Raw genomic sequence first — 53204 nt, 5'->3', positions numbered from 1 at the left:
GTCAGGTTCCGTGTGATTGCTCATGGACGAGTGCTCTTGGACGACACGCTGCTTCAGCCTTTTCCGGTTCCGACGAACAGCCGGTCGAGCCCGAAAAGCCGGTCGAGCGCGATCAGGAGACCGGCGGTGAGGGCGATCAGGCAGGCCGAGACGGCTGCGATGAGAGGATCGATATTGTCCTGGATGTAGAGGAACATCCGGACGGGCAAGGTCACGGTTGCGGGCGAAGCGATGAAGACGGTCATCGTCACCTCGTCGAAGGAGTTGATCGCGGCCAGCAGCCAGCCCGAGACCACGCCGGGCAGGATCAAGGGCAGCGTCACCCTGCGGAACACCGTGGCATGGCCGGCGCCGAGCGAGACCGCCGCATGCTCGATGCGCTGGTCGATGCCGTAGGAGGCGGCGAGCACGAGCCTGAGCGCGAAGGGCAGCACCACGATGATGTGGCTCAGCACCAGCCCGAGGAAGGTGCCGGACAGCCCGATCTGCGTGAAGAAGCGCAGGAAGGCGATGCCGAGCACGACATGGGGCACCATCAAGGGCGACATGAACAGCGTGGTCAGAGCCTCGCGCCCGGGAAAGCGGTGGCGGGCGATGGCGAGCGCGGCGGGCACGGCAAGCATGATCGCGACCGTCGAGGACAGGGCCGCGAGCCAGAGCGAGTCGCGGAAGGCGCGGATGAATTCGGGATAGTCGAAGATAGCCTTGAACCAGCGCAGGCTCGGGCCGCGCGTCGGCAGCGAGAGATAGCCCTCCGGCGTGAAGGCGACGACGCAGACGATCAGCAGCGGCGCCAGCATGAAGATGACGAAGAGCGCATGGAAGCAGAGCGCGAGCGGGCCGTTCTTCCTCATTTGAAGATCCTGCTCATTCGAACACCTGTGCATAGCGGCGTTCGATCAGCCGGTTGGAGCCGACGGTGATGGCGACGAGGGCGGCGAGCAGCAGCACGGCGACGGCCGCGCCGAGCGGCCAGTTCAGTGTGTTCAGGAACTCGTCATAGGCGAGCGTGGCTGCGACCTTGAGCCGGCGGCCGCCGATGATCGCGGGCGAGGCGAAGGCGCTCGCCGCCAGCGAGAAGACGATGATGGCGCCAGACAGCATGCCCGGCACGATCTGCGGCAGGATCACGCGCCGCCAGATCGTGATCCGGCTCGCACCGAGCGAGAGCGCGGCGTTCTCGATCTGCGGGTCGAGCCGCTGCAGCGAGGCCCAGACGGCGAGGATCATGAAGGGGATCAGCACATGGACCAGCACGACGATCACGCCGGTCTCGGTGAACATGAAGGCGAGCGGCTCCTTGATCAGGCCGAGCCCGATCAGCCCCTGGTTCACCAGCCCGGTCGAGCCGAGCAGCAGGGCCCAGCCGAGCGTGCGCGCGACGACTGAGACCAGCAGCGGGCCGATGACGACGAGCAGGAAGGCGCTGCGCCAGGCGGGGGCCATTCGGTTGAGGATATAGGCCTCGGGCACGCCGATGAGCATGGTCGCCAGCGTGACCAGGATGGCGATCCGGAAGGTGCGCAGGAAGATCTCGAAGAAATAGGAATCCGTGAAGATCTCGTGGAAGTTCTTCAGCGTGAACTCCGGCACGATGCCCTTGTACTGGCCCCAGTCGTAGAAGGAGAGCAGCACGGTCATCGCTAGCGGAATGACGACGAGGCCGAGGAAGACGAGCAGGGCCGGTCCCGTCAGCCAATAGGGCGTGGCGCGTTGCGAGAGGGCGCGATTCATCGCGCGTCCCCCGCCGCATCCCCTGCCGCAAGCAGCGCGGCGTCCGAGGTAGTGAAGCTCAGCCTCACGGCCTCGCCCTCGGCCGGGACGGTGTGGCCGTCATTATGGCGCATCAGGATGAGTGGGCCAGCTGTGCTGTCGGCCGTCAGCAGCCAATGCGCGCCCTGGAAGACGCGGCTTGTGACGCGTGCCTCGAAACCGGGCGTGCCTGCCGCGGCCAGGCTGAGCCGCTCCGGCCGGACCGCGAGCTGGACCGGGCCTGCGCCTGCGCCTGCGATCGGCAGCGAGAAGGCGCCGATGCTGACCGCGCCGCTGCCGTCGCCCGTGCCGCGCAGCACGTTGGTCTTACCGAGGAAGCTCGCAACGAAGGTGCTGGCAGGCTTGCCGTAGACGGCGTCGGGCGCGCCGATCTGCTCGACGCGGCCCTGGTTCATCAGCACGATCCGATCCGACAATGCCATCGCCTCGTGCTGGTCATGGGTGACGAGGATCGTCGTCGTACCGATCGAGCGCTGGATCTGGCGCAACTCGCTCTGCATCTCCTCGCGCAGCTTGGCGTCGAGATTGGAGAGGGGCTCGTCGAGCAGGAGCAGGGCCGGCTTGATCACAAGCGCGCGGGCGAGTGCGACGCGCTGCTGCTGCCCGCCCGACATGCGCCTTGGGTAGCGATCGGCGAAGCCCTTCAGCCCGACCAGCGCCATCGCCTCCAGCGTGCGCGCCTCGCGCTCGGCCTTGTCGATCCCGCGCATCTCGAGCCCGAAGGCGATATTCTGCGCCACCGTCATATGCGGGAACAGCGCATAGCTCTGGAAGACGATGCCGAGCCCGCGCTTATTGGGCGGCACGGCGACGAGATCGCCGCCATCGAGCAGGATGCGGCCCCGGTCGACGGACACGAAGCCGGCGATCATCTGCAAGGTCGTGGTCTTGCCGCAGCCGGAGGGGCCGAGCAGCGAGACGAACTCTCCGCGCTCGACCGAAAGGTCGAGCCCTTCGACGGCGACGGCGCTGCCGTAGGACTTGCCCAGCCCTTCGAGAACGAGATGCGACATGTGTTTTGAATCGCTTTTTTCTTGAGCGCGGGCGTCATGGTCGGGCCTGCCCCGACCATCTCGTGCGGTTTGGGCGAATGCCCATGTCACGAGATTCTCGGGTCGCCGCGGAGTTTGTCCTTGGGCCGATCGAAGATCGGACCCGAGGGCGGCACCCGAGAATGACGGCTTCGTGGCTTACCGCTCAACCTCGCGGTTCCAGCGCTTGGTCCACTCCTCGCGCTTGGCGTTGGCGATGTCCCAGTCGACCGCCTTGAGCTTCTTCACGTCCTCGCCATAGGGCAGGCCCTTCTGCTCCGCGGTCGTCAACGTCACCGTGGTGTTGGCCGGGCCGAAGCCGGCTCCGGTCGCCATCACCTTCTGGATCGGCGGCGAGAGCATGAACTGGATGAAGGCGTTGGCCTCGGCCGCGTTCTTGGAGCCCTCGATCGGGCAGGCGGCAACGCCGAGCGCATAGCCGCCTTCCTTGGGATAGACGAACTCGACCGGGAAGCCGGTGTCGGCGAAGGCCTTGACGCGGCCCGAACCCCAGACGCCGAGCACGGCCTGCCCGTTCTGGAAGAGCTCGGTCATCTTCGCCGGCGAGGGCTCATAGGCGACGATGTTCGGGTTGATCTCGTCCTTGAAGGCCTTGAAGCCGGCCTCGATATTGCTCTCGCCGCCGCCACCGAGCTGCGCGAAGGCGATGAGGGCGTGCAGGCCGTAGGTGTTGTTGATCGGCGGTACGACGATCTTCTTGCCGTAGGTCTTGGCCTTGAGATCGTTCCAGGAGGTGGGCGCCGGCCATTTGTTCTCGTCGAAAATCTTCTTGTTGTAGAACAGGCCGGTGCCGACGAGGCCGAGCCCCACGCCCTTGTTCGACTTGAACTTCATCACCGGCGCGACGTCCTTGTAGACGGGGCCGTCGGTCAGCGTGCCGCAGAAGCCGAGCGCCACAGCCTGATAGGCCGGGCCGTCATCGACGATGGCGACGTCGATCTGCTGGTTGCCCTTCTGGGCCTGCAGCTTGGCCAGCGTATCGGTGGAGTTGCCGGCGACGTATTCGATCTTGACGTTGGCCTGTTTCTCGAAGGCCGGAATGACCTCCTTGCGCATCGTCTGCTCATAGGAGCCGCCATAGCCGGCGACGAACATTGTCTTCTGCTGCGCCAAGGCCGCGCCGGACGTGGCGAGCGCCGTGGTGGTCATCAACAGTCCTACCCAAGCGAATTTCATAGACCCCTCCTCATTTTTTGAGTGATGGCGAAAGGGTCTGCGACAGTTTCGACTTGGTCAAATCGAATGATTCGTTCAATCCATGCCGAAATGTTATGGTTTGCGGAGAGCAAGGTCATCACATGCTAAATCCGCGCCAGATCGAGGCTTTCCGCACTGTGATCGTCACGGGCGGCGTGACCGCGGCGGCGCGAGCGCTCCACATCACCCAACCGGCGGTGACGCGGTTGATCCATGATCTGCAATACGCGCTTGGCCTGCGTCTGTTCGAGCGGCGCGGCACGCGCCTGGTCCCGACCAATGAGGCGCTCTCGCTCTATCGCGAGGTCGAGCGCCAGTTCGTCGGCCTGGAGCGTATCGAGAGCGCGGCGAAGAATCTGCGCGAAGGCCGCTCCGGGCGGCTACGGATCGCGGCGCTGCCGACCTTCAATGTCGGATTCCTGCAGCATATCGTCGGCGCTTTCCTCAAGGAAAAACCCGAGATCGAGCTATCCATCTATGGCAGTATTTCGTCGCAGGTCGTCGAGTGGGTCGCGAGCGGTTTCTGCGATGTCGGCTTCGCACAGGGGCCGCTCGACTTCCCCAATATCGACGTCGAATGGCTGCCGCTGGTGCAGAGCGTGGCGGTCATTCCGGCGGGTCACAGGCTGGCGGCAAAGGCTGTGCTGGAGCCGCTGGACTTCGTCGACGAGCCCTTCGTCTCGCTCGAACAATCGACACAGACGCGCTATCGGATCGACGCGATATTCGCGACCGCGGGTGTGACCCGCTTGACGCGGGTCGAGACGCCTCTGTCGATGATCGCGTGTTCGCTGGTGGCGGCCGGTGCGGGGCTCTCGATCGTCGATCCGTTCACAGCGGCCGAGTACGACGGACGCGGTATCGTCGTGCGCCCTTTCGCGCCGGCGTTGAAATACGATATCGGCGTGGTCTGGGCGACCGGGCGCTTGCGCTCGGCGCTGGCGCTGGAGCTCGCCGACAAGGTCCGCATGGCGATTGCCGAACTCGCGCGCGATGCCGATGCCGGTTTTGCGAACCTGCCGCCCTCGAGTTCGCCCGCGTCCTGACCTGGGACGCTCCGCGCCATGCTGCGCGCGGTCATTCCGGCAATTCGTATTGCCGCAACTCGTCGCGGACGATCTGCAGGAAGCCGTCGACGAGGACATTGGCCTGGTGATGCGTCGGAAACAGCGCATTGCCCTCGAAGACGATCGCGGGCTTGAACGGGCGGAATGTGATCCCGGTATGCCGATAGTCGTCGGCGACGATCGGGTTGACGATGCCGATACCGAGGCCCTGCCCGACAAGCGCGCAGATCGTCGCTCCGAAGGGGGATTCCAGCGCGAGCTGGCGCTTGACGCCCAGCCGCTCGAAGACGCGGTCGACGCGCGCCCGGGCGCCGTCCTCCAGCGCCAGCGAGATGAAGGATTCGCCCTCCAGATCCTCGGGGACGATGATCTCGCGGCTTGCCAGCCTGTGCCCCGGCGGCAGCGCGCAATAGCCCGGCAGGCTGTAGAGATGGCGGACCTCGATCGAGGGCGAACCGACGATGTTGGCGACGAAGCCGATGTCGCAGTAATGCGAGGACGACCAGCGCGTCACCGTCGCCTCGCTGCGCATCTGCAGTGAGATCGTCACATTCGGATAGCGCTCCTTGAAGATGCGGATGCAGCGCGGCACGAAGCCCAGCGCCACCGCCGGCATCGCCGCGATGCGCAGTCGCCCGGTGCCGAAGAAGCGGATGTCCTTGGCGGCTTGCGCCAGGTTCTCCAGGCCAAGGAAGCTGCGCTCGACCTCGCGGTAGAAGGTCAGCCCCTCGTCGGTCGGCGTCAGGCGGCCGGCCTTGCGCTCGAACAGCCGCAACTCGATCGAGGCTTCGAGTTCGGCGATCAAGCGGCTGATGCTGGGTTGCGAGGTGTGCAATTCCTGCGCGGCCGCCGTCATCGAGCCACGCAGCATGATGAGGCGAAAAGCCTCGATTTGCCTCAGGTTCATGCAAGACCTCATATCAGAAATGAATAGGAACCCGAAAAAATGAGATTTGACCAGATGGGGATGGGCCTCAATAATTTTTTCCCATGGTCATGCCCTCAGCCCAAGCCCTGGCCCCAATCCGCAATCCGCGTTTGACGGGCCTCGCCTGTCTGCGCTGCGATCTGGGTTTGCCGGTCGCGACGCATGAGGGTGGCTGTCCGCGCTGTGCGCGCGACGGGCACGCCTCCAATCTGCGCCTGGTCTATGCGCCGGATGAAGGGTCACAGGCGACAAGGATCGCGCTGCCGTTTCCCGAGGCGCTTTCGCTGGGCGAGGGCGGGACGCCCTTGGTCGAGGTTCCGGAGCTTGCCGCGGCTGTCGGTGTCGGCCGGCTGTCGCTGAAGCTCGAATGGTGCAACCCGACCGGCTCGCATAAGGACCGGATGAGCGCGCAATTGCTGGCGCGGGCACAGGATTGCGGCGCGCGGCTGGTCGTCGCCGCGTCCAGCGGCAATGGCGGCTTGTCGGTCGCAGCCTATGCGGCGCGCGCCGGCCTCGCCGCCGAGGTCGCGGCGACGGATGACCTGCCGCCCTCCTATCGCCGGGCGATCAGCGCCCATGGCGCTGGCATCATGAGCGTCGGCGACAGCCTGGAGCGCTGGCGCCATCTCGCCATCCGCGTGGCGGAAGGAGCGTTCGCCGCGACCAATTATCATCTGCCGGCGGTCGGGACCGACCCGTTCGGGGTCGAGGGATATAAGACGGTCGCAGCCGAGATCGCCGCCTCCGCCATGCCCGATCTCGTCGTCGTTCCCTGCTCGCGCGGCGATCTGCTCTCGGGCCTGTCGTTCGGCTTTGCGGAGATCGGGCGCGGCATGCCGAGGCTGGTGGCGGCCGAGCCCTTCCCGCGGCTTTCGCGGGTGATGGTGGGCGAGGATTATCGCGGCGACTTCGCCGGCGAGACCGCGCAATTCTCGATCGCCGGGAGCACCGTCACCTGGCAGGCCGTCCAGGCCTTGCGGGGCAGTAGCGGCTGCGCCGTCCCAGTCGGCGACGATGCGGCGCGCGCGGCTGGCGCAAGACTTGCGGCGATCGGCTTCCACGCCGAGCTCTCGGCGGCGGCGGCTCTCGCCGCGCTCGTCGAACTGGCGCAGGACGGCTCGCTTGCCGGGCGCCACGCCGTGCTGGTCCTGACCGGATCGGGCTTCAGGGATTTGACTGAGATGGCGGACGAAGAGGTGGGCCTCCGCGATGCGGGTGGCGCGGCGAGCCGGCCTCAGTCGGAACGGAATCAACAACAGGCCAAATGGCCCGATCAGAGGGATAACGGATGACCATGACGCAATTTCAGACTTGGACGCAGTTTCAGACTTGGACGCAGTTTCAGAGCTGGACGCAGTTTCACAGCCGGCGCCTGCCGGTGCTTTCGACGCTTGCGGCCCTTGCCGCGACCGTCTTGTCCTCAGGGCTCGTAAGCGCGCAGACCCTGCCGCCGCTGCCCGCGGCGATCAAGGCCGCAGGCCTTCTCAAGGCCGGCGTGCGCTGCGACCAGCCGCCCTATGGCTACAAGGACGAGACCGGCAAATTCGCCGGCGTCGAGACCGACATGGCGATCCAGATCGCCGCCTGGGCCTTCGGCTCACCCGACAAGATCGAGTTGACCTGCGTGACCGCGGAGAACCGCATTCCGCAGCTCTCCGGCAAGAAGGTCGACCTGCTGATCGCGACGCTCGGCGTCACGCCCGAACGCGCCCGCGTCATTGACTTCTCGAAGCCCTATCGCTGGGGCGGCAGCGACATGCTGGTCGCCAAGGACAGCCCGATCAAGAAGCTCGACGATGTCGCCGGCAAGATCGTGATCATGCTGAAGGGCTCGACCCAGGCGAAATGGTTCGAGGACAACATGCCGAAGGTCGACAACCTCAGGCTCAACACGGCTTCCGACGCTTTGCAGTCACTGAAGCAGGGGCGCGGCGACGCCTATACCCATGACGCCGCAACGCTGATCGTGATCGCGGCCAAGGACCCGACCCTGCGTCTCGTCGGGGAGCCCTTCGCGATTTCCGATGCCGCCGTCGGCGTGCGCAAGAACGAGGCGGAGTGGCTCGCCTATGTCGATGCCACGCTCGACCGCATGAAGGCCGAGGGCCTCTACGCGAAATGGGTCGACAAGTGGATCCCGGCCGATATCCGGCCCTTCTACACCGAGGCCTTCGAGAAGCCGAAGCCGACGGCGCGCTAGAGCATTGCGCGAAAAAGTGGGTACCGGTTTTTCGCGTGAGCAATGCTCTAAACTCCGGGAATCGATCACGTTTTCCGCATTCGGACGATTCCGTCCGAATGCGACGTGATCTGAGCTGCGATCGGCGGGGCGGCGTCGCCGCTCCGGCCTTCTCTTCCGGCCTTCTCTTCGTCGCGCAGGGGATATCCGCAGGATGGAATTCGACCTCGCCTATCTGATGGCGCAAGGGCCGGCGCTGATGCGCGGCCTGTGGCTGACCGTGCAGGTCAGCGCGATCTCCATCGTGCTGTCGATCGTCATCGGGTTGATGGGCGCAGCGGTCAGGGTGTTGAAGCTGCCGGTGCTGGACAAGCTCGTCGTCGGTTACGTCGAGTTCATCCGCAACACGCCGCTGCTCGCCCAGCTCTTCTTCATCTTCTACGGGCTGCCGACGATCGGTCTCAAGCTCTCGCTGTTCTGGTCGGGCGTGCTGAGCCTGACGCTCTGGGCCGGCGCCTATCAGGTCGAGAACATCCGTGGCGGGCTGGAGACGGTCGCGAAGGGCCTGCGCGAGGCGGCCTTTTCACTGGGTCTGACGCCGTGGCGCTTCTTCCGCCTGATCGCGGCGCCGATGGCGATCCGGGTCGGCCTGCCCTCGATGCTCAACACCTCGATCTCGCTGTTGAAGAACTCGTCCTATCTCCAGGCGATCGGGCTGGCCGAGCTGACCTATGTCGCGATCGACCGGATCTCGATGGATTTCCGCACGATCGAGATGTTTGTCGCGATCTGCGTGATCTATCTCGCGCTCGTCCTGGTGCTCTCCGTCTTCGCCAACCGTCTCGAGAACCGGCTGAACAAGCCGTTCCGGGTTTGAGGAGAGGGCCATGACACTCCTCGTCAAGAACCTGCCCTTCATCCTCCAGGGCATCGGCATGACCCTGGCCCTGGCGCTGGCGACGCTGCTGATCTCGACCATGATCGCCTTCATCCTGGGCATCCTGGCGACCCTGCGCTTCCGCTGGCTGCGCTGGCTGGTGAAGGCCTATGTCGAATTGTTTCGCGACATCCCGTTGATCGTGAACATCTTCTTCGTCTTCTTCGTCGCGCCGCTGTTTGGCATGGAACTGTCGCCTTTCGCGGCCGTCACGGTCGGCCTCTCGCTCTGGGGCAGCGCCAACGGCACCGAGATCGTGCGCGCCGGCTTCGCCTCGGTGCCCAGGCATCAGTGGCAGAGTGCAGCCGCGCTCGGCCTCAAGCCCTGGGAGGTCTATCTCTTCATCACCGGCCCGCAGGCGCTGCGCTCGATCTTGCCGCCCTTCGTCGGCTTGCTGACATTGCTCGTGCAGGCGACGTCGCTCGGCGCGCTCGTCGGCGTCAGCGAGTTCTTCAAGGTCGGCCAGATCATCGTCGAGCGCACCACGATGATGGAGGGCTGGAATCCGGCCTTCACCGTCTATGGCGCGGTGCTGCTGATCTATTTCGTCATCTGCTCCGCGCTGACCTGGTTCGGCCGCTGGCTCGAACGCCGGTTGAAGAACGACCAGCGCAGGCCTGCCTCAGTGGGCCCGCTGCTCGTCAAGCCGCTGACGCAGCTGCCCTGACTCTCGCTCTCATAACAAGACAACGCCCGAGGATATCGCCATGGAATCGAAAGTCAGCCGCCGCTTGACCGAGACGGTCGCGCAGGAGGTCTGCGACCATATCTACGGGCCGCGCCTCGCCCGCGATTTCCGCGCCGTCTTCGGCTACATGACCGATCTCAACCAGGCCCATGTGCTGATGCTGGCGCGCTGCGGGCTGATCTCGCCTGATGCTGCCAAGGCGCTGGCGGCCGGCCTGCTGCGCATGGAGGAGGAGGGGCCCGAGGTCGTCGAGCTCGATCCGCAGCGCGAGGATTCCTACTTCAATTACGAAGCCCATCTGATCAAGCTGATCGGCACGGATGCGGGCGGGCGCATGCATATCGCCCGCAGCCGCAACGACCTCACCGCCGCGCTCGACCGGTTGCGCGCCCGCGATCTCCTGCTCGACGCCGGACAGGCGCTGCTCCAGGTCGAGGAGCATGCGCTCGATGGCGCCTTCCGCTTCCGCGACGCGGTGATGCCGGGCTACACCCATCTGCAGCCGGCCCAGCCCGTGACCTATGGCTTCTATCTCGCCGGCGTGGCGCAATCCTTCGAGCGCGATTTCGGCCGGCTCTCCGACGCCTGGGCGCGCACCAATATCAGCCCGCTCGGTGCCGGCGCTCTTGCCGGCACGACCTTCGCCATCGACCGGCATGCGGTTGCCGCCACGCTCGGCTTCGAGGGGCTGATCGAGAACACGCTCGATGCGGTGGCGACCCGTGATTTCGGCCTCGAGATCCTGGCGGATCTCTCGCAGATCGCGATCGGCTGGAGCCGCGTCGCCCAGGATTATCACGTGCTGGTCTCGCATGAGTTCCAGACGATCGAATTCCCCGACCGCGTTACCGGCACCTCCAGCATCATGCCGCAGAAGAAGAACCCGGTCGTGCTGGAGCACCTCAAGGGCAAGGCGGGCCATCTGCTCGGGCTCTATGTCGCCTCCGCCACGGCGGTGAAGGGCACGCATTTCACCAATACGATCGACGGCAACCGCGAGGGCATGCGCGGCGTCTGGGAGGCGGGCGAGGAAGCTCTGCGCTGCCTTGCCCTGTTCGATCTGATCATCGCCACCGGCCGGCCCAACGCCGCCTTGATGAAGCGCCGCGTCACCGAGGATTTCGCCTCGGCGACGGACCTTGCCGATGTGCTGGTGCGCGACGCCGATCTCTCCTTCCGCGAGGCGCATCACATCGTCGGCGCCGTCGTGCGCGCGGCGATGGATCGCGGCCTCGCGGCTGACGGCATTACCACCGAAATGGTCGATGACGCCGCCCGCGACCAGCTCGGTCGGCCGCTCGGCCTGTCGCCGGCGCTCGTGCGCGTCAGTCTCGACCCGACCGCCAGCGTCGCGGCCCGCACCCTGCCGGGCGGTCCGGCGCCCGAGGCCGTCGCGCGCTCGGTCGAGGCGGCCCAAGTGCGGCTGGAGACGCGCCGCGCCGATCTTGCCGGCAAGCGCAGCCGCTTGCAGCAGGCGCGCGAGGCCCTGAAGCGCGACATGCGCCAGCTCGCCTCATGAGCCATGCCAGTCCGCTGATCTCGCTGAAAGGCATCGGCAAGCGTTTCGGCACCCATGCCGCGCTGCAGGGCATCGATCTCGATGTCGCGGCCGGCAGCGTCGTCGTGCTGATCGGTCCGAGCGGCTCGGGCAAGAGCACGCTGATCCGCTGCATCAACGGGCTGGTGCGTCCCGACGAGGGCTCGCTGACGGTTGCCGGCCGGGCTGTCGACATCTATGACGAGGGCGCCTGGCAGGGGCTGCGGACGCAGATCGGCATGGTCTTCCAGGATTATGCGCTGTTTCCGCATCTCAGCATTCTGCGCAACATGACGTTGACGCCGCAGCGCCGCCGCAAGCTGCCGCGCGCGGTCGCGGAGGATGAGGCGCGCAAGCTGCTCGCGCGCATCGGTCTCGCCCATAAGGCCGATGACTACCCCTCAGCTCTGTCCGGCGGGCAGCAGCAGCGCGTCGCCATCGTCAGGGCGCTCGCCATGCAGCCCAAGGCGATCCTGTTCGATGAGCCGACCTCGGCGCTCGATCCCGAGACCATCACCAGCGTGCTCGACGTGATGCGCGCTCTCGCTCGCGAGGGCACCACCATGGTCGTCGTCACCCATGAGATGGGCTTTGCCCGTGAGGTCGCCGACCGTGTCGTCTTCATGGCTGATGGGCGCATCGTCGAGCAGGGGCCGCCCGCCGAATTCTTCGCCAATCCACAGCATGAGCGCACGCGCGCCTTCCTGTCCAACATCAGATCTTTTGGGGAGGCAAACCATGCCTGACCAGACTACCAAGCCTGACCAGACTACCAAGCCTGACCAGACCTGCATGCCTGACCAGACCAGCGTGCTGGCGCCGAACTTCACCACCGATCCCTATTGGTGGGATGCGGCTCCGCCCGAGGCGGCGCGTGATCCCTTGCCGACGCGGACCGACGTGCTCGTCGTCGGCTCCGGTTATTGCGGGCTCTCGGCCGCAGCCGAGCTTGCGCGCAACGGCGTCGACGTGACCGTGGTCGATGCCGAGGAGCTTGGGGCGGGCGCCTCGACCCGCTCCGGCGGCATGGTCTCCAGCGGCCAGAAGCTCGTCATCGGCGGCGCGATCAAGGGCGTCGATGCGGCCCGGATGTCACGCTTGCTGGAGGATTCGCTCGCCTCCTACGATCATCTCAAGACATTGATCCGCGAGCAGGGGCTCGATGCCGATCTCGCCGTGCTCGGGCGCTATTTCGGCGCGCATGTGCCCCGCCATTACGATCGCCTGCGCCGGCAGGGCGAGCTCCTGGCGAAGCACACCGGCGTCACCGTCCACGACATCCCCAAAGCCCGCCAGCACGAGATCACCGCGACGGATCTCTACCATGGCGGCATCGTCATCGACGATTATGGCGGGCTTCATCCGGCGAAATACCATCGCGCGCTGCGCCACCTCGCCGCCGCCAATGGCGCGACCCTGCGTTCGCACGCGCCGGTGCTGAAGGTCGGCCCGGCTGAGGGCGGTTTCCACATGGTCGAGACCGGTCGCGGCATGATCCGTGCCCGCAACGTCTTCTTCGGCACCAATGGCTACACCGACAAGGCGCAGCCCTATCTGCAGAAGCGCATCGTGCCGGTGCGCAGCTATCAGATCGCGACCGAGCCGCTGCCGCCCGAGCTCATGGACGAGATCAATCCCGGCCGGCGCATGATCACCGACAGCAAGCGTGAATTGATCTATAGCCGCCCCTCGCCGGACGGCACGCGCATCCTCTTCGGCAGCCGGCCGGGCATGTTCAGCATGGCGGAGCGTGAGGCCGCACTGAGCCTCCATGCGATGATGCTGAAGGTCTGGCCGCAACTCGCCGGCTACAAGGTCACGCATTGCTGGAGCGGCAAGGTCGGCATGACCGCCGACAAGATCGCCCATATGGGCCGCCGCGACGGCGTCGATTTCGCCATCGGCTGCAACGGCAACGGCGTCGCGCTGATGAGCTATCTCGGCCATCAATCGGCGCTGAAGCTGCTGGGCCGGCAGAACCGGGCCTGCGCCTTCGACGATCCGGCTTTCCCGGCGGTGCCGCTCTATAACGGCACGCCCTGGTTCCTGCCGATCGTCAGCGGCTGGTATCATCTGCAGGACGCGATCGACCGGCGCATGGCGCGGTTCTAGCGCGAGCCCGTTTTCAGATGTGGATGGCGTGACCCAGCGCCATCAAGGCCGCCTCCTGCGCGGCTTCGCCAAGCGTCGGATGGGCGTGGATCGTGCCGGCGATGTCCTCCAGCGTCGCGCCCATCTCGATGGCGAGGCCGAAGGTCGAGGATAGCTCCGAGACGCCCTGGCCGACCGCCTGGATGCCAAGCACGAGCTGCGTCTGCGCCTGCGCGACGATGCGGACAAAACCCTGCTCACCATGGCGAGTCATGGCCCGGCCATTGGCCGCGAAAGGGAATTTCCCGGTCTTGATCTCGAGCCCGGCCTTGCCGGCCTCCTCCGGCGAGAGCCCGACCGAGACGATCTCGGGGTCGGTGAAGCAGACCGCCGGAATGCAGCGCTTGTCCCAGGCGCGTGGCAGGCCGGCGGCGATCTCGGCCACCATCTCGCCCTGGGCCATGGCGCGATGCGCCAGCATCGGCTCGCCGGTGACGTCGCCGATGGCATGGATGCCGCGCATCGAGGTCTCGCAGCGCTCGCCGATGCGGATGAAGCGTCCATCCATGTCGAGCACGAGTTCCTCGAGGCCGAGCCCGTTGGTGACCGGCGCCCGGCCGACCGTGACGAGGACCTTGTCGGCTTCGATGCGCTTCTCTTCACCCCCAGCGGTTTCGATAAGCAGCGCGTTGCCCTTTGGCGTCATGCCCCGGGCTTTCGCGCCGAGCAGGACCTCGACGCCGAGTGCGGCGAGATGCTTTGCGACGGGAGCGGTCAGTTCGGCGTCATAGAGCGGCAGGATGCTTGCCTGAGCTTCGACGACCGTGACCTTCGCGCCGAGCTTGGCGAAGGCGGTGCCGAGTTCCAGCCCGATATAGCCGCCGCCGACCACGGCGAGGCGCTTGGGAACCTCGGTCAGCGCCAGTGCGCCGGTCGAGGAGATGACATTGCCGCCGAAGGGCAGGAAGGGCAGTTCGACCGGAGCCGACCCCGTGGCGATCACGATCGTCTCGGCCTTGATCGTTCGCGGTCCGGTCTCGGTCTCGACGATGACGGTCTTGCCGTCGCGGAAGCGGGCACGGCCATGGACGATCTTGACCTTGGACTTGCGCAGCAGCGCGGCGACGCCGTTGTTGAGACGCTGGACGATGCCGTCCTTCCACGCCACGGCCTGCTTCAGGTCGAGCTTGGGAGCCGATGCCGTGAGGCCGAAGGGGGTCTTGCCGGCGGCGGCGTGGGCTGCCTTCTCGAATTCCTCGGCGACATGGATCATCGCCTTGGACGGAATGCAGCCGATATTGAGGCAGCTGCCGCCGAGCTTGGTGCTCTCGACGATGACGGTGTCGAGGCCGAGCTGGCCGGCGCGGATGGCGCAGACATAGCCGCCGGGACCGGCGCCGATGACGAGCAGCTTGCAGGTGATTTCTGTCATAGCGCGCTTCCGTTATCCGAGGTCTCGCGGTCGTCTCGGCTAGCGCCCGTCATTGCGAGCACCCGGGTCTTGCCTTTGGCAAGCCCAAGTACAGGCTCGGCGAAGCAATCCATGGGGACTGGGCTGAGGCGTTCCGCCAAGCCCCCCTGGATTGCTTCGTCGCTTCGCTCCTCGCAATGACGGATAACTGCGTCGCGCTCGATGACCATCCTCATCACATCACCCATCGATGAACAGCGTTGCCGGATTCTCCAGCAGCTCCTTGAGGCGCTGCACGAAGATGGCGGCGTCCCAGCCGTCGATGACGCGGTGGTCGAAGCTCGAGGACAGGTTCATCATCTTGCGTGGCACGAAGGTGGTGCCGTCCCAGATCGGCCGGATCATCATCTTGTTGACGCCGACGATCGCGACCTCCGGATAGTTGATCACCGGGGTGGTCGCGATGCCGCCGAGCGCGCCGAGCGAGGTGATGGTGATGGTCGAGCCGGTGAGTTCGTCGCGCGTCGCGGTGCCGTCCCGCGCCCGCTCGGCGATGCGGTTGAGTTCGATGCCGCAGCCCCAGATGTCGCGCGCCTCGGCATGCTTCACCACCGGCACCATCAGCCCTGTCGGCGTCTGCGTCGCGATGCCGATATGGATGCCGGCATGCTGGTGGATGACGCCTGCATCGTCGTCATAGAGCGCGTTGAGGTTCGGCTGCTCCGAGATCGCCTTGACCATCGCCCGCATCAGGAAGGGCAGCAAGGTGAGCTTCGGGCGTTCGGGGGTCGGCTTCTTGTTCAACGTCGCGCGCAGGTCTTCGAGCGGGGTGACGTTGACCTCCTCGACGATGGTGATGTGCGGGATGCGCGATTTCGACAGCGCCATCTTCTCGGCGATCTTGCGCCTGAGGCCGACGACCTTGATGTCGGTGACGGCGGTCTTCTCCGACAGGCCCGGCGCGCGCTCGGCGTCGGGGCCGCGCAGCAGGTAGGCGTCGAGATCCTTATGCAGGATGCGGCCGGCGGGGCCTGTGCCGGAGAGCTGGCGCAGATCGATGCCGGCCTCGCGCGCCTTGAGGCGTACCGCCGGCGAAGCGAGCGGCTTTTCGCCGGGCGCGCGGCGCGACGCCGGGTTTTGAGCGATCGCCTGGACCACGCCCCGCGTCGGCTTTGGCACCGTCATCGCCTTGGGCGGCTCGACGGTTGGTGCGGGCTTTGACGCTTCGGCTTTCGCAGCCGGGGCTTCGGTCGTCGCCGCCGGCTTTGCGGCGGGCTTGGGCGCTTCCTTGGGCGCTTCGGGCGCGGCCGCGGGTTCCTCCGCACTGGGCGCGCCCGCGACCTTGAGCTTTACCAGGGCCGAGCCGATCGCGACGGTGTCGCCGATTTCGGCGCCGATCCAGGTGACCTCGCCATCGACGGGGGAGGGAATCTCGACGGTTGCCTTGTCGGTCATCACGGCGGCCAGCAGATCATCCTCGCGGATGATGTCGCCGATTTTGACGTGCCATTCGACCAGTTCCGCCTCGGCGATGCCTTCGCCGACATCGGGCAGCTTGATGATGCGCTCGGCCATCAGCGGCTCTCCATGATCTGGCGAAGGGCCGCCCCGACGCGAGCCGGGCCGGGGAAGTAGTCCCATTCCTGGGCGTGCGGGTAGGGCGTGTCCCAGCCCGTGACGCGCATGACCGGCGCTTCGAGATGGTAGAAGCAGTGCTCCTGCACCAGCGCGGTCAGTTCCGCGCCAAATCCCGAGGTCAGCGTCGCCTCATGCAGCACGATGCAGCGGCCGGTCTTCTGGACCGAGGCCAGGATCGCGTCGAGGTCGAGTGGCAGCAGCGTGCGCAGGTCGATCACCTCCGCATCGATGCCGCTCTCCTCGACGGCGGCGAGCGCGACATGGACCATGGTGCCATAGGTCACGATGGTGACGGCTGCGCCCTCGCGGCGGATCGCGGCCTTGCCGAGCGGCAGGGCGAAATGCCCGTCGGGCACCTCGCCCAGATCATGCTTCGACCAGGGCGTCACCGGCCGGTCGTGATGGCCGTCGAAGGGGCCGTTATAGAGCCGCTTCGGCTCGAGGAAGATCACCGGGTCTGGATCCTCGATCGCCGCGATCAGCAGGCCCTTGGCGTCATAGGGGTTGGACGGCACCACAGTCTTCAAGCCCGAGACATGGGTGAAGAGCGCTTCGGGGCTCTGGCTGTGGGTCTGCCCGCCGAAGATGCCGCCGCCGGTCGGCATGCGGATGACCAGCGGGCAGGTGAAATCGCCAGCCGAGCGGTAGCGCAGCCGCGCTGCTTCCGAGACGATCTGGTCATAGGCCGGATACATGTAGTCGGCGAACTGGATCTCGACGCAGGGGCGCAGCCCATAGGCCGCCATGCCGATCGCGGTGCCGACGATGCCAGCCTCGCTGATCGGCGCGTCAAAACAGCGATTGACGCCGTATTTCTGCTGCAGCCCATGGGTGCAGCGGAAGACGCCGCCGAAGAAGCCGACATCCTCGCCATAGACCACAACGTTCTCGTCGCGCCCCATCGCGACGTCCAGGCCTGAGCGGATCGCCTCGATCATCGTCATCCGGGCCATCAGACGAGGCCTCCGTCGGTGAGCGCAACAGCCCCGTCATTGCGAGGAGCGAAGCGACGAAGCAATCCAGGGGGACGTGGAGTACTGCCGCTCCTGGATTGCTTCGCTTCGCTCGCAATGACGGGGAGGTTCACACGCGAAACAGACATCCCTCACACCCCGATCTGCTGGCGCTGCCGGCGCAGATGCGGCGGCAATTCGGCGTAGACGTCCTCGAACATGTCGCGGGCCGAGGGTTTCGAGCCGGAATGCAAGGTGCCGAAGCTCTCGGCCTCCTTCTGCGCGGCGATGACGGTTTCCAGGATCTCGGCCTCGGTCTGCTTGTGGCGCTCCTCCGACCAAACCCCCGCAGCGATGAGATGGTTCTTCAAGCGGATCAGCGGATCGCCCAGCGGCCAGCCATCCGATTCATGCTTCGGCCGATAGGCGGACGGGTCGTCCGAAGTCGAATGCGCGCCGGCGCGATAGGTCACGTATTCGACCAGCGTCGGCCCGAGATTGCGCCGCGCCCGCTCGATTGCCCATTGCGCGACGGCGTAGACCGCAAGGTAGTCATTGCCGTCGACCCGCAGCGCCGGGATGCCGAAGCCGAGGCCCCGCGCCGCGAAGGTGCCGGAGCCGCCGCGCGCGATACCCTGGAAGGTCGAGATCGCCCATTGGTTATTGACGACGTTGAGGACGATGGGCGCCTTGTAGGTGGAGGCGAAGACGAGCGCGGCGTGGAAATCGGATTCCGCCGTCGAACCGTCGCCGACCCAGGCGGCCGCGATCCTGGTGTCGCCCTTGATGGCCGAGGCCATGGCCCAGCCGACGGCCTGGACGAACTGGGTGGTGAGGTTGCCCGAGATCGAGAAGAAGCCGTGCTCTTTCGAGGAGTACATCACCGGCAATTGCCGGCCCTTCAGCGGGTCGCGCTCATTCGAGTAGATCTGGCACATCATGTCGACGAGCGGGTAGTCGTGGGCGATCAATAACCCGGCCTGGCGATAGGTCGGGAAGTTCATGTCGCCGGGCGAGAGCGCGATGCGGAAGGCGCAGCTCACGGCCTCTTCGCCGGTGTGCTGCATGTAGAAGGAGGTCTTGCCCTGGCGCTGGGCCATCTGCATGCGGGCGTCGAAGCTGCGCAGCGTCATCATATGGCGCAGGCCGCGGATCAAATCGTCATGGCTAAGCTCCGGAACCCAGGGGCCGACAGCCTGGCCGTCGCGATCGAGCACGCGGATGATCGAATAGGCGAGGTCGCGGATTTCCTTGGGGTCGATATCGACCGGCGGGCGGCGCACCGAGCCCGCCTCCGGAATCACGACATTGGAGAAATCGGGCTTGCCGCCGGGCCGGCTCGCCGGCTCGGGCACATGGAAATGCAAGGGCGTCCGCGAACTGGGCGCTGGCGAACTCATGGGTGTTTTCGAACTGGGCGTTTTCGAACTGGGTGTTTGCCGACTCATGGCCGCACTCCTGCAAGGGCGGGCAACACGCCTCGCCGCCGGTCCCGGGGCAGATCAAACGCCCGCTCACGGCCGATGTCCACGGGGCCCGGCGCGACGCGGCGGCGTGGCGCCGTCATGGGCAGGCCGGATGGGCTGAACGGGTGAGACGACAGCGCAGGCCGCGGCTGCGGCAGCGCTGCCGGCCGGTTCCTTGATCACGATCCGCCTCTGCGTGCGCTTCGTCACCGCTCTCTCCCCCTTGGACAAAAGGCTAGCCCGTCCCCGGAAAAGAAACCTCCCGTAAATGCCCGTGCTATGGCATTATGGCGGAATGATCTTCTGCAAATCACGCCTTTGACAGAATGGATTCCCGATGGCCGTGAAACCCAAACGCCATGATGATCTCGACGCCATCGACAGGCGGATCCTGTCGGCGCTGCGGGCCGATGGGCGTCTGACCACGCAGGCGCTGGCCGAGAAGGTCGGGCTCTCGCCCTCGCCCTGCTGGACGCGGGTCAAGCGGCTCGAGGAGAGCGGCGTCATCGAGAACTATGTCGCGGTGCTCAACCACGGCGCGCTCGGGCTCAGCAACACCGTCTTCGTCGAGGTGACGCTCGACAAGCATGACGACAAGGTGCTCGACCTGTTCGGCGAGGCGCTGGCGCGGACGCCTGAGGTCATCGAGGCCTATCTCGTCACCGGCGACTATGATTTTCTGGTCAAGGTCGTGGTCAGTGGCACGGACCATTACGAGCGTTTTCTGCGCGAAACGCTCTATCGCCTGCCCGGCATTCGGCAGACGCGGACGACCTTCGGGTTGAGGGCGCTGAAACGCGCCATCTCGGTCGATCCGCTGCAGATGCGCTGAGAGCCCTAAAATGAACCAAGCAATATCAGGAGCTTCCGATCGGTTGACATCCCCCGCGCCGTCATCCCGGACAAGCGGCCCTCGGGTCCGGCCTTCGGCCGGCCCAAGGACGCAGCTCCGCGAAGACCCGGAATCCGAAGCGCGTCATCGTCGGGCTTGACCCAGGGCTGTCCAGTTGGGGTTTTGGCTCCTGAGCGGATCATGCACGGCTCTCCCCTCGCGGGCGAGATGAAGCGATGTGCCGGATGAAGGGCGCGGGGAACCCGTGTGGGAGAAGGGCAGGGATGAGGGCAGGCCAGACAACCAGATCGCGCAAGCGGCTCCGCATCGTCTCCTGAGCTTTCAGGATGAAGCCGGCGCTGCGGCGCGGTCGCGCTCCAACAATTAGTGGCGGGCCCTCATCCCTGCCCTTCTCCCATTCGGGAGAAGGGTTCCCCGCGCCTGCCCAAACAGTCTCCGAGCGGGTCGGGGCGGCTTACGCCCATTCGCCTTTCCGGAAGACCGGCACGGCGGTGCCGTCGGCGTGCAGGCCGTCGATGTCGACCTGATCCGAGCCGATCATCCAGTCGATATGGATGAAGCTCTTGTTGCCGCCCTGCTCGGCGATCTGCTCGGGCGTCAGCTTCGCGCCATCGATGAAGCATTTCGAATAGCACTGGCCGAGCGCGATATGGCAGGCGGCGTTCTCGTCGAAGAGCGTGTTGAAGAACAGAAGCCCGCTTTTCGAGATCGGCGAGGAATGCGGCACAAGGGCGACCTCGCCGAGGCGGCGCGAGCCCTCATCGGTGTCCAGCACCTTGTTGAGGACCTCCTCGCCGCGCGTGGCCTTGGCCTCGACGATGCGGCCCTCCTCGAAGCGCACCGAGATGTTGTCGATCAGCGTGCCCTGATAGGAGAGCGGCTTGGTGCTGGAGACATGGCCCTGGACACGCCGGGCATGGGGCGTGGTGAAGACCTCTTCGGTCGGGATGTTGGCGTTGCAGGTGACGCCGTTCTTGGCGGTGGAGGAGCCGCCCTGCCATTCATGGCCGTCAGCCAGCCCAACCGTCAGATCCGTGCCGGGCCCGCGGAAGCGAAGCGCTTGGAAGCGCTGGCCGTTGAGCCATTCCCGGCGGCTGCGCAGCGTGGCGTTATGGGCGGTCCAGGCCGCGATCGGATCGTCGAGATCGACCCGCGAGGCCGCGAAGATGGCGTCGGCGAGCTTGGCGACCGCGATCTCCTCGGCATCGTCGGGAAAGACCTGCCTGGCCCAGGAGGCGCTGGGATAGGCGAGGATGTTCCAGTTGATGTCGAAGCCAGTGATCTTCTCCAGGGCCGGGCGATAGGCGATGGAGTTGGCCTTGCTGGCGCGCCCGACCTTGGCTGCGTCCTCGCCCGAGAGCAGCATCGGATTGTCGCCGACGACGGCGAGCCGCGCCGTATTGTTGGCGAAAGCTTTTGCGACGCCCTCATGGAGCCAGCCGGCGGCGCGGTCGAAACTCTCATCGGGCGCGAAACGATAGCGCGCCAGCGTGATCTCCTCATCCGAGAAGATCGGCGTCACCAGGCCGGCGCCGGCCTTGTAGGCATGCTCGGCGATGCGGCGCACCAGCGGCAGCGCGGCGATCGGCGCCGTCAGGAACAGATCCTGGCCGGGCTGCAGGTTGAGCCCGACCCGGATGGCGACTTCGGCGAGCTTGTCGAGCTTCACGGGGTCGATAGCGGGAGAGGTGGCGCGCTGGTGCATGGTCATGGGAGATGGTCCGGCTCAGATTCGGGCAAGGCGCCCATTGCTCGCGGAAATCGCCGCCGGGTCAACCTCGCCGACCCCCTGCTGGCGGTCGAAAGGCGGCGCTGCGATGAAAAGCGCGTGAGCGCCGGATCATGCGCCTTGTCGATGCGTTGCGTCTTCAGCCAACGGAAACGCGCTGCGATGACCATCGAAACGGACGCGCAAGACCGGGCGGCGGAGCAGCCGAAGGCTGCGGCAGACAGGCGAAAAGCGGGAGGCTCGGCATGAGGGCGACAATATCGGGGCGGAGCGAGGCACGATGAGGCTGAGTGCCGCATTGGCGCTGTCGCTGGCCCTGCTCGCCGCGCTTCCAGCGAATGCGCAGCTCGTCGGGACGCCAGGCAATGGCCCGCTTACGCCCGATGGTCCTCGGCGCGGTCTCGGTCCGCCCTCGATCACCGATAATGTGCCCGATCTCCGATTGCACTCGGATGGCGGCGGCATTCCCGGCGCGGGGCCGCCGATCGACTACGGACGCCGCGACATCGGTCCCTATGGGCGCCCGCAATCGCTGGGGTATTTCGGCGCCAGGACAAACCAACCCGCGCGGCTTGGCGGTCGTTGCCAGAGTGAGCGGAGGGTTTGCGTTCTGGCGAGCCCGGCGTCTGTCGGAACCGGATGTTCATGCCGCTTGCCAACTGGCGGCCGGGCACGGGGCCAGGTTGTCCGCTGAGACCGGCGCGTCGCGCCAAGACCCGCATTGGCGCCACGACCCGCATGAAATCGCGCGCGACCGTTGAACTGCAGGCCGCGCCGAGGGGCTCCAGATGCGAGGGCTCCAAATCAACGGCCCATCAGATAGCGCACCGCTTGCAGAAGCCGGGGGGCGGACTATCTCTCATCAAAGGGGTCACTTGGCGGAGGGATATGATGCTCCACGAGAGACTGAGGGAGTTCCGGTGCAAATCGGTCGAGAAAGCGCGCGAAGCGGGCATTCCGGCTTATTTCCTTGATGAGTCCGACGGCGTTCTGCGTGTCCTGCCGGATGGCAGGAAAGAGCGCATTCTGGTCAGCGAAGGGCTGCCGGTCGTCCAGCCGGTAGGCCAAATCCAATTTCGGCAGGTCGGACCAAGCTGACGGCCTTCTAAGCTGATGGCCTCGGGCCAATAGCGGCCTTCTATGCGCGGCTGCCTCTGGCGCCGTCGCGGATTTCCTGCGACGGCGCAGCTTCATGAACCGAGAGAGGCTGCCGGCCAATCGAGAGAGGATGACTATACGCGGCTCGCCGGCATATCGACGGCGGGTAGGATTGCCTGACGGAACCGCTCACTTAGGTGGGGCGCCGGTTCATGCGCTCGCAGGTCCCGTGCTCGGCAAAGCGGCGATTATCGACAGCCAGAGCGTCAAGAGCGCTGAAAAAGGGGGCCGGGATCGATCCGCCGGGCTTTGGCGGCGGCAAGAAGATCAAGGGCAAAAAGCGGCACGTCCTCGTCGACACGCAGGGCGTGCTGATCGACGCGATCGTGCATGCGGCCGACATTCAGGATCCCGGTGGCGGCGTGCGGCTGATGGCGACCATGTTCGGACTGTATCCGTTCCTGCTGAAACTTTACGCCGATGCCGGCTACCGAGGCCGAAGTTTCAACAGGGCCTGGCCCAGGTCTGCCGCAACTCAATGTCGAGATCGTGCGGCGGCGCGACCTGGCCAGCTTCGTGGTGCTGCCCATTCCTAGTACCGATTGTGACGAGAAGGCCTGGCGACTGTGGTGGCCGGGCCTGTGGCACTTTCGCAGCCGATCAATCCAGCAGGTCAGCCGGCACTTTGCCGCCGTTCTCAGACAGCTTCTTGATGACAGCCTTGTGCAGCCAGACGTTCATCGTGGCGCTGTCGTCCGTGCTACCGGTATAGCCCAGCTCATGCGCGAGCTCCTTGCGGGCGGTGAGGCTGCTGTCGATTTTCAGCGCCTTCAGCAGGTCGACGATGGATGTCTTCCAGGCGAGGTTCTGCCCGGTATCCTTGACGGCCTTGTCGAGGATCGGGGCGACATCGACCTGTTGGGTCGCCGTTGCCGAACCAACGCTCGCTGTCGATGCCCCGCCGGCTGTGCCGGCCTTGGCCTCGCCAAAGATCGCCTTCTTGATGCTGTCGAAAATGCCCATCTGAAATCTCCTGTCTGAATAGGTCAGCTGGAGAACGGTTGGGGGCCGCGCCTGTTCCGTGGGCAGCCAACTGGAATATTGGGAGAGGCGTGTCCATGACGAGTGAGTCGAGGTCCGCGAGCGCCTTGCCGGCCCGAACTCGGCCAGGAACTCCTCGACGCAAGGCTGGTCGCCCGGACCATCCACCAGGACGGCCGCGTCACGTAACGGCTGACGGCGGCTGGGAAGGCATGGAGGGCGTGACCCTCAATCATTTCGTAGGGTGCTAAATCGGAACGAAGATGTTTGTTGTTTTGGAGGGACAACGAGGGATCGAGAACATGAAGCGGCGCAGCGAATCTGATAAATCGACGGATATGATCCAGGTTCAGGTGCTTGTGGGCCCCACAACACTCAACCTGATCGAGGCTTATCGGAAAAAGGCTGGTCTTTACCACCCGCGCCCAGGCGGCCAGGGCCCTGATCGCCCAGGGCCTGTTACAGCAGCGTGCCCCAGGCTGAATAATAATTATCGCGGAACGTTCAAATCACGCGTTTTAGATACCGTCACCACCGTAAATCGCGTTAAATATCGATCGATATTGGATTTTTGGTTTCCTTGAGCCAGTCACCGATCGACTTTCTTTGAGCGGTTTCGATTGACAGCTTTTCTATAACCACATAGAGAAAATTTATCGATATTGCTTGGACGGCCGTTTCTAGTTTTCGCGCTCCGGCGCGCTTCTGACGAACTCCCCCTTTCGAAATCGTTCTGAACCCGTTGGCAGTCGCTGGCGGGCGACAGAGTTTGCCAGCAAGGAGGGTTCTTCATGACCACCGGCATCGTTAAATGGTTCAATTCCACCAAGGGCTTCGGCTTCATTCAGCCGGACGACGGCAGCCAGGATGTGTTCGTACACATTTCGGCAGTCGAGCGCGCTGGTATGCGCGATCTGCAGGAAGGCCAGAAGCTCGGCTTCGAGGTTGCCCGCGACAGCAGGTCTGGCAAGATGGCCGCCGAGCAGCTTCAGGCTGCATGATTTAACCCTGTCATCGTCGGCGACCACGGATGTACTGGCGCTGATGATCAGAGGTTGCACGAAGAGGCCGAGCTTACGCTTGGCCTTTTTTGCGTTGATGGTTGCCGACGTCATGATGCGCAAAAGCAATCGATGGCACCGCTAAGCGCCTGGCATTGGCGTGATCACCCTCTTAGCGGCGAATGTCACCGGCCGGCGCGGAACACATGCGCTTCGGATCGGTTGGCTGACCAGAGAGGTATTGTCATGGCCAGCGGCTGGGCTCCCGACGGAGCCGTCCAAGATCAAATTGACGATTCGGTCTCCGACGCTGTGAAGCTCGCACGCTCGCGCCTGCCGACAGGGCCGGGCGATATCCACTGCCAGCAGTGCGGTCACGAAATCCCGGAGGCCCGGCGCGCAGCGATGCCCGGCGCCCGGCTTTGCGTGGATTGCCAGTCTGGCCACGACCGTCCCGCTCTATCGTCGGCTTACAATCGACGAGGTAGCAAAGAAAGCCAACTGCGTTAGCGGCGGCAAATTTCGAGCAGAGTTGTCATGATGAGGACAGATATCGAGCCGGAAGGCATTCCGACCGAGACGCCGCTCGCAGCGATCAAGATCGAGAATGTCGAGGATTACGAGCGCGCGACTATCCGGGTTGCCGACCTATCGGGACATGTCGAAGACAGCGCCGAAGAGCGCGAGCTTGAGGCCCTTGTCGACGCCATCATGGAATGGGACAAGTCCCACGATGACGCGACGGCCTGGCGCTAGGCCATGTCGAGTTCAAAAACGTCCGCCGTGTCGGCGCCTTCGCGCAGTCCCTTGTATGACGCGTGCCGGAGGTTGCCGTCATTCGTCCAGCCCCGAAATGCGATTTCCGCCGGTAATGCGGGCGTCACCCACACCGTACCTTTGGCTTTGATCGGGATCGCGGGCTTGTTGATCTTCAATGCCGTCAGCTGCTTCCGTAGCTCCGTCGCCGTCTTGACAGTGAAGCCGGTGCCGACGCTGCCGACATAGGCAAGGCTGTCACCCTTCCGCGCTGCCAGCAGCAGGCGCCCGATGCCGCCGAGCGCCACGGCTGAAGGCTCGTAACCGAGGATCAGGAACGTGTCTGACTGGATGCATTTGATCTTGAGCCAGTCGCCGCCGCGGCCTGAGCGATAGGGAGCGTGACGCCGCTTGGCGATGATCCCTTCCAGCCCAATTTGACAGGCCAGCTGCAGGAATGGAGCGCCCTCGGTATTGAACTCCTCGCTCAGGCGGATCGCGCTGTGCGTGCCGGCCAGGAGGCGGGTCAGCAGATCGCGACGCTCGATGAGCGACAAGCTCCGTAAATCACGGCCGTCGAGATAGAGCAAATCGAATGCATAGAGGAGAGCGCCGGCCGCCGACTGCTTTCCACCGCGGCCGCCAAGCGCCTGTTGCAACGCACCGAAGTCGGAAGCGCCGGTCGCGTCTAGTACGACAGCCTCGCCGTCGAGGATCGCCGTCTCGGCGCCGAGATCGAGAGCGTCGGCCGCGATGGTCGGGAACCGACTCGTCCAATCATGACCGCCTCGGGTGATGATGCGGACCTTGCGACCCGGCCCGATGTGCACCGCAAGGCGGTAACCGTCCCATTTGATCTCATAGGCCCAGTCGGACCCCTCCGGCGCTTTGTCCGCCAGCAGTGCCAGGCAAGGCTCGACCCGGTCTGGCATCGGGTCGAGCAGCAGCTCGCGCTGACGGCTGTCCCGCCGTCTGTTCGGCGGGCTCTTGAGCGTCTCGGCCGCAGGGCCGGAGCGGAGAACTCTGCGCGCACACACTCAACCGGCCCTCCACGCAACCGAGTCGCAAACCTCCGCTGCGAGGATTCGTTCCCGGTGGAACAAGTGCTCGATCGCGATAGTTGGGCCAAACAGTGAGTTGCGGAGGTTTGGCGATGCTTTGGACAGAGCACCAGAAGCGCCCGGGCGGGCGGATTCCGCGCGAGGTCTATCGCGAGCGCTGCCAGGACGAAGACGGCAACCGCTATACCGTCATCGTCCTCAACGACGAGATCGGCGTCAGCACCTATCGCCTCGATGACGGTTCGCCAGTGCGCTTCGTCGATGACTGCGAATTCGAGGTCATCGCGACCGGAAAATTTCTGTCGCGCTGCGAGGACTGACATGGCGACGTGGATGAGCTTTGTGATTCTCGCCGCGGTGCCGTTTCTGGTGACCCTGTTCGTCGCGATCCTCTGGCGCGTAACCAGCCCAAAGTCCGGCCTCACGTCAGGTTGGCGTGAGGCGCAAGACGATATCCGCCACCCCGAAGGTTGACCGGCACTGACGACCGTCGCCGCGCGCTGGCGGCAGCCTCTACTGACTTCCCTTGCCCCCTCTACCGCCCTACCAAGGCGGCCGGTACATCCGCGGCTCCGTGCGGTAGACCGCGAAGCTCGCTCGGCTCGCGGAAAGCGGCAGAGCTTCGCGGCGTCATTGAAACGCACTCTCGCTCTCACCACCAAAGTCGGGCGGAGGCTCCAATCCCGCGGCTCCGGTAGCGCCAGTCAGGGCTCGCCTTTGACCTTGCGCCCTGGATCGAGAGCGCTGGGCGAGCTCGACGGCTTCGGATCGCCTTTCGAGGCAGCTCCGATCTTGGCGTCGCTCGTTCCACTGCGATCAGACAAAGGGGTACCGGAACCTGGGCGGGGCCGGCTATCGCTTGCGCGGCGGGGTTGACCGGATGTCGCATCATTCTTGGATTTGGCGGGCATGTGCACTCCTCCTCTGCGAACGAACGCTTCTCCGTTGCTCGGGTTCCGGAATGCGTTGCACCGCCGAGGAAGAGCTTCCCCATCAAACTTCGCCGCCGGCAGTAGAACGGGGGGCTTCTTTTTGGAACCTTCTGGGGATTTCCGCGTTACGTGAGTGCGTTTTAATCGACGCTGCGAGGCACGGATCACAAATCCGACGATTGACTCGCGCTGCTATCGCCGACCAGGGCGCATCCGCGGATGTACCGGTGGCCTTGGTTGGACGGTAGCGGCGAATTCGCAATCGCCCGGCGCGCAAAACGGTCACGAAGGCCGGTCCTCCCCGGAGATTCTGCGCGCCTGAAAGGGTGCCATGGCATTTCGATCAATTGTCGCAGATCCGCATGAACTTGCGAAATTGGGCGCCGCGTTCGATGCCGCATGGTCGGGTGTCAATTGTGTTGCGACCATCGGCGCGTCGGCGCAAAGGCATGCCCGACAGCGGCTCGGATTCATCATCTTGGGGCTCTGGCGGACCAATCCAGAACAGGCGCTCGCGGCTCGCGCGGTCGAGCGTTTCGCTCGACCGCCGCGCGCAGCTCCGCCACGGCACTCTCGCCGCGCACGCCCTTGACCCCGCGCTCATCGCCGGTTCCGCTTGGCACGCCATCAAGGAAGGTGTTCCGCTTTGCGAGCGGCAGTAGGCAGGCGACTTCGGTCTCGTGTCGCCACGTCTCCGACCACGTCGAAACCATCTGGCGGATGAATTCCGAGCGGACAAGAGGACGGTTGGCGGGGTCGCGCCAGGGAATTATTCGAATCTCCAGGATTGCGCCCAGACTACGCGGTGAGGGCCAGTGCCGTCAGGATCGTGAGCACCGCGATCACCATGCAAAACGACCAAAAGCGCCAGAACGTCTTCATGGGTGCCTCCTGGATCAATCGCGCCGTGTCAGCATTTTCCCGGTCGCGACAATCTCGAAAAAGCAGTCGTCGTCGAAGCGAACAGGCGATCCATCTTCGAGCGTGTAGACCGCCAGCGATGCAGCGATGCACGCGCTCGGTCGTGTGGTCGAGACAGTCCCCACGACCCTCGCCGGCATCCGCGCTCTGGCCCAGTTCATGGCCGTGCCAGAGCGCCTTTACGTCGGGCAGGACGAAACCGGCCTCGCCTCACTCGCTGCCGCCTGCCGCGCCCTTCTGCCTGCGGCCTGAGCCGTCGCACTCGATTCCCCCTCCCCTTAAGGAGCCCCCACCAAGGACGTGCGACGAGAAAGGCCCGGCGCTGCAAAGGCGCCAGGCTTTTTCCGTTGCGCATGTGAGGTTTCGGCCCTCGTGCCTTGGATTATAATGGAGGCACTGACCGAGTCTTCAGCCCGCTCGGTAACCGCCATTGCGGCGAAAAAGCCTAGTTCCCGAAGCAAAACTGGCCGGGCTCCGATTGGACTCGGCCTTTTCGATGTTCAGGTCGTGCTGATCTTGGCGCTGATCAGGGTCGGGCGCCTTGGCCCGAACACCCGAAGAACGGCGCCAAATTCGCGATTGCCAGCATGATCAGAACCACGCCGGCAACGGCGATCCAGAGCCAGAATTCGACGCTTCATGCGTCACAAATGCCGATCAACGAATAAAGGTTGCCTTAGGTGGTGGCGTGCTTGGGTGCCCAAAACAAGGGGAAGCGCCATGCTGTTTAGATCGATCATTGCCGAACCCGAGCAGATCGCATTATTGAAGGCATCGTTCGAGCGCGCCTGGCGGCTCATCGAAGCACGCGGCGGCGCCTTTGATCCCTCGCGCATTCCCGGCCAACGTCAGAGGCTGGCCTATATCGTTATGGGGCTTTGGAGGCTCGATGCGGACGCTAACATTGTCGCGCCTGCCGTCGCGCAGTTCTTCGCGGCGAGCAACAGCCTGGCCGCGCCGGAACCCGCCTCATCGCGCGATCGGGTTTTAGCCGCCTGACCGCCCGCCGTGGGTGAGAAACTGACCAAGGTTCTGGCGAGCAATCATCACTTGGCGACACCTCCGCCGCATTCCGAAGCATGCTCGACCGCGAGTGGGCGCGCAGACAGGCGAAGGCTAGCGAGGCGTCTTCCGATGAGTGAGCCTCTTGCCTACCGCGTCAAGGACGCAGCGCGTCTCCTGGGCATGGGAAAGTCGAAGCTGTTCGAGCTGATCGCGGACGGCCGACTGCCGGTCAGGAAAATCGGCGGTGCGACCGTTATCATGCGGGCGGACCTCATCGCGTTCTTGGAGCGCGCGCCGCGAACGCATGGTCGCGGCTGACCTTGCACGATTAGCCAGAAACTTGGCTGACACTGCCAGAACCGGCGTCGTAGCCTGTGCCATAAAGGCGAGCGGCATCCTCTGACGCCGCGCAACGAGGGCGGGGAAACGTGAGGCTCGAACTGCTCGGCAGAATTCCAAGGTCGTCAGCCTGTTCCCAGCCACGCCCAAAGCGGATGTGTCGCAGATCGACCCGCCTCCAGCTCCAAAGGCCGAGGAGGCGGCGAAACCCGGGCCGGCTCTGCTGCCCTATTTGCGTCGGGCCGTCAAACCCACGCTCCAGACGGAGCGGACATCGGACAAAAACGCCGGAGACCGCATCGCGATTCGACGCGCCGTCCTACGCAGGTTTGCGCGCCGCGCCTTGGCCGGATGATCTGAAGCGAGAGTTCGCAGTCGAAACCACGGAAGCCTTCGTGGCCTTCGTGAATGATCTGCGCCGCGCTGAAAACCGGCTGCCGGTCCCGCAGGGTAGCTTCCCGGCAAAGGCGAGCGACTTGGACAAGCTGGTCAAAGAGGCGCGGCTTACTCGGGCTCGCCAACAGAAGCGCCCACCCTACACCGAAGGCCCAATTTGATCGAATGCGAGTGAGTGCATTGCCGGCCGGTGGGGTAAATGGTGGGGTATACCCACGCAATCCCGGCTAGTCCCGTTTAATCCCAAATACTTGCGGGATGGAAGTGGCGGACAGGGAGGGATTTGAACCCCCGATACCCTTGCGGGTATGCCGCATTTCGAGTGCGGTGCATTCGACCACTCTGCCACCTGTCCGCGGTCGCACTTCGTCGAAGCGGGCTGGTTACTACACGCCACATCGGGCGGAGACAAGCCTTGGCTACGTCATACCTTGGCAACGTCATAAATCGGCAAGCTCGGCGTGCTTTTGCTTGACCTCGCCTGGCCCAAGGACTATCGAGCCTCGTCCGGCGTGGGGAAACCCGCGCCCGATCTCTTTTGGCGTTCTGGTTTCGCGTTTCGCGTGCCGCACCCGACAGAGCAAACCAAACCACGCAACCGACTGCCAAAAAGCTGTCCCGCGTGCGCCTCCTCGGAGGCCATGACAGGGCAGGGCTGAACATGGAGAACAATGATGTTCGCAGTCATCAAAACCGGCGGCAAGCAGTTTCGCGTCGCCGCGAACGATGAAATCACCATCGCCAAGCTCGTTGGAGAGCCTGGTGACACCGTCGCCTTCGGCGAGGTGCTGATGCTGACCGATGGCGAGAAGTCGACCGTCGGCGCGCCCTTCCTCGGCGACATCACCGTCGCCGGCGAGATCGTCAAGCAGGCGCGCGGCGAGAAGGTCATCGCCTTCAAGAAGCGCCGCCGCCAGAACTCGAAGCGCAAGCGCGGCTTCCGCGCCGAGCTGACGATCGTGCGCATCACCGACATCCTCACTGGCGGCAAGAAGCCGGAGATGAAGAAGGGCGATGCTTCCGCCGTGGCTTTGAAGGCTGCTTCGCCCGCGACCAAGGGCAAGGCCGAGCCGAAGGCTGCCAAGAGCGCTGCCAAGGCCGAGGCCCTCGACGCGTCGAACCTCTCGCTGATCTCGGGCGTCGGCCCGACCATCGAGAAGAAGCTGCGCGCCGCCGGCATCGTCTCGTGGAACGAGATCGCCGCCTGGAGCGAGGCCGATGTCGCCAAGTGGGACGAGGAGCTGAAGCTCCGCGGCCGCGCCACCCGCGAGGAATGGGTCGAGCAGGCCAAGGAACTCCTGGCCGGCAAGCCCCCGCGGGCCAAGGCTGACCAGGCCGAACTGGCGTCCGGCGAGGATTACTGACAGCTCCTGTCAGGCATCCCCGCAGTTTCATCTCCGAACCCGGTGGCTTTTGCCGCCGATTCGGGTTAAGCAGGCTACAGAGTTTTTGAGGTAGGGCGTTATGGCTCACAAAAAGGCAGGCGGTTCGTCCCGCAACGGTCGCGACTCCGAAGGCAGGCGCCTCGGCGTCAAGCGCTTCGGCGACCAGGCGGTCGTTCCCGGCAACATCATCATCCGCCAGCGCGGAACCAAATGGCATCCCGGCGCGAATGTCGGCATGGGCAAGGATCATACCTTGTTCGCGCTCACGTCCGGCCGCGTCCGATTCATTACGAAGCTCGGCCGAGCTTTCGTGAACGTAGTCCCGGCCCAACAGGCCGCAGAGTAAACGGCGGATAGGGAATTTCCTTGATCCGCCGGTTCCACCGAACCGGATCGGATCAAGGGTCTAAACCCTAAGCGGGTTTCCCGAAGGTCAAGGAAAAGGGGAGGTGGGACAAAATCCCAGCTCCTTTTTTCGTTTGCGCCGACGGAGAGACCGATGTTCCCCGAATTGACCCGCGACGATGTCTTCCGGCTCGAGACCCGCCGTCTCTGGCTGCGCTGGACCCGCATGGCCGATGCTTCCGCCATCCTGCGTCTCGCGGGGGAGAAAGCCGTGGCCGAGATGACGGCCGCTATCCCGCATCCCTACCCGGTCGAAGCGGTCGAGCCCTTCATCTTCGCGATGCGCAAGGGCAATGCGCTGGGCGAGCATCTCGTGCTGGCGATCACGCCGCGCGCCAAGCCCAACGAGCTGATCGGCATGATCGGCGCGCATAAGCAGGCGACGGGCATCCCCTTCATCGGCTACTGGCTCGGCACCCCGCATTGGGGCAAGGGCTTTGCGACGGAGGCCGTGCAGGCGCTGATCGACACGCTGTTCACGCTTGTCGACGTGCCGGCGATCGACGCCGACACGCGCGTCATCAACCCGGCCTCGCGTCGCGTGCTGGAGAAGTCCGGCTTCCGGCAGGAGGGCTCTTTCCTCAAGTCGCTGCCGGCGCGCGGCGGGCTCTTCCCCTGCGAGCAGTTCCGGCTCGATCGCTCGACCTGGTCGGCGCTGAAGAGCTGGGGTTCGAGCGGTTGGGCGCATGCGCCCGACTTCGCTCCCGAGGTCGAGGCGGCATCCGGCGAGCCCTGCCCCGCATGATCCCGCCATTTCCGGGCCGCGCCTTGCGGCCCGGCCCCCATGGTGGGCTATCGTCATTGCGAACGAAGCGAAGCAATCCGGTACCGTAGAGCGATACCCTCTGGATTGCTTCGTCGCTACGCTCCTCGCAATGACGGGAAGGCTCAGGCAAGCTCGTCGTACAGGTCTCGCCAGGTGGGGTTTATCGCCTCTATCAGAGTCAGTTTCCTGGCGCGCGGGCCAGCCTTGATCTGCTTTTCCCGAGCGATTGCTTCGTCCATCCGCTCGTAGCGTTCATACCAAACGAGCAGCTTGCAGCCGTAGCGCCTAGTGAAGCCCAGCACGATTCCGGTCCGATGCTGCCAGGCGCGCTCGCCGAGCTGACTCGTGACGCCTACATAAAGCGTGCCATTGCGTCGGATGTAGACGCTCGGCTCGCGCATTGCCTCCAACCCGCAACGAAGGAAGGCGGTATGGCACCGCCACACCGTCATTGCGAGGAGCGTAGCGACGAAGCAATCCAGGGAGACGTAGCGCTCTACGCCACTGGCTTGTTTCGCGGAGCCTGTACGCGGGCTTGCCGAAGGCAAGACCCGGGTGCTCGCAATGACGCAGAGGTGCTACTTGACGAAGTTTCCGCCCAGCTCGTCCTCGATATGGATGCGGATGATCTCCTCGAAGTTCGATTCAGCGGTGAAGCCGAGCGCCGTCGCCCGCTGCGGATCGAAATCGCGCGGCCAGCCTGCGACGATGCCGTCGATGACGGGATCGGGCACGCGCTTGATGCGCGCCACGACATTGTCGCCAGCGACCTTGCGCAGCGCCTCGATCTGCTCGGCGACGGTGCAGGAATAGCCGGGCATGGTCAGGTTGCGGCGCGGGCCGATCGCGGCCGTATCCATCGTCGCGGCGTGAACCAGGAAGCCGACGGCCGAGCGCGGCGAGGCGTGCCAATGGCGCACCTGGTCGGAGACCGGCAGCACGGCGTCGATGCCGTTGAGCGGTTCGCGGAGGATGTTGGAGAAGAAGCCGGAAGCCGCCTTGTTGGGCGAGCCCGGCCTGACGCAGATCGTCGGGAAGCGGATGCCGACGCCGTCGAAGAAGCCGCGGCGGCTATAGTCGGAGAGCAGCAACTCGCAGATCGCCTTCTGCGTGCCGTAGCTGGTCAGCGGTGTGGTGAAGAACTCGTCTTCGATCTTGTCGTGGAACGGCGCGCCGAACACGGCGACCGAGGAGGTGAAGACCAGGCGCGGCTTGTAGCCGCCGCCGGCCTTGCGGATCGCCTCGAAGAGATGGCGCGTGCCGTCGAGATTGATGCGGTAGCCCTTGTCGAAATCGGCCTCGGCCTCGCCGGAGACGACGGCGGCGAGATGCACGATCAGCTCCGGACGCGAGGCGATCAACCCTTCGGCCTCGCCTTCATTGGCGAGGTCGGAGACCACGGCGTCGAAGATGAAGGGGCAGGCCGCAGGCGCAGTCGCGGCGACGACGTCCTGCGCCGTGACCTTGTCGATCGGCTTGCCGCCGAGTTCGCCGGTATGGGCCAGGCGTTCGATGAATTTGCGGCCGACCATGCCGGCGCCGCCGAGAACGAGAATATGCATCGTCTTGTCCTTCTGTTCGTGCGGCGCGTCAGAGCGCGAAGCCGCCATCGGCGAGATGGATCTGGCCCGTGGTGTAGCTTGCCTCGTCGGAGCCGAGATAGACTGCAAGCCAGGCGATCTCCTCGGCCGTGCCGAGCCGGCCCATGGGCTGGCGGTCGATGAAGGCCTGGCGGGCGGCGGCCTCGCTGGTCTTGGTCAGCGCAGCCAGGTCCTTGATGCGGTGATCGAGCGAGGGCGACTGGATCGTGCCCGGGCAGATCGCGTTCGAGCGAATGCCCTTCTTGATGTAGTCGGCCGCCACCGCCTTGGTCAGGCCGATCACGGCTGCCTTGGTCGCACCATAGACATAGCGGTTCGGGATGCCGCGCACCGAGCCGGCGCCCGAGGCGATGTTGACGATCGAGCCCTTGCCGGCGGCGAGCATGCCGGGAACGAAGGCCTTGATGGTGCGGTGCATCGATTTGACGTTGAGGTCGAAGGAGAACTCCCAGGCCTTGTCGTCGCATTCCAGGATCGTGCCGTGATGCACGAAGCCGGCGGCATTCACCAGAATGTCGATGGTGCCGATCTTCTCGGCGAAGGCCTCGACCGCCTTGGTCGAGAGCACGTCAAGCTTGCGCTTCTTGGCCTTCGGAATGCCCTCCAGCAAGGCGACATCCTTGTCGGTCGCATAGACCGTCGCACCCTCGGCGACGAAGGCTTCGGCGATTGCGCGGCCGATGCCCTGTCCGGCCGCGGTGACGACCGCAACCTTGCCCTTCAAACGTCCTGCCATGGTATTTCGTCCCTGTTCAGCCGGCTTTTTGCAGTTGCTTGCGCATGTGAGTGAGCCGCCGGTCGGCCAACTCCTGATGATGGGTGATGACGTAGCCGAGCCGCTCATACCAGCTGATGCGCTGTGTCAGCTTGGCGTGGGTGTAGAGATGGACCGCGTCGAATTGCAGTGCCAGGGCGCGCTCATCGGCAAAGTCCATCAGCGCGCGGCCGAGCTTGCGCCCGGCAGCTTCGGGCGCGACCGCGATGCTCCAGAGCGTGAACTTGCCGTCCTCGATCTCGAGCACGAGCGCGGCTTCGAGCCCGCTTGCGCCATCAGCCAGCCAGACTTCGTGCTCGGCGACGACCTGGGCGTAATCGGCGATACGCGGCAGCGAAGGCACGCCGATAATGCTTTCATTGGGCGTGTAGGCCGCGTTCTTCAGCGCCAGGATTGCCGGAATGTCGTTCGTGGTGGCTCGGCGCAGCGGGACCGTGCCGGCGAGCGCCGTCGGCTGGTTGAATGCGGTAAGGGAGAACTTCTGCGCGCCATTCGCGTCGAAATTCTCCGGCGCGAGCCAGCGCCGGAAGCCCTGCGCGCGAACCGGCCATTCGCTGTCGAGGATCGAGAACCAGGCGGTGTCGCGATTCCTGCCCTTGACCACCATGTGCTGGCGGAACAGCCCCTCATATTGGAAGCCGAAGCGCAAGGCGGCGCGCTTGGAGGGTTCGTTCAGATTGTTGCACTTCCACTCATAGCGGCGATAGCCGAGCGAGAAGCCGTACTCGCCGACAAGATAGATCGCTTCGGTCGCCGGCCGCGTCCGCTGCAGGCTCGGCGCATAGGTGATCCAACCGACCTCGAACACACCCTGCTCGGGGCGGATCTCCATGATCCAGAGATGGCCCTTGGCCTTGCCGTCGACCTTGTCGATCACGGCGAGAGGAACGATGCCGGCCTTCTCGACCATCGAGGTCAGCAAGGCGCGATAGGCCTCCTTGTCCTTGGGCGGTGCCGCCGGCAGCCAGTCCCAGATATGGTCGTGGCCAGCCGTGGCGGTCCAGATCTCGTCGAGATGGCGCGCGACGTCGAGCGGCTCGAGCCGGCAATACTGGCCTTCGAGCACCTTGGCGGGCGGGAAGGGTGGGGCCTTCCAGTCGAGCAGCGTCGTCATGGTTGGGTCGTCTCCCGCCAGCCGTTCAAATCCGTCGTCACCGTCCAGCTCGCGCCGAGTTCCGCGCGGATCGCCTCAGTGAGGGCTATGCCCTCGGCCTCCCAGGCCAATTGCTCGACGGCGTCGGGAAAGCGCGAGCGGGCTTCGTTGTCCTCTTCATAGATGGCGTCGAAGGCATCCATCCAGGCCTCCAGCCTGTCTGCGAGCTGCTCGGACAGGCCAATATCCTCGGCATCGACCGGCTTGCGCTTGCCCTTGGCGTCGAGGGTCCAAAGGCCGCTCAGGCCGAGCCAGGCCGGCGCGATCAACAGCGTGCCGCTCACGAGTGCGCCTTCAGGTCGCGCGCCTTCAGATCAGCGGTGAAGAAGGGGTTCAGCGGCGCGGACGGACCATTGCCGGCAAATCCCTTGAAGCTGCCCTCGTCCCGAATCAGGCGCGTCGCCTCGATGAAGGCGGCCCAGGCTGCGCGCGCCAGAGCTCCGCCGATCGAGATGCGGCGGATGCCGAGCGCGGCGATCTCCGGTACGGTGAGGCCGAAATCGCCATAGATCAATTGGTTGACCGGCTTGCCACCGGCAGCCGCGACGATCGTCGCGATCTGTTCCTTCGTCTTCGGGCCAGGCGCATAGAGCACGTCGGCGCCGGCCTCGGCATAGGCCGCGATGCGCCGCGCCGCTTCGTTCAGCGCGTCGGGGTGGCCGGTGAGGAAGCATTCGGCCCGCGCCGTCAGCATCACGCCGGAGCCGGTCTCGTCGACGGCACGCCGTGCTGCCCTGATGCGCTCGACCGCCAGCTCGAACGGGTAGAGCGGTTCATCCGGCTGGCCGGTCGCATCCTCGATCGAGAGGCCGGCGACCCCGGTCGCGATGCAGAGCTTGGTGTTGGCCGCGACGCCGTCGGGCGTATCGGCATAGCCGTTCTCGAAATCGGCATTGACCGGCAGATCCGGCACCGCCTTCACCATCTCGGCGATGTGGGCGAGCATCATGTCGCGCGGCACGTCCTGGTCGGCGCGGCCTTGCGTGAAGGCGAAGCCCGCGCTCGTCGTCGCCAGCGCCTTGAAGTCCTGGCCATGCAGCCAGCGCGCCGAGCCGAGATCCCATGGGTTCGGCATCACGAAGCAACCGGCTTCGTGCAGCTTGCGAAAGGCGTCGACCTGAGGGGCGTAGGCCATTTTAAATCGTTTCAAATCGGCTGGTTCTTCGGGCCGCCATACTGTCCGGCAAGAGCGCTCTTGTCAGCCCTTCCTTTCATGCGCAAGCGCTCGCCCCAAATGCGCCTCAGGCATGAGCCTCAATAGGCGAGGATCAGCTCATGGACGCTGCGTTCGAGCACCGGCCCGCTCAGGCGGTTCGCGATCGATTTGAGCGTGGCCGTCAGCCTGGCGCCATCGGTTCCGCTCAGCATCGCGGCGGCATGCCTGACCGACAGGGCGGTGTCGGGCGCGAAGGCGGGATGAGGCGCGGTCTCCTGCGAGCCTCCGATGCGCAGCGCGACGATGCCGCTTTGCCCGATCAGCGCCGCGAGAGCCGCGATATCGTCCTCTACGCCTTCCTCCCGCGCCTCCCACCGCAGAAAGCCGAGATGGCTGCCGCAGCCGGCGCCGAAACGGGCGCGCTCGCGATAGACGAAGCGCCGGAAATCGCCCATCAGCGGGCGCATAAGGCGCGAGGCCGGCGTCGGGTTGGCCAGCAGATGGCGATATTCGGGGGTTTCCAGCGCGTCGGGGCTGTCAAGATCGTAAAGCGTCAGGAAGCGGCGTTCCTGCCCGCGTCCTCGCACGAAACGCCGGCCGCCAAGGAAGCCGGGCATGGTCAAGCGCTCCGGCACATGCTCGAAGCTGTGCCAGGCCTCGTAATCGGCAAGCGCAGCCGGCTCGACCGAGTTGGCGATGACGAGGAAGCCGGCTCCGCGCCAGTCCATGCCAGGTCCGTTCGCGGTCATGGCCGCAGCATGATCTTGGAAGCGGATCGGCTTTTGGCGCGCGCGAAGGCAGCCGGCGCCTCCGCCAGCGCGACCTCCTCCGTGATCATGTGGGAGACGCGCGCACCATGGGCGGCGAGGTAGCCGAGCACACGCGGCCACGTCGCCAGGGGCGCGCGATAGGAGCCGCGGATCTGCTGATGGCGCCTGACCAGGATCGTCAGATCGACAGCGGCCGGCTTGGCATGGATACCGCAGATCGTCAGCACGCCGCGCAAGGCGAGCAGATCGAGCGCCTCGCCGACAAGCGCCGGCACGCCGGCGGCCTCGATGATCCGGTCATAGGACAACGGCAATCCGGCCCGTTCCAGGCCTTTGCGCAGCGAGGTGCCGACCGTGTCGAGCGTATCGGCGAAGCCCATGTCGCGCAGGGTCGCCAGGCGCGCGGCGTCGTCATGTCCGGCGATGACGATGCGGTCGGCGCCGGCCGCCTCAGTGAAGAGCGCGATGCCTTGGCCGATCGTGCCGGGGCCGATGATGAGCACGCTGTCGCCTTGCCTCACTCCGGCGGTATCGACAGCCTCGGCCGAGACCGTCATCGGCTCGGTCAAGGCGGCGAGCGCGTCGGTCAGCGCGTCGGGCACCGGCACGCAGTTTTCGGCAGGCACGCAGGCGAGCGCGGCGAAACCGCCGTCGCGCATGATGCCGATGCCACGCCGCGTGACGCAATCCTCCGCCTGTCCGGTGCAGCAGCGTTCGCATTGGCCGCAGACGACGGAGGGCCGGATGACGACCCGGTCGCCGCGGCGCAAGTCCGAGACGCCCTCGCCCAGACGGGCCACCCTGCCGGCGAATTCATGGCCCATCGTCACCGGCATCGCCTGCGCCATCGCGGCATAGCCGGCGGTCCAGTCGGCGATGTGGAGGTCGGTGCCGCAGATGCCGGCGGCCGTGACCGCGACGACGACGTCGTCGGGCCCGGGCGCGGCTGGTTCCGGAACCTCGCACAGGGCGATCCCCGGCTCAGGCGCGAGTTTTCGAAGCGCTAGCATACCTCTGTCCCTGTCGAAGGCGCGGCCTAGGGCAATTTCCGATCCGATTGGATCGTTGCCCTCGAAAACGCTCTATTCGCCCTTGATGCCGGCCGCCTTGATCACGCCGGCCCAGGTCTGCGCATCCTTGGCCATGAAGCTTGCAAGCGCCGCGGTGGTGTCGGGCGCAGGTTCGGCGCCGATCTCGATCAGCCGGGCGGCGATCTCCGGCTTGGCAAGGGCGCCGTTCACCGCCGCATTGAGGGTCGCGACCACGGCGGGCGGCGTGTTCTTCGGCGCGACCAGCGCGACCCAGGCGGAGAGGTCGTAGCCGGCATAGCCCTGCTCGGCGACGGTCGGGACATCGGGCAGCAGGCTCGTCCGCTTGGCCGTGGTGACGCCGAGCGCCCGCAAGGTGCCGGCCTTCACATGAGCGGAGGCGCCAGCCAGCGTCGAGAACATCACGTCGATATTGCCGCTCATCGAATCGGTCAGGGCCGGGGCCTCGCCGCGATAGGCGACATGCAGGACCGGAGCGCCGGAGACGAGCCCGAAGACCTCGCCGGCGAGATGCGCCACGGTGTTGGCGCCGCCCGAGCCGAAGGTGATCGGCGTGCCGCGCGTCTTGCCCAGCGCCTCGAGCTCCTTCATCGTCTTGGCCGGCAGTTTCAGGCCCGAGGTCACCACGAAGGGCAGCTTTGCGATCATCGCCACGGGGACGAGATCGGTCTTCCAGTCGAAGGGCAGGCTGCTGCGCAGCGCCGGGTTGATCACCATGGTGGTGGGCGCGGCGAGCAGCGTGTAGCCGTCGGGCTCGGCCTTGGCGACGGCCTGCGAGCCCAGCACCGTGCCGGCGCCGCCGCGGTTCTCGATGACGAGGCGCTGCTTGAGGATGTCGCCGGCGGCTTCCGCCACGACACGCACCACGACATCGACGCCGCCGCCAGCCGCGAAGGGCACGATCAATTGCATCACGCGCGTGGGATAGGTCTGCGCCAAAGCGGGCCGCGCTGTCGCGCTCGCCAGGATCGCCAAGGCGCCGGTCAGGGCGGCGCGGCGTGAGATCGTGTCGCAGCCATGGGTGTCGTCGCATTCGGTCATGATCATCCTCCCCGGATCAGTTTTGTTTTTTGCTGGTGGCGAGAAAGCCAGCGATGGCGAGTTGCCACAAGGGCGAAATCTGGAGTGCGCCATAGCCTGAGGCTATGGTTGGGCGCTGAGTTCTGCTGCCTGTTGCCGCAAGGCCATCTCGAAATGCTGCATCAGCCGACTGCGCGCACGCTCGATCGGCCGATGCAGATAGATGTCGTAGGGCGGGGGATGGTCGAGCCGCCTGACCGCGACCCGGCTCCGGTCGGCTGCGAGTGCGCTGAACGCATCGACGATCGCGACGCCGATCCCGGCTTCCGCCAGGCCGATCGCGGTTTCGGCGAAACGCGCGACATGGGTGCGCGTCGGCGTGACACCGCCGGTTCGCAATACGGCGTCGACCGCGAGACCGTGCACGGAGTGCGGCTCGAACACGATGATCGGCCGGTCAATCAGGCAGGACGGCGCCAGCGGGCCATCGCCGGCCGGCAGCCAGTCCATCGGGGCGACCGCCATGACCGGAGCCTTGGCGACAGGCACGCTGCGGATACCGGCATGCAGGATCGGGAACAGGGTGACGGCGCATTCGCCCTGGCCCGAGAGCAGATAGTCCATCACCTGGCTGACGAAGAGGATATCGACATGCAGGCTCAGGCCCGGATGCTCCTTCAGCAGATCGGCCGTGGCCAGCGGGACCAGGAGCCGCCCGACGCTGGGCGAGGCTCCCAGGCGCAGAGAGCCGCCATCGGCGCGGGTGATGCGCAGTGCGCGGGCGAGCGCACCCTCCATCTGCTCGAAGGCGAGATCGACCTCGCCGAGCAGCCGGTGCGCCTCCGCCGTCGGCACAAGCCGGCCGCCATGCCGGTCGAAGAGGGCGAGCGCGCAAACGTCCTCGATACGCCGGATCGTCTTGGTCACGGTCGGCTGGGCGATGCGCAGCTCTCGGGCTGCGCCGACCACGGTGCGGCAGCGCATCAGCGCCCGGAACACCTCGATCTGGCGCAGCGTGAGCTGCATGGTTCCGCGCTCCTGCGCCTGTCGCCGTCATTGCGAGGAGGCGGAGCCGACGAAGCAATCCAGGGGAGTACGTGATTCCTGGATTGCTTCGCGGAGCCTGTACTCGGGCTTGCCGAAGGCAAGACCCGGGTGCTCGCAATAACGAGGATAGCGTTCGGTACGTGCTCGTGCGTCAGTGATTATCCCGCGGCACGCCGAACTTCTTGTGGATCTTCTGGTACTTGACCGCCGGCTTCAGCACCATGCCCTCGGAAAGCTCGCCGACGATCTTGCGCTGGATCTCCTGCCAGGGGGTCTGGCTCTTGGGATATTTGTAGCCGCCGGCGGCTTTCAGCGCGGCGCGGCGCTCCTCGAGCTCCTTGTCGGAGATCAGGATGTCGGCGCTGCGCTTATTGAGGTCGATGCGGACCTTGTCGCCGGTCTTGAGAAGTGCGAGCCCGCCGCCGGTCGCCGCTTCCGGCGAGGCGTTCAGGATCGAGGGCGAGCCGGAGGTGCCCGATTGCCGGCCGTCGCCGACGCAGGCGAGCGCGGTGACGCCCTTCTTGATCAGGTAGTCCGGCGGCCGCATGTTCACGACCTCGGCCGCGCCGGGATAGCCGATCGGCCCGACGCCACGGATGAACAGGATCGAGTGCTCGTCGATCGCGAGCGCCGGGTCGTCGATGCGGTGGTGGTAATCCTCCGGCCCGTCGAAGACGATCGCCTTGCCCTCGAAGGCCATCGGGTCCTTCGGGTTCTCGAGATAGCGCTTGCGGAATTCCGGCGTGATCACGCTGGTCTTCATGATGGCGGAATCGAACAGATTGCCGCGCAGATTGAGGAAGCCGGACTGGGCCTTCATCGGCTCGTCATAGGCCTTGATGACGCGGCGGTCCTCGGCGAAGAAGCCCTCGCAATTCTCGGCCAGCGTCTTGCCATTGGCGGTGATGGCGGGCTTGATCTTGCCCTTGGCGACGAGCTCGGAGACCACGGCAGGCACGCCGCCGGCGCGGTAGTAATCCTCGCCGAGATATTCGCCGGCGGGCTGCAGGTTCACCAGCAGCGGGATATCATAGCCGACCGCCGTCCAATCCTCGTTGTCGAGGGGAACGCCGATATGCTTGGCGATGGCGTTGACCGAGATCGGCGCATTGGTCGAGCCGCCGATGGCGGAATTCACGACGATCGCATTCTCGAACGCCTCGCGCGTCATGATCTTCGACGGGATCAGGTTCTCCCAGACCATGTCGACGATGCGAAGGCCGGTGAGATAGGCCATCTCATAGCGGTCGCGGTAAGGCGCCGGGATCGCGGCCGCGCCGGGCAGCGTCATGCCGAGCGCTTCGGCGATCGAGTTCATCGTCGTCGCCGTGCCCATGGTGTTGCAATGGCCGGCCGAGGGCGCCGAGGATGCAACCAGATCGACGAAGCCCTTATAGTCGATCTCGCCGGCCGCCATCATCTGGCGCGCCTTCCAGACGATCGTGCCGGAGCCCGTGCGCTCGCCGCGGAAATTGCCGTTCAGCATCGGGCCGCCGGGCAGGGCGATCGCCGGGATGTCGACGGTCGCCGCCGCCATCAGCTGGGCCGGCGTGGTCTTGTCGCAGCCGGTCGTCAAGACGACGCCGTCGAGCGGGTAGCCGTAGAGAATCTCGACGAGCGAGAGATATTGCAGATTGCGGTCGAGGCTGGCGGTCGGGCGCTTGCAGGTTTCCTGGATCGGGTGGATCGGAAACTCGAAGGGCACGCCGCCGCGCTCGCGGATGCCGTCGCGAACGCGATGGGCGAGCTCGATATGGTGGCGGTTGCAGGGTGCGATGTCGGAGCCGGTCTGGGCGATGCCGATAATCGGGCGGCCGGACTGCAATTCGTCGCGCGACAAGCCGAAATTCATGGTGCGCTCGATATAGAGCGCCGTCATGTCGGCATTGGCGGGATTGTCGAACCAGGCCTTCGAGCGCAGCTGTTCGGGCTTGATCTTGCGAACCGGCTTCTTGCCGGCAGGTGCTTTGGCCATCCTCGTCTTTTCCTCTCGCGCGGCGCGGCGCTGATGGCCGCTTGCCGGTCTCTTTAAAACGATTTGAGACACGCAACTTTGCCGATGATCCGCGGCGCGGCAAGAGGCCTGGACGCAGATAGTCATACTATTAGAGATTGCTGCATACAGCATGCAGGATTGCCCGCCAATGCCGAGCGCTCGATCTCGTGAACGGGCAGGAAAGGCCCGGTGGTCCGGGGAGACAAGTGCCGGGGATACGGGGGCAGGCCAGCGGCTGGCGCAATCGCGCCGCTCGCATGCGACACTTGCATCGCATGCGGCTTTGCGGCCAAGACAGCGCCAAGGCCCCGATGAGAGCGGGCCGCATCGACCTCTATCCGCTCTAAGGAAACGCCGTCATGACGCTCCATGTCGTCCCGTCCTTCGCCCGCATCGGCGAGGAGAACGCCTTCGCCGTGCTGGCGCGTGCGACCGAATTGCAGCGCCAGGGCAAGGACATCATCAATCTCGGCATCGGCCAGCCCGATTTCCCGACGCCGGACCATATCGTCGAGGCGGCGGTGAAGGCTTTGCGCGACGGGCATCACGGCTATACGCCGGCCAATGGCATCCTGCCCTTGCGCGAGGCGGTCGCAGCCGATCTGCACAACCGCTTCCAGGTCGAGGTCTCGCCGGAGAGCGTGATGATCGTGCCGGGCGGCAAGGTCACCATGTTCATGGCGATCCTGATGTTCGGCGAGCCCGGCGCCGAGATCCTCTATCCCGATCCCGGCTTCCCGATCTATCGCTCGATGATCGAATACACCAGAGCGACGCCGATTCCGGTGCCGATCCGCGAGGAGAACGGTTTTGCCTTCTCGGCGGAGGAGACGCTCTCGCTGATCACAGCCAGAACGCGGCTCCTGATCATCAACTCGCCGGCGAACCCGACCGGCGGCGTCACGCCGAAAGCGGAAGTCGACAAGCTGGTCGCCGGGCTGGCTGATTTCCCCGATGTCGCTGTGATGTCGGACGAGATCTACGACCAGATGCTCTATGACGGCGAGAAGCATGTCTGCCTGCTGAGCTATCCGGAAATTCGCGATCGATTGATCCTGCTCAATGGCTGGTCGAAGACCTATGCCATGACCGGCTGGCGCATGGGCTTCTCGGTCTGGCCCAAGCCGCTCTATGAGAACGCCCGCAAGCTCGCGGTGAACTCGCATTCCTGCGTCAACGCCCCGGCGCAATGGGCCGGGCTCGCGGCCCTGACCGGCCCGCAGGACGCTGTCCACATGATGCTGGCCGAGTTCGACCGGCGCCGGAAGGCCGTGGTCAAGGGGCTGAACGCCTTGCCCAACGTCTCCTGCGCCGTGCCGAAGGGAGCGTTCTACGCCTTCCCCAATGTGTCTCAGACCGGTTGGAAGGCGAAGAAGCTGGCCTCCGCCCTGCTGGAAGAGGCAGGCGTCGCCACCATCGGCGGCCCCGATTTCGGCGTCAATGGCGAGGGCTATATCCGGCTGTCCTATGCGAACTCGCTGGAGAATATCGAGCGGGCGCTGGTGCGGATGGGCGACTTCCTCAAGAGCGCGAAGGCGAGCTGAGCATGATCACCTGCTATCTGCGTTATATCGTCGACCCCTATCAGCTGCCGGCCTTCGAGGCTTATGGCAAGCTCTGGATCCGGCTCGTCGAGAAATTCGGCGGCAAGCATCACGGCTATTTCATGCCGTCGGAGGGCGTCTCCAATGTGGCGCTGGCGATGTTCAGCTTCCCCTCGCTCGCGGCTTATGAGGACTATCGCAAGCGCTCCTTCGACGATCCCGAATGCCAGGCCGCATTTGCGATGAACGAGAAGGACCGCTTCATCCTCAGCTATGAGCGCTCCTTCTTCAGGCCGGTCTTCGAGGACGACCAGGGCGTGCGCCGGGCGCCTTGAGTTCAACGGGCCGACGCAAGATATCGTCCTGCATCCGGACGTTCTGAGCGCCGGCCGCCGCGCCCTCTTCCTGAAGACCATTGAACGCTCGCGGATGCGGGCCGGGAGCCTGGCCGCATGAGCTATCTTTATCTCGCGATCGCCATCATCAGCGAGGTCATCGGCACCTCGGCGCTGAAGGCGTCAAACGAGTTCACGCGGCTCGTGCCCTCGCTGATCACCGTGATCGCCTTCGCGAGCGCGTTCTACTTCCTGTCGCTGACCTTGCGCACGATCCCGGTCGGCATCGCCTATGCGATCTGGTCCGGCGTCGGCATCGTGCTGATCAGCCTGATCGCGCTCGTGCTGTTTGGCCAGAAGCTCGATGCCCCGGCGATGATCGGCATGGTCATGATCGTCGCCGGGGTGATCGTCATCAACCTGTTCTCGGAATCCGCGGCCCACTGAGCCGCCTGACGCGCCCGGGTACCAGCCGCACCTTCCGCGGCGCCGCCAGCCAGATCGCCGCCGCCGAGACGAGGCAGCAGGCGATCGCCAGCAGGAAGGCCAGGCGATAGCTGCCGGTCGCATCGTGGATCGTGCCGGCCAGCCAGGGCCCGGCCGCGCCGCCACCGAGCAGTGCCACCGTGACTGTCCCGAAGATCGCCCCGAAATGTGGCCCTTCGAAAATCTCGAAGACGATCGCGCCCATCACCGAGGCGAGTGCGTAACCCAGGAAACCCTGCGCGATCACCATCACATAGAGCAGGACGGGCGACGGCCTGTGCTCCAGCGCGATCAGCGCGGCATAGCAGATGGCGAAGCCGAGGCAGCCCACCATCCAGATCCATTCGCGGCCGATGCGATCCGACAGCGCGCCGAAACCGATCTGGCCGGGGATGGCGGCGGCGCTGACCAGTCCGAGCGCCCAGGCGGCCGTGAGTGGGCTGAAGCCGACCTCGATCAGGTATTTGGTCTGGTGGACCTGCACGGCATACCAGGCAACCAATGCGCAGAAATAGCCGAGCATGATCCACCAGAGGCGGCCGGTGCGCAGTGCCCGCGCCAGCGTCCATTCGATGGCGACCCAGGCCGGATCGGCCACCGCTGCCGCACGCTGTGCCGCGCCAGTGCCGGCTGAGCCCGTCTCGCCATCCGGCAGCAGGCCGAGATCCTGCGGCCGTCGCCGAACGAGCAGGTTGAGCGGGCCGAGGACCAGCAGCACGATCAGTCCCATGACCCAGCAGGCGGCGCGCCAGCCCTCCCGGCTGATGATCGATTGCAGCCAGGGCAGCAGCAGCACCGCACCGACGCCGACGCCGGAAAAGGCGATGCTGATCGCAAAGGCCCGGCGGCGCACGAACCAGTTCGGCAGGAACAGCGACTGTGCCGAAAAGCTCATCAGATTGGCGCCGCAGCCGACCAGGACACCGAGCGTCAGGTAGAGGTGCCAGGCCGCCCCGATCGCCGGCGCGATCAGCAGACCCGCTGCCAGCATCGCCACGCCCGTCTCGATCACGACGCGCGGGCCATGCTTGTCCATGACGCGGCCGACGAATGTACTGGTCGCGGCCGAAAGCAGGAAGCCAAACGAGAAGGCTCCCGAAGCCAGCCCGCGATCCCAGCCGAACTCATCGATCAGCGGCGGCAGCAGCAGCGAGAACGCCGTGCGCGCGCTGACGGCGACCGCCATGGTGACGAAGGCGATGCCGATGACCACCCAGCCATAGTAGAATGGCAGGCGCGCCGACCAGTGCGAGGATGGTGATTGCATCCCTATCCGTCGGCCGGGCACGCCGGGCGGTCAATCCGTGCTCGGCGCACCCCAGGTCTGCGCCGGCGGCTAGAGCCGGATGATGTCAAACGGGATCACTTGGTGATCCCATTCGACATCTGAATCCGTCTCTCATCGAAAAGATCGAGCAGGATTGATGCGAAAAACCGGTTCCCACTTTTTCGCATCCCGCTCTAGACCTTCGCGGCGCTCGCCGCCGCGTCGATATTCGCGACGAGCTCGGCGTCGAGCCCGAGCGAGCCCGCGAGCCCGGCGAGGAAGTCCTTCTCCTTGGCCGTGTCGGGATTGATGGCGATGCGCGCCGCCGTATAGATCTGCGCCGCCAATTCGGGGCTGGTTGCGCCTTCGACCAAGGTGTCGACCGAGGCCGGATGCGCCATCTCATTGGCCAGCCACTCATTGGCCTCGGGATCGAAGCCGGCTTCGCGCAGGCCGCCGAGGATGCTCTTGCGCTCGTCTTCGTCGATCGCCCCGTCGGCGGCTGCCGCGGCGATCATCGCGCGAATGAAGATCAGCGCCGTCGCCTCGTTCGCCGCTGCGGGCTCGAAGCCGGTGCCGGCAGGAGCCGGCTGGACCGGCTCCTGCGTGTCGAGCAGCGGCTTGCCCGCCTGATGATTCTGATAGGCCTTGTAGGCCAGCCCGCCGATCAGCGCGAGGCCGCCCAGCTTGGCGGCCGAGCCGACGACGGCCCGCCCCGCCGAGGAGCCGAAGACCAGCGCGCCGAGCCCGCCGAGTACAGCCGTTGCCATCGCCGGGTTCTTGTCGAACATGCCCTTGGCCTGGGCCAGAATGTCCTGCGGCGTACGCCCGCCAGTGACCTGGCCGAGCGCATCATTGGCCTTCTGCTGGACGCCGGTTTGGCGGGCGGCATCGCCGACACCTTGCGTCGCCTGACCTAGAATCTGGCCGGCCATGCCGGCAAGTCCGCCAACGCCACCGGCTTTCTGCGCCTGTTCCGCCAGTCCGCCGAGCACTGCGCCGAGGCCTCCCGATTGTCCGCCTGACTTGCCGGCCTGGCTGCCGGCGCTGACCAGGGCATCGAGAAGCGATTTGGCGTTGAACATCGAGCGGTCTCCAGATTCCGTGATTGTGGTAGCCTGCACCTAAGTGTCATCCTGTACAATCTCCAGGTCAGACCTGCGAAAATGTGATGACGCGTCGAGAGCAATTTCCGATCTATTTGGACCGTTCAATCCCTCTACGTCGTTGTTCTAACGCGTTTTCTTCGCTGGAACCGGTACCCGCTTAGCTCGAAGCGCTCTAGCAGGCTGCTGCAGAAGTCTCTGGCGGGATCGTCTTGGAGATGATTCATTCTGTCTGAGGCAGATGCGGGGTCTTGCGATGCGGGGACGTGAGGATCGGTCGGATAGCCTGTTCAGCTACATCCGGCTGGAAGAGCGGGTTCCTGCGGATCATCCGCTGCGAGCGATCCGGGCTTTGGCGGACGAGGTTCTGGCGGGTCTGAACGGTCGCTTCGAGACGCTGTATTCGCAGATGGGTCGGCCCTCGATCCCACCGGAGATGCTGCTGCGCGCGACGCTGCTGCAGGCGTTCTTCTCGGTTCGCTCCGAGCGGATGCTGATGGAGCAGATCGACTACAATCTGCTGTTCCGGTGGTTCGTCGGGCTTGAGATGGATGCCGCGGTCTGGCACCCGACGGTGTTCACGCACAACCGCGACCGGCTTCTGGAAGCGGATGTGGCCCACGCCTTCCTGTCGGGGCTGCTGGCTTTGCGTCAGGTGAAGCAGCTCCTGTCGAGCGACCACTTCTCCGTCGATGGCACGCTGATCGATGCCTGGGCCTCGATGAAGAGCTTCCGGCGCAAGGACGGCTCGGACGAGCCGCCTGGGCCTGGCCGCAACGGCGAGCGCAACTTCCGCAAGGAAAAGCGCTCGAATGTAACCCATGCCTCGACCACCGATCCCGATGCCCGGCTCTATCGCAAGAGCGACGGGCACGAGAGCCGGCTGTGCTTCATAGGCCATGCGCTGATGGAGAACCGCCATGGCCTCGTGGTGGACGCGACGCTGACCCACGCCACCGGCACGGCCGAGCGCGAGGCAACGCTTGCGATGCTCGACCGGCGCGAAAGCCGACATCGGATCACGTTGGGAGCCGACAAGGCCTACGATGTCGAGGCCTTCGTGGGCGACCTGCGGGCGCGCCAGGTGACGCCGCACATCGCCATCAACGGCGCGGTGTCCAAGACCGGCAAGGTGCGCAAGACCGCCATCGACGGCCGCATCACCCGCCATCCCGGCTACGCGATCAGCCAGCGTTGCCGCAAGCGCATCGAGGAGGTCTTCGGCTGGATCAAGACCCAGGCCGGGCTGGCCAAGGTCAAGGTCCGGTCCCGGACCAAGGCCGAGGCGGTCTTCACCTTCGCAGTTGCCGCCTACAACCTCGTCCGCATCCCCAAGCTTCTAGCCCAGGCGACCGCATGAAGGGCAGCGCCAAGCGGACCAAGCCACGCTCCGGCAGCAGCATCCACCAGAAGACAAGCCGCCGACGCTTCCCAGCTGCGCCAGTCGCTGCCAAAACAGCAAAGACCATCTAAACCAAGAGCCAGAACAGACTTCTTCAGCAGCCTGCTAGAGCCGGATGATTTCAGATGGAATCACGGAGTGATCCCATCTGAAATCTGAATCCGTCTCTCATCAAAGAGTTAGAGCAGGATCGGTGCGAAAAACCGGTTCCCACTTTTTCGCATCCTGCTCTAGGGTCCCGCCAACGGCAGCAGGCCCGGTTCCTTCAACGTTTCCAGCGCGATTTCGGAGCGTACGCGCGCCACGCTCTCATGCGGCATCAGGATCTCGTTGATGAAGCGCGACAGCTCCTTGAGGTCGCCGACTGCGACCTTGAGCAGGTAATCGGCTTCCCCCGTCAGGGCATGGGCCTCGAGGATCGCCGGCGTCAGCCGGACCAGATCGCGGAAGCGCCGCGCATTGTCGCGTGAATGCGTGTTGAGCGCGACATGGATGAAGACGGTGATGCCGAGCCCGATGGCTGAGGGCTCGATCAAGGCGCGGTAGCCGCGGATCGTGCCGTCCTGCTCCAGCCGCTGGCGGCGCCGCGAGATCTGGCTCGCGGAGAGGCCGACCTTCTCGGCCAGGGCGCCGTTGGTCAACGATGCGTCCTGCTGGAGCGCGTCGAGCAGGCGCCAGTCGAAGCTGTCGAGATTGGGCGATATTTGCATGATACTCCTCTGATGCGCGCATCCTGTGCGTAATCTGCGGTTATGCAAGCGCTTTTGCACGCTCCGTGCCGCATTCACGCGCGAAGATAATGGCAGGTCACCTGCAGGAGAATATCCATGGGTCCGTTTCCGTTCGACGCCGCCCCGCCCGCCATTTCCGAGGCCAATCCGATGGGAACGGATGGCTTCGAATTCGTCGAATACGCCCATCCCGAGCCGGAGAAGCTGGGTGAGCTGTTCGAGAAGATGGGGTTCACGCGGGTGGCGCAGCACCGCTCCAAGAAAGTGACGCTCTACCGTCAGGGCGACGTCAATTTCGTCGTCAATGCCGAACCGAATTCATTCGCCCAGGGCTTTGCGGTCGAGCACGGCCCTTGCGCCTGCGCCATGGCCTTCCGCGTCGTCGACGCCAAGCATGCCTTCGAGCGCGCGGTCTCGCTCGGCGCCGAGCCCTATGAGAGCAGGATCGGCCCCGGCGAGCTGGCGATCCCGGCGGTGAAGGGCATCGGCGGCTCGATCCTCTATTTCGTCGATCGCTATGGCGAGAAGGGGTCGATCTGGGATGTCGATTTCGAGTGGACGGCTGAGCGCGATCCCCATCCCGAGCAGGCCGGGCTGTATTACCTCGACCACCTCACCCACAACGTCCATCGTGGGCGCATGGATCATTGGGCCGGCTGGTACGGCAAGCTGTTCAATTTCCGCGAGATCCGCTTCTTCAACATCGAAGGCAAACTGACCGGGCTGATCTCGCGGGCGCTGACTTCTCCCTGCGGCAAGATCCGCATCCCGATCAACGAGTCGCTCGACGACAAGAGCCAGATCGAGGAGTACCTGCGCCAGTACAAGGGCGAAGGCATCCAGCATGTCGCGATGGGCGCGCGCGACATCTACGCCACCGTCGAACAGCTGCGCCGCAACGCGCTGCCCTTCATGCCGGCTCCGCCCGAGACCTATTACGAGAAGGTCGATGCGCGCGTGCCGAACCATGGCGAGCCGGTTGAGCGGCTGAAAGCCACCGGCATCCTGATCGATGGCGAGGGCGCAGTCGCTCTCGGCGAGAAGGCGGGCCGTATGAGCAAGGTCCTGCTGCAGATCTTCTCCGGCACGGTGCTCGGGCCGATCTTCTTCGAGTTCATCCAGCGCAAGGGCGATGACGGCTTCGGCGAAGGCAATTTCCGCGCTTTGTTCGAATCGATCGAGGAGGATCAGATCCGGCGCGGCGTTCTCACCGCTCCGCAGGCGGCGGAATGAAGGGCGGCAAAGCTGCGCCCTCTCCTTTGGAACGCAGCTTTCCGTTCAGGGCCTCCGGCGGCGCGGGCGCGCCAGCCCGTCATGCGGCTCGGCCTCGGCTGCTGCGGGATGCAGCATGATCGCATGCGTCTGCGACCAGCGCTGGATCTCCTCGAAAACCGGCCGCAGATCGAAAGCGGCTCGGGTGAGTTCGTATTCCACGCGCGGCGGCACCTCGGCATAGAGCGTGCGCTTGACGAGGCCGTGCTTCTCCAGGTCACGTAGCTGCGTGGTCAGCATATGCTGGGTGATGCCGGGGATTGCCCGGCGCAATTCGCCGAAGCGCAAGGTGCCCTGGGTGAGTTGCCAGAGGATCTCGCCCTTCCATTTGCCGGTCAGGATGCGCATCGCCGCCTGAAATTGCCGGACTGGCGGCGCGCCGGCGCAGGCATTTGAATCCGTGTCGGATTCGGCGCTGTCGATCAGATCTGGGATCTCAATAGTCTTGTTTTTCATACTACGTTACAAAAACCATCCTTCTTGTGTTTTCAATCCTAGATCCGAATTGTGAGTGAAGGAAGTGGCCGGTCAAGGGCTGCTTCCCTTCCGTTTTCACCTCTATTCGGCAGGAACTCATGTCACTCACTCATGTTGAGACGGTGCCGCGCTGGCGGCGGATCGGTCTATGGAGCCTGAAGGTTCTGCTCGCGGCAGTTTTCTTCGCGGCTGGCGGCGCCAAGCTCGCAGGCGTGCCGATGATGGTCGAGAGTTTCGAGCATCTCGGGCTGGGCCAGTGGTTCCGCTATGTCACCGGGACGCTCGAGGTGATCGGCGCTGTCATGATCCTGCTTCCGGCCTTCGCGGCTTTCGGCGGGGCGCTTCTCGCGACCATCATGGTCGGCGCCATCCTGGCCCATCTCTTCGCCATCCCGGGCTCGCCGATCCCGGCGATCGTGCTGTTTGCCCTCAGCGGGCTCATCGTGTTCGCGCATCGCGACCAGATTGAAAGCCTCACCCGCCGGATTTTCGACGATCACGATTGAGACATCGCGGCCAGAGCAGGATGCGAAAAGTGGGAACCGGTTCTCACATTGATCCGTCTCTAGAGCCCGCGGCGGCCTTCATCCTCATAGTCCCTAACAACCTCCAGAGATCAGCATGATACGATTTACGATCGCGGCGCTGGCGCTGCTTGCGCTCTCCGCCTGCCACACGACCGAACTCGGCCGTCAGGTCGGCTGGCCCGAGCCCCAGCGCATATCGCAATGACAGCGGGCGGCGGCGCAGGCCGCCGCGCGAGCAGCCAGGCGGTGTCGCTGGGGTATCTTGTCGTCCCGCAGAAATCGGCGTAGCGGCTGTCGAGATGCACCGGAACAGGTGCGCGCCCGGAGGGACGGTCATGGCAACGGCGACGGCGGAGCTCACTCGCGGCCATCAAGGTCCCTGGTGGACCCATCTTTACGTGCAGGTTCTGACGGCGATCACGATCGGCGTCCTGCTCGGGCATTTCTACCCGCAGACCGGCGAGGCGATGAAGCCGCTCGGCGACGCCTTCATCAAGGCGATCAAGATGATCATCGCGCCGATCATCTTCCTCACGGTCGTCCATGGCGTCGCATCGATGGACGACATGAAGAAGGTCGGCCGGGTCGGCCTCAAGGCGCTATTCTATTTCGAGCTGGTCACGACGCTGGCGCTCGTCGTCGGCCTCGTCGTGATCAATCTCTGGAAGCCGGGCGTCGGCATGAATGTCGACGTCAACACGATCAACACTTCGGGCATCGCCGCTTTCACGGCCAAGGCGCACGACCAGAGCACTGTCGCCTTCCTGATGGCGATCATCCCCGACACGGTGGTCGGCGCCTTCGCCAATGGTGAAATCCTGCAGGTTCTGTTCTTCGCGCTGCTCTTCGCCTTCGGCCTGCAGATGATCGGCGAGCGCGGCAAGC

At 65.1% G+C, this 53204-nt stretch carries 58 protein-coding genes, 1 tRNA gene and 1 pseudogene (2 of these 60 only partly in view); 30 read left to right on the top strand and 30 right to left on the bottom strand.

What is annotated here, in order from left to right; all coding sequences use genetic code 11:
- The 5 genes from BHK69_RS02950 to BHK69_RS02930 all read right to left on the bottom strand — a co-directional run.
- Nucleotides 1-24, bottom strand: partial view of an NAD(P)/FAD-dependent oxidoreductase gene (locus tag BHK69_RS02950; RefSeq protein WP_069688805.1) — the 5' end (the start) only. Its footprint begins 1089 nt before the window's first position; only the first 24 of its 1113 coding nucleotides appear in the window; its start codon is at nucleotides 22-24; its stop codon lies beyond the left edge, outside the window.
- A gap of 29 nt (nucleotides 25-53) precedes the next feature.
- A complete protein-coding gene (locus BHK69_RS02945; RefSeq protein ID WP_069688804.1) occupies nucleotides 54-854 on the bottom strand; it encodes an ABC transporter permease in 801 nt (266 codons plus the stop codon).
- Nucleotides 855-867: 13 nt separating this feature from the next.
- A complete protein-coding gene (locus tag BHK69_RS02940; RefSeq protein WP_069688803.1) occupies nucleotides 868-1734 on the bottom strand; it encodes an ABC transporter permease in 867 nt (288 codons plus the stop codon).
- Complete coding sequence (locus BHK69_RS02935) at nucleotides 1731-2786, bottom strand: ABC transporter ATP-binding protein (protein WP_069688802.1); 1056 nt, start codon at nucleotides 2784-2786, stop codon at nucleotides 1731-1733. Before BHK69_RS02935 ends, BHK69_RS02940 begins: the two co-directional genes overlap by 4 nt.
- A gap of 177 nt (nucleotides 2787-2963) precedes the next feature.
- Nucleotides 2964-4001, bottom strand: coding sequence for an ABC transporter substrate-binding protein (locus BHK69_RS02930; protein ID WP_069688801.1), 1038 nt, complete (start codon nucleotides 3999-4001; stop codon nucleotides 2964-2966).
- 122 nt (nucleotides 4002-4123) lie between these two features.
- Here BHK69_RS02930 and BHK69_RS02925 point away from each other — a divergent pair, with 122 nt between their 5' ends.
- On the top strand, nucleotides 4124-5068 hold the full coding sequence (locus BHK69_RS02925; RefSeq protein WP_069688800.1) for a LysR substrate-binding domain-containing protein: 945 nt from the start codon (nucleotides 4124-4126) through the stop codon (nucleotides 5066-5068).
- 31 nt (nucleotides 5069-5099) lie between these two features.
- Here the strand turns inward: BHK69_RS02925 and BHK69_RS02920 are convergent, their stop codons facing one another.
- A complete protein-coding gene (locus BHK69_RS02920; protein ID WP_069688799.1) occupies nucleotides 5100-5996 on the bottom strand; it encodes a LysR substrate-binding domain-containing protein in 897 nt (298 codons plus the stop codon).
- A gap of 83 nt (nucleotides 5997-6079) precedes the next feature.
- Between BHK69_RS02920 and BHK69_RS02915 the strand changes: the two genes are divergently transcribed.
- From BHK69_RS02915 to BHK69_RS02885, 7 genes are all read left to right on the top strand, one after another.
- Nucleotides 6080-7309, top strand: a complete 1230-nt coding sequence (locus BHK69_RS02915; protein ID WP_069688798.1) for a PLP-dependent lyase/thiolase — start codon at nucleotides 6080-6082, stop codon at nucleotides 7307-7309.
- A 2-nt stretch (nucleotides 7310-7311) separates the two neighbouring features.
- Complete coding sequence (locus BHK69_RS02910; protein WP_083269780.1) at nucleotides 7312-8217, top strand: transporter substrate-binding domain-containing protein; 906 nt, start codon at nucleotides 7312-7314, stop codon at nucleotides 8215-8217.
- Nucleotides 8218-8410: 193 nt separating this feature from the next.
- Nucleotides 8411-9073, top strand: a complete 663-nt coding sequence (locus tag BHK69_RS02905) for an amino acid ABC transporter permease (protein ID WP_069688797.1) — start codon at nucleotides 8411-8413, stop codon at nucleotides 9071-9073.
- A gap of 10 nt (nucleotides 9074-9083) precedes the next feature.
- Complete coding sequence (locus BHK69_RS02900; RefSeq protein WP_069688796.1) at nucleotides 9084-9800, top strand: amino acid ABC transporter permease; 717 nt, start codon at nucleotides 9084-9086, stop codon at nucleotides 9798-9800.
- 40 nt (nucleotides 9801-9840) lie between these two features.
- Nucleotides 9841-11340 carry an argininosuccinate lyase gene (gene argH, locus BHK69_RS02895; protein WP_069688795.1) on the top strand — a complete coding sequence of 500 codons (1500 nt, stop codon included), beginning with the start codon at nucleotides 9841-9843 and terminating at the stop codon, nucleotides 11338-11340.
- Nucleotides 11337-12104, top strand: coding sequence for an amino acid ABC transporter ATP-binding protein (locus tag BHK69_RS02890; protein WP_069688794.1), 768 nt, complete (start codon nucleotides 11337-11339; stop codon nucleotides 12102-12104). Before argH ends, BHK69_RS02890 begins: the two co-directional genes overlap by 4 nt.
- Nucleotides 12097-13470, top strand: a complete 1374-nt coding sequence (locus BHK69_RS02885) for an NAD(P)/FAD-dependent oxidoreductase (RefSeq protein WP_244548381.1) — start codon at nucleotides 12097-12099, stop codon at nucleotides 13468-13470. Before BHK69_RS02890 ends, BHK69_RS02885 begins: the two co-directional genes overlap by 8 nt.
- A gap of 13 nt (nucleotides 13471-13483) precedes the next feature.
- Here BHK69_RS02885 and lpdA read toward each other — a convergent pair whose 3' ends face one another.
- From lpdA to BHK69_RS02860, 4 genes are all read right to left on the bottom strand, one after another.
- Nucleotides 13484-14881, bottom strand: coding sequence for a dihydrolipoyl dehydrogenase (gene lpdA, locus BHK69_RS02880; protein ID WP_069688792.1), 1398 nt, complete (start codon nucleotides 14879-14881; stop codon nucleotides 13484-13486).
- A 219-nt stretch (nucleotides 14882-15100) separates the two neighbouring features.
- Nucleotides 15101-16435: a dihydrolipoamide acetyltransferase family protein gene (locus tag BHK69_RS02870; RefSeq protein WP_069688790.1), complete on the bottom strand. Its 1335-nt coding sequence runs from the start codon at nucleotides 16433-16435 to the stop codon at nucleotides 15101-15103.
- A complete protein-coding gene (locus tag BHK69_RS02865) occupies nucleotides 16435-17451 on the bottom strand; it encodes an alpha-ketoacid dehydrogenase subunit beta (protein WP_069688789.1) in 1017 nt (338 codons plus the stop codon). Before BHK69_RS02865 ends, BHK69_RS02870 begins: the two co-directional genes overlap by 1 nt.
- Before the next feature lie 152 nt (nucleotides 17452-17603).
- Nucleotides 17604-18851 carry a 3-methyl-2-oxobutanoate dehydrogenase (2-methylpropanoyl-transferring) subunit alpha gene (locus BHK69_RS02860; RefSeq protein WP_069688788.1) on the bottom strand — a complete coding sequence of 416 codons (1248 nt, stop codon included), beginning with the start codon at nucleotides 18849-18851 and terminating at the stop codon, nucleotides 17604-17606.
- A gap of 403 nt (nucleotides 18852-19254) precedes the next feature.
- Here BHK69_RS02860 and BHK69_RS02855 point away from each other — a divergent pair, with 403 nt between their 5' ends.
- Nucleotides 19255-19749 carry an Lrp/AsnC family transcriptional regulator gene (locus tag BHK69_RS02855; RefSeq protein ID WP_069688787.1) on the top strand — a complete coding sequence of 165 codons (495 nt, stop codon included), beginning with the start codon at nucleotides 19255-19257 and terminating at the stop codon, nucleotides 19747-19749.
- A gap of 475 nt (nucleotides 19750-20224) precedes the next feature.
- On the opposite strand, the gene BHK69_RS02850 is transcribed toward BHK69_RS02855, so the two are convergent.
- The gene (locus tag BHK69_RS02850) at nucleotides 20225-21481 is read right to left on the bottom strand and encodes an aminopeptidase (RefSeq protein WP_069688786.1); all 1257 of its coding nucleotides are present in this window, start codon (nucleotides 21479-21481) and stop codon (nucleotides 20225-20227) included.
- A gap of 906 nt (nucleotides 21482-22387) precedes the next feature.
- Between BHK69_RS02850 and BHK69_RS31830 the strand changes: the two genes are divergently transcribed.
- Nucleotides 22388-22597 carry a hypothetical protein gene (locus BHK69_RS31830; RefSeq protein WP_158516150.1) on the top strand — a complete coding sequence of 70 codons (210 nt, stop codon included), beginning with the start codon at nucleotides 22388-22390 and terminating at the stop codon, nucleotides 22595-22597.
- A 241-nt stretch (nucleotides 22598-22838) separates the two neighbouring features.
- Nucleotides 22839-23185 (top strand): annotated as a pseudogene (locus BHK69_RS02840) (transposase); the annotation flags it as partial.
- Between the two features lie 72 nt (nucleotides 23186-23257).
- On the opposite strand, the gene BHK69_RS02835 reads toward BHK69_RS02840, so the two are convergent.
- A complete protein-coding gene (locus tag BHK69_RS02835; RefSeq protein WP_069688783.1) occupies nucleotides 23258-23620 on the bottom strand; it encodes a DUF3597 domain-containing protein in 363 nt (120 codons plus the stop codon).
- Between the two features lie 320 nt (nucleotides 23621-23940).
- Between BHK69_RS02835 and BHK69_RS31825 the strand changes: the two genes are divergently transcribed.
- From BHK69_RS31825 to BHK69_RS02825, 4 genes are all read left to right on the top strand, one after another.
- Complete coding sequence (locus BHK69_RS31825) at nucleotides 23941-24222, top strand: hypothetical protein (RefSeq protein ID WP_148663301.1); 282 nt, start codon at nucleotides 23941-23943, stop codon at nucleotides 24220-24222.
- Between the two features lie 207 nt (nucleotides 24223-24429).
- Entirely contained in the window at nucleotides 24430-24639 is a 210-nt protein-coding gene (locus BHK69_RS02830; protein WP_056804777.1) for a cold-shock protein, read from the top strand.
- A 132-nt stretch (nucleotides 24640-24771) separates the two neighbouring features.
- Nucleotides 24772-25149 carry a DksA/TraR family C4-type zinc finger protein gene (locus tag BHK69_RS31250; protein ID WP_425285583.1) on the top strand — a complete coding sequence of 126 codons (378 nt, stop codon included), beginning with the start codon at nucleotides 24772-24774 and terminating at the stop codon, nucleotides 25147-25149.
- A gap of 27 nt (nucleotides 25150-25176) precedes the next feature.
- Nucleotides 25177-25395 carry a hypothetical protein gene (locus BHK69_RS02825; protein ID WP_069688782.1) on the top strand — a complete coding sequence of 73 codons (219 nt, stop codon included), beginning with the start codon at nucleotides 25177-25179 and terminating at the stop codon, nucleotides 25393-25395.
- Here the strand turns inward: BHK69_RS02825 and ligD are convergent.
- Complete coding sequence (gene ligD, locus BHK69_RS02820; protein ID WP_069688781.1) at nucleotides 25392-26432, bottom strand: non-homologous end-joining DNA ligase; 1041 nt, start codon at nucleotides 26430-26432, stop codon at nucleotides 25392-25394. The genes BHK69_RS02825 and ligD overlap by 4 nt on opposite strands.
- Before the next feature lie 116 nt (nucleotides 26433-26548).
- Between ligD and BHK69_RS02815 the strand changes: the two genes are divergently transcribed.
- A complete protein-coding gene (locus BHK69_RS02815; protein ID WP_069688780.1) occupies nucleotides 26549-26776 on the top strand; it encodes a hypothetical protein in 228 nt (75 codons plus the stop codon).
- 1 nt (nucleotide 26777) lies between these two features.
- Nucleotides 26778-26930 (top strand): hypothetical protein, encoded by a 153-nt coding sequence (locus BHK69_RS32535; RefSeq protein WP_158516149.1) that lies wholly within the window; start codon nucleotides 26778-26780, stop codon nucleotides 26928-26930.
- 931 nt (nucleotides 26931-27861) lie between these two features.
- Here the strand turns inward: BHK69_RS32535 and BHK69_RS33540 are convergent.
- Nucleotides 27862-28101 carry a DUF7696 family protein gene (locus BHK69_RS33540; protein WP_425285545.1) on the bottom strand — a complete coding sequence of 80 codons (240 nt, stop codon included), beginning with the start codon at nucleotides 28099-28101 and terminating at the stop codon, nucleotides 27862-27864.
- A 295-nt stretch (nucleotides 28102-28396) separates the two neighbouring features.
- On the opposite strand from BHK69_RS33540, the gene BHK69_RS32530 reads away from it, so the two are divergent.
- The 3 genes from BHK69_RS32530 (at nucleotide 28397) to BHK69_RS02805 (ending at nucleotide 29632) form a co-directional block, all read left to right on the top strand.
- Nucleotides 28397-28561, top strand: a complete 165-nt coding sequence (locus BHK69_RS32530; RefSeq protein WP_158516148.1) for a hypothetical protein — start codon at nucleotides 28397-28399, stop codon at nucleotides 28559-28561.
- Between the two features lie 468 nt (nucleotides 28562-29029).
- Nucleotides 29030-29308, top strand: a complete 279-nt coding sequence (locus tag BHK69_RS02810) for a hypothetical protein (RefSeq protein ID WP_069688779.1) — start codon at nucleotides 29030-29032, stop codon at nucleotides 29306-29308.
- A 135-nt stretch (nucleotides 29309-29443) separates the two neighbouring features.
- The gene (locus tag BHK69_RS02805; protein ID WP_069688778.1) at nucleotides 29444-29632 is read left to right on the top strand and encodes a helix-turn-helix domain-containing protein; all 189 of its coding nucleotides are present in this window, start codon (nucleotides 29444-29446) and stop codon (nucleotides 29630-29632) included.
- A 682-nt stretch (nucleotides 29633-30314) separates the two neighbouring features.
- Here BHK69_RS02805 and BHK69_RS02800 read toward each other — a convergent pair.
- Nucleotides 30315-30404: transfer RNA gene (locus BHK69_RS02800), tRNA-Ser, on the bottom strand.
- Between the two features lie 319 nt (nucleotides 30405-30723).
- Between BHK69_RS02800 and BHK69_RS02795 the strand changes: the two genes are divergently transcribed.
- From BHK69_RS02795 to BHK69_RS02785, 3 genes are all read left to right on the top strand, one after another.
- Nucleotides 30724-31413 (top strand): 50S ribosomal protein L21, encoded by a 690-nt coding sequence (locus BHK69_RS02795; protein ID WP_069688777.1) that lies wholly within the window; start codon nucleotides 30724-30726, stop codon nucleotides 31411-31413.
- A gap of 100 nt (nucleotides 31414-31513) precedes the next feature.
- On the top strand, nucleotides 31514-31780 hold the full coding sequence (gene rpmA, locus BHK69_RS02790; protein ID WP_069688776.1) for a 50S ribosomal protein L27: 267 nt from the start codon (nucleotides 31514-31516) through the stop codon (nucleotides 31778-31780).
- A gap of 153 nt (nucleotides 31781-31933) precedes the next feature.
- Nucleotides 31934-32584 carry a GNAT family N-acetyltransferase gene (locus BHK69_RS02785; RefSeq protein ID WP_069688775.1) on the top strand — a complete coding sequence of 217 codons (651 nt, stop codon included), beginning with the start codon at nucleotides 31934-31936 and terminating at the stop codon, nucleotides 32582-32584.
- 143 nt (nucleotides 32585-32727) lie between these two features.
- Here the strand turns inward: BHK69_RS02785 and BHK69_RS02780 are convergent, their stop codons facing one another.
- The 11 genes from BHK69_RS02780 to BHK69_RS02730 all read right to left on the bottom strand — a co-directional run bounded on the left by BHK69_RS02780 (nucleotide 32728) and on the right by BHK69_RS02730 (nucleotide 43151).
- Nucleotides 32728-33006, bottom strand: a complete 279-nt coding sequence (locus tag BHK69_RS02780; protein ID WP_069693323.1) for a GIY-YIG nuclease family protein — start codon at nucleotides 33004-33006, stop codon at nucleotides 32728-32730.
- Nucleotides 33007-33183: 177 nt separating this feature from the next.
- Complete coding sequence (denD, locus tag BHK69_RS02775) at nucleotides 33184-34167, bottom strand: D-erythronate dehydrogenase (RefSeq protein WP_069693322.1); 984 nt, start codon at nucleotides 34165-34167, stop codon at nucleotides 33184-33186.
- Between the two features lie 28 nt (nucleotides 34168-34195).
- Nucleotides 34196-34942: an SDR family oxidoreductase gene (locus BHK69_RS02770; RefSeq protein WP_069688774.1), complete on the bottom strand. Its 747-nt coding sequence runs from the start codon at nucleotides 34940-34942 to the stop codon at nucleotides 34196-34198.
- 16 nt (nucleotides 34943-34958) lie between these two features.
- Nucleotides 34959-36095 carry a GNAT family N-acetyltransferase gene (locus BHK69_RS02765; RefSeq protein WP_069688773.1) on the bottom strand — a complete coding sequence of 379 codons (1137 nt, stop codon included), beginning with the start codon at nucleotides 36093-36095 and terminating at the stop codon, nucleotides 34959-34961.
- The gene (locus BHK69_RS02760) at nucleotides 36092-36418 is read right to left on the bottom strand and encodes an immunity protein CdiI family protein (protein ID WP_069688772.1); all 327 of its coding nucleotides are present in this window, start codon (nucleotides 36416-36418) and stop codon (nucleotides 36092-36094) included. Before BHK69_RS02760 ends, BHK69_RS02765 begins: the two co-directional genes overlap by 4 nt.
- A complete protein-coding gene (locus BHK69_RS02755) occupies nucleotides 36415-37269 on the bottom strand; it encodes an isocitrate lyase/PEP mutase family protein (protein WP_069688771.1) in 855 nt (284 codons plus the stop codon). Before BHK69_RS02755 ends, BHK69_RS02760 begins: the two co-directional genes overlap by 4 nt.
- Before the next feature lie 119 nt (nucleotides 37270-37388).
- Nucleotides 37389-38039 carry a hypothetical protein gene (locus BHK69_RS02750; RefSeq protein ID WP_158516147.1) on the bottom strand — a complete coding sequence of 217 codons (651 nt, stop codon included), beginning with the start codon at nucleotides 38037-38039 and terminating at the stop codon, nucleotides 37389-37391.
- Nucleotides 38036-39070 carry a zinc-dependent alcohol dehydrogenase gene (locus BHK69_RS02745; protein WP_083269087.1) on the bottom strand — a complete coding sequence of 345 codons (1035 nt, stop codon included), beginning with the start codon at nucleotides 39068-39070 and terminating at the stop codon, nucleotides 38036-38038. Before BHK69_RS02745 ends, BHK69_RS02750 begins: the two co-directional genes overlap by 4 nt.
- A 72-nt stretch (nucleotides 39071-39142) precedes the next feature.
- Nucleotides 39143-40150: a Bug family tripartite tricarboxylate transporter substrate binding protein gene (locus tag BHK69_RS02740; RefSeq protein WP_069693321.1), complete on the bottom strand. Its 1008-nt coding sequence runs from the start codon at nucleotides 40148-40150 to the stop codon at nucleotides 39143-39145.
- 102 nt (nucleotides 40151-40252) lie between these two features.
- The gene (locus tag BHK69_RS02735) at nucleotides 40253-41155 is read right to left on the bottom strand and encodes a LysR family transcriptional regulator (protein ID WP_069688768.1); all 903 of its coding nucleotides are present in this window, start codon (nucleotides 41153-41155) and stop codon (nucleotides 40253-40255) included.
- A 172-nt stretch (nucleotides 41156-41327) separates the two neighbouring features.
- Nucleotides 41328-43151, bottom strand: coding sequence for an IlvD/Edd family dehydratase (locus BHK69_RS02730; protein WP_069688767.1), 1824 nt, complete (start codon nucleotides 43149-43151; stop codon nucleotides 41328-41330).
- Nucleotides 43152-43531: 380 nt separating this feature from the next.
- On the opposite strand from BHK69_RS02730, the gene BHK69_RS02725 reads away from it, so the two are divergent.
- The 3 genes from BHK69_RS02725 (at nucleotide 43532) to BHK69_RS02715 (ending at nucleotide 45498) form a co-directional block, all read left to right on the top strand.
- Entirely contained in the window at nucleotides 43532-44716 is a 1185-nt protein-coding gene (locus tag BHK69_RS02725) for a pyridoxal phosphate-dependent aminotransferase (protein WP_069688766.1), read from the top strand.
- 2 nt (nucleotides 44717-44718) lie between these two features.
- Nucleotides 44719-45051, top strand: coding sequence for an NIPSNAP family protein (locus BHK69_RS02720; RefSeq protein ID WP_069688765.1), 333 nt, complete (start codon nucleotides 44719-44721; stop codon nucleotides 45049-45051).
- Nucleotides 45052-45168: 117 nt separating this feature from the next.
- Nucleotides 45169-45498, top strand: a complete 330-nt coding sequence (locus BHK69_RS02715) for an SMR family transporter (protein WP_069688764.1) — start codon at nucleotides 45169-45171, stop codon at nucleotides 45496-45498.
- On the opposite strand, the gene BHK69_RS02710 is transcribed toward BHK69_RS02715, so the two are convergent.
- Nucleotides 45467-46804, bottom strand: coding sequence for an MFS transporter (locus BHK69_RS02710; protein WP_069688763.1), 1338 nt, complete (start codon nucleotides 46802-46804; stop codon nucleotides 45467-45469). The two genes, BHK69_RS02715 and BHK69_RS02710, sit on opposite strands and share 32 nt — an antisense overlap.
- A gap of 194 nt (nucleotides 46805-46998) precedes the next feature.
- Nucleotides 46999-47889: a tellurite resistance TerB family protein gene (locus BHK69_RS02705; RefSeq protein WP_069688762.1), complete on the bottom strand. Its 891-nt coding sequence runs from the start codon at nucleotides 47887-47889 to the stop codon at nucleotides 46999-47001.
- 277 nt (nucleotides 47890-48166) lie between these two features.
- Here BHK69_RS02705 and BHK69_RS02700 point away from each other — a divergent pair, with 277 nt between their 5' ends.
- Complete coding sequence (locus BHK69_RS02700; protein WP_069693320.1) at nucleotides 48167-49270, top strand: IS5 family transposase; 1104 nt, start codon at nucleotides 48167-48169, stop codon at nucleotides 49268-49270.
- 272 nt (nucleotides 49271-49542) lie between these two features.
- Here the strand turns inward: BHK69_RS02700 and BHK69_RS02695 are convergent, their stop codons facing one another.
- A complete protein-coding gene (locus tag BHK69_RS02695; RefSeq protein ID WP_069688761.1) occupies nucleotides 49543-50022 on the bottom strand; it encodes an Lrp/AsnC family transcriptional regulator in 480 nt (159 codons plus the stop codon).
- Nucleotides 50023-50139: 117 nt separating this feature from the next.
- Here BHK69_RS02695 and hppD point away from each other — a divergent pair, with 117 nt between their 5' ends.
- The gene (hppD, locus tag BHK69_RS02690) at nucleotides 50140-51276 is read left to right on the top strand and encodes a 4-hydroxyphenylpyruvate dioxygenase (protein WP_069688760.1); all 1137 of its coding nucleotides are present in this window, start codon (nucleotides 50140-50142) and stop codon (nucleotides 51274-51276) included.
- A 45-nt stretch (nucleotides 51277-51321) separates the two neighbouring features.
- Here the strand turns inward: hppD and BHK69_RS02685 are convergent, their stop codons facing one another.
- On the bottom strand, nucleotides 51322-51663 hold the full coding sequence (locus BHK69_RS02685; protein WP_069693319.1) for a winged helix-turn-helix transcriptional regulator: 342 nt from the start codon (nucleotides 51661-51663) through the stop codon (nucleotides 51322-51324).
- 227 nt (nucleotides 51664-51890) lie between these two features.
- Between BHK69_RS02685 and BHK69_RS02680 the strand changes: the two genes are divergently transcribed.
- Nucleotides 51891-52298 (top strand): DoxX family protein, encoded by a 408-nt coding sequence (locus BHK69_RS02680; RefSeq protein WP_069688759.1) that lies wholly within the window; start codon nucleotides 51891-51893, stop codon nucleotides 52296-52298.
- A gap of 356 nt (nucleotides 52299-52654) precedes the next feature.
- On the top strand, nucleotides 52655-53204 hold the beginning of the coding sequence (locus BHK69_RS02675; RefSeq protein WP_069688758.1) for a dicarboxylate/amino acid:cation symporter. It continues 779 nt past the right edge of the window; the window shows 550 of its 1329 coding nt (coding positions 1-550); it begins with the start codon at nucleotides 52655-52657; its stop codon lies off the right edge, out of view.

The sequence above is a fragment of the Bosea vaviloviae genome, from assembly GCF_001741865.1.
GTDB lineage: Bacteria > Pseudomonadota > Alphaproteobacteria > Rhizobiales > Beijerinckiaceae > Allobosea > Allobosea vaviloviae.
The sequence above is the reverse complement of the archived record's forward strand: the minus strand, read 5'-3'. Positions and strand labels throughout refer to the sequence as shown.

What these genes read in the sequence shown, in the direction of transcription:
- BHK69_RS02860 (WP_069688788.1), bottom strand. Translation starts at nt 18,851, where the DNA reads ATGAGTTCGCCAGCGCCCAGTTCGCGGACGCCCTTGCATTTCCATGTG.
- BHK69_RS02920 (WP_069688799.1), bottom strand. Translation starts at nt 5,996, where the DNA reads ATGAACCTGAGGCAAATCGAGGCTTTTCGCCTCATCATGCTGCGTGGC.
- argH (WP_069688795.1), top strand. Translation starts at nt 9,841, where the DNA reads ATGGAATCGAAAGTCAGCCGCCGCTTGACCGAGACGGTCGCGCAGGAG.
- BHK69_RS02835 (WP_069688783.1), bottom strand. Translation starts at nt 23,620, where the DNA reads ATGGGCATTTTCGACAGCATCAAGAAGGCGATCTTTGGCGAGGCCAAG.
- BHK69_RS31830 (WP_158516150.1), top strand. Translation starts at nt 22,388, where the DNA reads ATGATGCTCCACGAGAGACTGAGGGAGTTCCGGTGCAAATCGGTCGAG.
- BHK69_RS02695 (WP_069688761.1), bottom strand. Translation starts at nt 50,022, where the DNA reads ATGCAAATATCGCCCAATCTCGACAGCTTCGACTGGCGCCTGCTCGAC.
- BHK69_RS02715 (WP_069688764.1), top strand. Translation starts at nt 45,169, where the DNA reads ATGAGCTATCTTTATCTCGCGATCGCCATCATCAGCGAGGTCATCGGC.
- BHK69_RS31825 (WP_148663301.1), top strand. Translation starts at nt 23,941, where the DNA reads ATGAAGCGGCGCAGCGAATCTGATAAATCGACGGATATGATCCAGGTT.
- BHK69_RS02890 (WP_069688794.1), top strand. Translation starts at nt 11,337, where the DNA reads ATGAGCCATGCCAGTCCGCTGATCTCGCTGAAAGGCATCGGCAAGCGT.
- BHK69_RS02805 (WP_069688778.1), top strand. Translation starts at nt 29,444, where the DNA reads ATGAGTGAGCCTCTTGCCTACCGCGTCAAGGACGCAGCGCGTCTCCTG.
- BHK69_RS02935 (WP_069688802.1), bottom strand. Translation starts at nt 2,786, where the DNA reads ATGTCGCATCTCGTTCTCGAAGGGCTGGGCAAGTCCTACGGCAGCGCC.
- BHK69_RS31250 (WP_425285583.1), top strand. Translation starts at nt 24,772, where the DNA reads ATGGCACCGCTAAGCGCCTGGCATTGGCGTGATCACCCTCTTAGCGGC.
- BHK69_RS02720 (WP_069688765.1), top strand. Translation starts at nt 44,719, where the DNA reads ATGATCACCTGCTATCTGCGTTATATCGTCGACCCCTATCAGCTGCCG.
- BHK69_RS02915 (WP_069688798.1), top strand. Translation starts at nt 6,080, where the DNA reads ATGGTCATGCCCTCAGCCCAAGCCCTGGCCCCAATCCGCAATCCGCGT.
- denD (WP_069693322.1), bottom strand. Translation starts at nt 34,167, where the DNA reads ATGCATATTCTCGTTCTCGGCGGCGCCGGCATGGTCGGCCGCAAATTC.
- BHK69_RS02825 (WP_069688782.1), top strand. Translation starts at nt 25,177, where the DNA reads ATGATGAGGACAGATATCGAGCCGGAAGGCATTCCGACCGAGACGCCG.
- BHK69_RS02700 (WP_069693320.1), top strand. Translation starts at nt 48,167, where the DNA reads ATGCGGGGACGTGAGGATCGGTCGGATAGCCTGTTCAGCTACATCCGG.
- BHK69_RS02885 (WP_244548381.1), top strand. Translation starts at nt 12,097, where the DNA reads ATGCCTGACCAGACTACCAAGCCTGACCAGACTACCAAGCCTGACCAG.
- BHK69_RS02925 (WP_069688800.1), top strand. Translation starts at nt 4,124, where the DNA reads ATGCTAAATCCGCGCCAGATCGAGGCTTTCCGCACTGTGATCGTCACG.
- BHK69_RS02810 (WP_069688779.1), top strand. Translation starts at nt 29,030, where the DNA reads ATGCTGTTTAGATCGATCATTGCCGAACCCGAGCAGATCGCATTATTG.
- rpmA (WP_069688776.1), top strand. Translation starts at nt 31,514, where the DNA reads ATGGCTCACAAAAAGGCAGGCGGTTCGTCCCGCAACGGTCGCGACTCC.
- BHK69_RS33540 (WP_425285545.1), bottom strand. Translation starts at nt 28,101, where the DNA reads ATGGTTTCGACGTGGTCGGAGACGTGGCGACACGAGACCGAAGTCGCC.
- BHK69_RS02900 (WP_069688796.1), top strand. Translation starts at nt 9,084, where the DNA reads ATGACACTCCTCGTCAAGAACCTGCCCTTCATCCTCCAGGGCATCGGC.
- BHK69_RS02930 (WP_069688801.1), bottom strand. Translation starts at nt 4,001, where the DNA reads ATGAAATTCGCTTGGGTAGGACTGTTGATGACCACCACGGCGCTCGCC.
- BHK69_RS02730 (WP_069688767.1), bottom strand. Translation starts at nt 43,151, where the DNA reads ATGGCCAAAGCACCTGCCGGCAAGAAGCCGGTTCGCAAGATCAAGCCC.
- BHK69_RS02945 (WP_069688804.1), bottom strand. Translation starts at nt 854, where the DNA reads ATGAGGAAGAACGGCCCGCTCGCGCTCTGCTTCCATGCGCTCTTCGTC.
- BHK69_RS02785 (WP_069688775.1), top strand. Translation starts at nt 31,934, where the DNA reads ATGTTCCCCGAATTGACCCGCGACGATGTCTTCCGGCTCGAGACCCGC.
- BHK69_RS02780 (WP_069693323.1), bottom strand. Translation starts at nt 33,006, where the DNA reads ATGCGCGAGCCGAGCGTCTACATCCGACGCAATGGCACGCTTTATGTA.
- BHK69_RS02745 (WP_083269087.1), bottom strand. Translation starts at nt 39,070, where the DNA reads ATGCTAGCGCTTCGAAAACTCGCGCCTGAGCCGGGGATCGCCCTGTGC.
- BHK69_RS02855 (WP_069688787.1), top strand. Translation starts at nt 19,255, where the DNA reads ATGGCCGTGAAACCCAAACGCCATGATGATCTCGACGCCATCGACAGG.
- BHK69_RS02725 (WP_069688766.1), top strand. Translation starts at nt 43,532, where the DNA reads ATGACGCTCCATGTCGTCCCGTCCTTCGCCCGCATCGGCGAGGAGAAC.
- BHK69_RS02870 (WP_069688790.1), bottom strand. Translation starts at nt 16,435, where the DNA reads ATGGCCGAGCGCATCATCAAGCTGCCCGATGTCGGCGAAGGCATCGCC.
- BHK69_RS02815 (WP_069688780.1), top strand. Translation starts at nt 26,549, where the DNA reads ATGCTTTGGACAGAGCACCAGAAGCGCCCGGGCGGGCGGATTCCGCGC.
- BHK69_RS02910 (WP_083269780.1), top strand. Translation starts at nt 7,312, where the DNA reads ATGACGCAATTTCAGACTTGGACGCAGTTTCAGACTTGGACGCAGTTT.
- BHK69_RS02755 (WP_069688771.1), bottom strand. Translation starts at nt 37,269, where the DNA reads ATGGCCTACGCCCCTCAGGTCGACGCCTTTCGCAAGCTGCACGAAGCC.
- BHK69_RS02905 (WP_069688797.1), top strand. Translation starts at nt 8,411, where the DNA reads ATGGAATTCGACCTCGCCTATCTGATGGCGCAAGGGCCGGCGCTGATG.
- hppD (WP_069688760.1), top strand. Translation starts at nt 50,140, where the DNA reads ATGGGTCCGTTTCCGTTCGACGCCGCCCCGCCCGCCATTTCCGAGGCC.
- BHK69_RS02740 (WP_069693321.1), bottom strand. Translation starts at nt 40,150, where the DNA reads ATGACCGAATGCGACGACACCCATGGCTGCGACACGATCTCACGCCGC.
- BHK69_RS02705 (WP_069688762.1), bottom strand. Translation starts at nt 47,889, where the DNA reads ATGTTCAACGCCAAATCGCTTCTCGATGCCCTGGTCAGCGCCGGCAGC.
- BHK69_RS02680 (WP_069688759.1), top strand. Translation starts at nt 51,891, where the DNA reads ATGTCACTCACTCATGTTGAGACGGTGCCGCGCTGGCGGCGGATCGGT.
- BHK69_RS02685 (WP_069693319.1), bottom strand. Translation starts at nt 51,663, where the DNA reads ATGCGCATCCTGACCGGCAAATGGAAGGGCGAGATCCTCTGGCAACTC.
- BHK69_RS02735 (WP_069688768.1), bottom strand. Translation starts at nt 41,155, where the DNA reads ATGCAGCTCACGCTGCGCCAGATCGAGGTGTTCCGGGCGCTGATGCGC.
- BHK69_RS02830 (WP_056804777.1), top strand. Translation starts at nt 24,430, where the DNA reads ATGACCACCGGCATCGTTAAATGGTTCAATTCCACCAAGGGCTTCGGC.
- BHK69_RS02710 (WP_069688763.1), bottom strand. Translation starts at nt 46,804, where the DNA reads ATGCAATCACCATCCTCGCACTGGTCGGCGCGCCTGCCATTCTACTAT.
- BHK69_RS02940 (WP_069688803.1), bottom strand. Translation starts at nt 1,734, where the DNA reads ATGAATCGCGCCCTCTCGCAACGCGCCACGCCCTATTGGCTGACGGGA.
- BHK69_RS02865 (WP_069688789.1), bottom strand. Translation starts at nt 17,451, where the DNA reads ATGGCCCGGATGACGATGATCGAGGCGATCCGCTCAGGCCTGGACGTC.
- BHK69_RS02750 (WP_158516147.1), bottom strand. Translation starts at nt 38,039, where the DNA reads ATGACCGCGAACGGACCTGGCATGGACTGGCGCGGAGCCGGCTTCCTC.
- BHK69_RS02770 (WP_069688774.1), bottom strand. Translation starts at nt 34,942, where the DNA reads ATGGCAGGACGTTTGAAGGGCAAGGTTGCGGTCGTCACCGCGGCCGGA.
- BHK69_RS32530 (WP_158516148.1), top strand. Translation starts at nt 28,397, where the DNA reads ATGCACGCGCTCGGTCGTGTGGTCGAGACAGTCCCCACGACCCTCGCC.
- BHK69_RS02765 (WP_069688773.1), bottom strand. Translation starts at nt 36,095, where the DNA reads ATGACGACGCTGCTCGACTGGAAGGCCCCACCCTTCCCGCCCGCCAAG.
- BHK69_RS02850 (WP_069688786.1), bottom strand. Translation starts at nt 21,481, where the DNA reads ATGACCATGCACCAGCGCGCCACCTCTCCCGCTATCGACCCCGTGAAG.
- BHK69_RS02795 (WP_069688777.1), top strand. Translation starts at nt 30,724, where the DNA reads ATGTTCGCAGTCATCAAAACCGGCGGCAAGCAGTTTCGCGTCGCCGCG.
- lpdA (WP_069688792.1), bottom strand. Translation starts at nt 14,881, where the DNA reads ATGACAGAAATCACCTGCAAGCTGCTCGTCATCGGCGCCGGTCCCGGC.
- BHK69_RS32535 (WP_158516149.1), top strand. Translation starts at nt 26,778, where the DNA reads ATGGCGACGTGGATGAGCTTTGTGATTCTCGCCGCGGTGCCGTTTCTG.